Origin of the sequence: Nodosilinea sp. FACHB-141, assembly GCF_014696135.1 — a bacterium.
In the GTDB taxonomy this organism is placed as follows: Bacteria; Cyanobacteriota; Cyanobacteriia; order Phormidesmidales; family Phormidesmidaceae; genus Nodosilinea.
Map to the genome: position 1 here is coordinate 1 of NZ_JACJPP010000028.1, position 56139 is coordinate 56139.

49 protein-coding genes and 3 pseudogenes are annotated in these 56139 nt (G+C 52.3%); 30 read left to right on the forward strand and 22 right to left on the reverse strand.

All coding sequences use genetic code 11. From position 1 onward, the window contains the following. The 3 genes from H6F59_RS25035 to H6F59_RS25045 form a co-directional block, all read left to right on the forward strand. Positions 1-981 (forward strand): ATP-binding protein (locus H6F59_RS25035; protein ID WP_190707505.1); only part of this gene is annotated, 981 nt, incomplete at its 5' end. Positions 982-1321: 340 nt separating this feature from the next. Continuing rightward, the gene (locus tag H6F59_RS25040) at positions 1322-1564 is read left to right on the forward strand and encodes a hypothetical protein (protein ID WP_190707509.1); all 243 of its coding nucleotides are present in this window, start codon (positions 1322-1324) and stop codon (positions 1562-1564) included. A 98-nt stretch (positions 1565-1662) separates the two neighbouring features. Beyond that, the gene (locus H6F59_RS25045) at positions 1663-1932 is read left to right on the forward strand and encodes a hypothetical protein (protein WP_190707513.1); all 270 of its coding nucleotides are present in this window, start codon (positions 1663-1665) and stop codon (positions 1930-1932) included. A gap of 510 nt (positions 1933-2442) precedes the next feature. Here the strand turns inward: H6F59_RS25045 and H6F59_RS25050 are convergent. The 3 genes from H6F59_RS25050 to H6F59_RS25060 all read right to left on the reverse strand — a co-directional run bounded on the left by H6F59_RS25050 (position 2443) and on the right by H6F59_RS25060 (position 5118). Beyond that, entirely contained in the window at positions 2443-3936 is a 1494-nt protein-coding gene (locus H6F59_RS25050; RefSeq protein WP_190707516.1) for an iron uptake porin, read from the reverse strand. A gap of 510 nt (positions 3937-4446) precedes the next feature. Then, positions 4447-4779, reverse strand: coding sequence for a hypothetical protein (locus H6F59_RS25055; protein WP_190707520.1), 333 nt, complete (start codon positions 4777-4779; stop codon positions 4447-4449). Between the two features lie 159 nt (positions 4780-4938). Next, positions 4939-5118 (reverse strand): hypothetical protein, encoded by a 180-nt coding sequence (locus H6F59_RS25060; RefSeq protein ID WP_190707523.1) that lies wholly within the window; start codon positions 5116-5118, stop codon positions 4939-4941. 135 nt (positions 5119-5253) lie between these two features. Between H6F59_RS25060 and H6F59_RS25065 the strand changes: the two genes are divergently transcribed. The 3 genes from H6F59_RS25065 (at position 5254) to H6F59_RS25075 (ending at position 6293) form a co-directional block, all read left to right on the forward strand. Next, entirely contained in the window at positions 5254-5643 is a 390-nt protein-coding gene (locus H6F59_RS25065) for a single-stranded DNA-binding protein (protein ID WP_190707487.1), read from the forward strand. A gap of 22 nt (positions 5644-5665) precedes the next feature. Beyond that, entirely contained in the window at positions 5666-5935 is a 270-nt protein-coding gene (locus H6F59_RS25070) for a hypothetical protein (protein ID WP_190707526.1), read from the forward strand. A gap of 106 nt (positions 5936-6041) precedes the next feature. Continuing rightward, positions 6042-6293 carry a hypothetical protein gene (locus H6F59_RS25075; protein WP_190707529.1) on the forward strand — a complete coding sequence of 84 codons (252 nt, stop codon included), beginning with the start codon at positions 6042-6044 and terminating at the stop codon, positions 6291-6293. Positions 6294-6418: 125 nt separating this feature from the next. On the opposite strand, the gene H6F59_RS25080 is transcribed toward H6F59_RS25075, so the two are convergent. Beyond that, positions 6419-7111: a tetratricopeptide repeat protein gene (locus H6F59_RS25080; RefSeq protein ID WP_190707534.1), complete on the reverse strand. Its 693-nt coding sequence runs from the start codon at positions 7109-7111 to the stop codon at positions 6419-6421. Between the two features lie 675 nt (positions 7112-7786). Here H6F59_RS25080 and H6F59_RS25085 point away from each other — a divergent pair. Then, positions 7787-8548 (forward strand): dienelactone hydrolase family protein, encoded by a 762-nt coding sequence (locus tag H6F59_RS25085; RefSeq protein ID WP_190707646.1) that lies wholly within the window; start codon positions 7787-7789, stop codon positions 8546-8548. Between the two features lie 149 nt (positions 8549-8697). On the opposite strand, the gene H6F59_RS25090 is transcribed toward H6F59_RS25085, so the two are convergent. The 9 genes from H6F59_RS25090 to H6F59_RS25130 all read right to left on the reverse strand — a co-directional run bounded on the left by H6F59_RS25090 (position 8698) and on the right by H6F59_RS25130 (position 19534). After that, positions 8698-9246: a hypothetical protein gene (locus H6F59_RS25090; RefSeq protein WP_190707537.1), complete on the reverse strand. Its 549-nt coding sequence runs from the start codon at positions 9244-9246 to the stop codon at positions 8698-8700. A 750-nt stretch (positions 9247-9996) separates the two neighbouring features. Further along, on the reverse strand, positions 9997-10539 hold the full coding sequence (locus H6F59_RS25095) for a DUF456 domain-containing protein (RefSeq protein WP_190707541.1): 543 nt from the start codon (positions 10537-10539) through the stop codon (positions 9997-9999). A 17-nt stretch (positions 10540-10556) separates the two neighbouring features. Next, the gene (locus H6F59_RS25100; RefSeq protein ID WP_190707545.1) at positions 10557-11408 is read right to left on the reverse strand and encodes a M48 family metalloprotease; all 852 of its coding nucleotides are present in this window, start codon (positions 11406-11408) and stop codon (positions 10557-10559) included. A 372-nt stretch (positions 11409-11780) separates the two neighbouring features. Continuing rightward, positions 11781-12605, reverse strand: a complete 825-nt coding sequence (locus H6F59_RS25105) for an AIM24 family protein (RefSeq protein ID WP_190707549.1) — start codon at positions 12603-12605, stop codon at positions 11781-11783. 328 nt (positions 12606-12933) lie between these two features. Next, complete coding sequence (locus H6F59_RS25110; protein WP_190707552.1) at positions 12934-13566, reverse strand: GNAT family N-acetyltransferase; 633 nt, start codon at positions 13564-13566, stop codon at positions 12934-12936. A gap of 62 nt (positions 13567-13628) precedes the next feature. Next, entirely contained in the window at positions 13629-15332 is a 1704-nt protein-coding gene (locus H6F59_RS25115; RefSeq protein WP_199325974.1) for an ankyrin repeat domain-containing protein, read from the reverse strand. A 653-nt stretch (positions 15333-15985) separates the two neighbouring features. Then, positions 15986-17389, reverse strand: a complete 1404-nt coding sequence (locus H6F59_RS25120) for a WD40 repeat domain-containing protein (RefSeq protein WP_190707555.1) — start codon at positions 17387-17389, stop codon at positions 15986-15988. 247 nt (positions 17390-17636) lie between these two features. Then, positions 17637-17804 (reverse strand): DUF2165 family protein, encoded by a 168-nt coding sequence (locus H6F59_RS25125; protein WP_199325975.1) that lies wholly within the window; start codon positions 17802-17804, stop codon positions 17637-17639. A 569-nt stretch (positions 17805-18373) separates the two neighbouring features. Next, positions 18374-19534, reverse strand: coding sequence for a sensor histidine kinase KdpD (locus H6F59_RS25130; protein ID WP_242021687.1), 1161 nt, complete (start codon positions 19532-19534; stop codon positions 18374-18376). A gap of 201 nt (positions 19535-19735) precedes the next feature. On the opposite strand from H6F59_RS25130, the gene H6F59_RS25135 reads away from it, so the two are divergent. Further along, positions 19736-20080: a DNA-binding transcriptional regulator gene (locus H6F59_RS25135; protein ID WP_190707558.1), complete on the forward strand. Its 345-nt coding sequence runs from the start codon at positions 19736-19738 to the stop codon at positions 20078-20080. Beyond that, positions 20077-23187 (forward strand): PAS domain S-box protein, encoded by a 3111-nt coding sequence (locus H6F59_RS25140; protein ID WP_190707561.1) that lies wholly within the window; start codon positions 20077-20079, stop codon positions 23185-23187. Before H6F59_RS25135 ends, H6F59_RS25140 begins: the two co-directional genes overlap by 4 nt. 171 nt (positions 23188-23358) lie before the next feature. Here the strand turns inward: H6F59_RS25140 and H6F59_RS25145 are convergent, their stop codons facing one another. After that, entirely contained in the window at positions 23359-27075 is a 3717-nt protein-coding gene (locus H6F59_RS25145) for an NB-ARC domain-containing protein (protein WP_190707565.1), read from the reverse strand. A gap of 272 nt (positions 27076-27347) precedes the next feature. Between H6F59_RS25145 and H6F59_RS25150 the strand changes: the two genes are divergently transcribed. The 11 genes from H6F59_RS25150 (at position 27348) to H6F59_RS25200 (ending at position 39539) form a co-directional block, all read left to right on the forward strand. Continuing rightward, entirely contained in the window at positions 27348-28226 is an 879-nt protein-coding gene (locus H6F59_RS25150; protein ID WP_190707568.1) for an NmrA/HSCARG family protein, read from the forward strand. Between the two features lie 212 nt (positions 28227-28438). Beyond that, positions 28439-28780: a heavy metal-binding domain-containing protein gene (locus tag H6F59_RS25155; RefSeq protein WP_190707662.1), complete on the forward strand. Its 342-nt coding sequence runs from the start codon at positions 28439-28441 to the stop codon at positions 28778-28780. Between the two features lie 378 nt (positions 28781-29158). Further along, positions 29159-29983, forward strand: a complete 825-nt coding sequence (locus H6F59_RS25160; RefSeq protein ID WP_190707572.1) for an alpha/beta fold hydrolase — start codon at positions 29159-29161, stop codon at positions 29981-29983. Between the two features lie 123 nt (positions 29984-30106). Beyond that, the gene (locus H6F59_RS25165) at positions 30107-31111 is read left to right on the forward strand and encodes an SDR family oxidoreductase (protein ID WP_190707575.1); all 1005 of its coding nucleotides are present in this window, start codon (positions 30107-30109) and stop codon (positions 31109-31111) included. A gap of 154 nt (positions 31112-31265) precedes the next feature. Further along, positions 31266-31937 carry a hypothetical protein gene (locus H6F59_RS25170; RefSeq protein WP_313887315.1) on the forward strand — a complete coding sequence of 224 codons (672 nt, stop codon included), beginning with the start codon at positions 31266-31268 and terminating at the stop codon, positions 31935-31937. 134 nt (positions 31938-32071) lie between these two features. After that, on the forward strand, positions 32072-33028 hold the full coding sequence (locus tag H6F59_RS25175; protein ID WP_190707578.1) for an NAD(P)/FAD-dependent oxidoreductase: 957 nt from the start codon (positions 32072-32074) through the stop codon (positions 33026-33028). 173 nt (positions 33029-33201) lie between these two features. Continuing rightward, positions 33202-33927, forward strand: a complete 726-nt coding sequence (locus H6F59_RS25180; RefSeq protein ID WP_242021688.1) for an alpha/beta fold hydrolase — start codon at positions 33202-33204, stop codon at positions 33925-33927. Between the two features lie 81 nt (positions 33928-34008). Beyond that, positions 34009-34632, forward strand: a complete 624-nt coding sequence (locus tag H6F59_RS25185; protein ID WP_190707585.1) for an NAD(P)-dependent oxidoreductase — start codon at positions 34009-34011, stop codon at positions 34630-34632. Positions 34633-36241: 1609 nt separating this feature from the next. Next, positions 36242-36781, forward strand: coding sequence for a tyrosine-type recombinase/integrase (locus H6F59_RS25190; RefSeq protein WP_190707589.1), 540 nt, complete (start codon positions 36242-36244; stop codon positions 36779-36781). A 172-nt stretch (positions 36782-36953) separates the two neighbouring features. Further along, positions 36954-37760 carry a hypothetical protein gene (locus tag H6F59_RS25195; protein ID WP_190707593.1) on the forward strand — a complete coding sequence of 269 codons (807 nt, stop codon included), beginning with the start codon at positions 36954-36956 and terminating at the stop codon, positions 37758-37760. A 1230-nt stretch (positions 37761-38990) separates the two neighbouring features. Beyond that, positions 38991-39539: a hypothetical protein gene (locus tag H6F59_RS25200; protein ID WP_190707596.1), complete on the forward strand. Its 549-nt coding sequence runs from the start codon at positions 38991-38993 to the stop codon at positions 39537-39539. Positions 39540-39860: 321 nt separating this feature from the next. Here the strand turns inward: H6F59_RS25200 and H6F59_RS27765 are convergent. Together H6F59_RS27765 and H6F59_RS25210 are read right to left on the reverse strand one after the other, a co-directional pair. Next, a pseudogene (locus tag H6F59_RS27765) lies at positions 39861-40351 on the reverse strand (carbamoylphosphate synthase large subunit); the annotation flags it as partial. Between the two features lie 26 nt (positions 40352-40377). Beyond that, positions 40378-41265 (reverse strand): isoaspartyl peptidase/L-asparaginase family protein, encoded by an 888-nt coding sequence (locus H6F59_RS25210; RefSeq protein ID WP_190707603.1) that lies wholly within the window; start codon positions 41263-41265, stop codon positions 40378-40380. Positions 41266-42240: 975 nt separating this feature from the next. Here H6F59_RS25210 and psaB point away from each other — a divergent pair. The 9 genes and pseudogenes from psaB to H6F59_RS25250 all read left to right on the forward strand — a co-directional run bounded on the left by psaB (position 42241) and on the right by H6F59_RS25250 (position 50266). Beyond that, on the forward strand, positions 42241-44445 hold the full coding sequence (gene psaB / locus H6F59_RS25215; RefSeq protein ID WP_190707606.1) for a photosystem I core protein PsaB: 2205 nt from the start codon (positions 42241-42243) through the stop codon (positions 44443-44445). 387 nt (positions 44446-44832) lie between these two features. After that, entirely contained in the window at positions 44833-44997 is a 165-nt protein-coding gene (locus tag H6F59_RS25220; protein ID WP_190707609.1) for a hypothetical protein, read from the forward strand. A 361-nt stretch (positions 44998-45358) separates the two neighbouring features. Further along, positions 45359-45880 (forward strand): HAD hydrolase-like protein, encoded by a 522-nt coding sequence (locus H6F59_RS25225; protein ID WP_190707612.1) that lies wholly within the window; start codon positions 45359-45361, stop codon positions 45878-45880. A gap of 578 nt (positions 45881-46458) precedes the next feature. Next, the gene (nuoB, locus tag H6F59_RS25230; RefSeq protein WP_190707615.1) at positions 46459-47205 is read left to right on the forward strand and encodes an NADH-quinone oxidoreductase subunit NuoB; all 747 of its coding nucleotides are present in this window, start codon (positions 46459-46461) and stop codon (positions 47203-47205) included. Positions 47206-47214: 9 nt separating this feature from the next. Next, positions 47215-48408 carry an NAD(P)H-quinone oxidoreductase subunit H gene (locus tag H6F59_RS25235; RefSeq protein ID WP_190707618.1) on the forward strand — a complete coding sequence of 398 codons (1194 nt, stop codon included), beginning with the start codon at positions 47215-47217 and terminating at the stop codon, positions 48406-48408. 121 nt (positions 48409-48529) lie between these two features. After that, positions 48530-48812 (forward strand): annotated as a pseudogene (locus tag H6F59_RS27770) (GTPase HflX); the annotation flags it as partial. After that, positions 48787-49038: a hypothetical protein gene (locus H6F59_RS27450; protein ID WP_242021689.1), complete on the forward strand. Its 252-nt coding sequence runs from the start codon at positions 48787-48789 to the stop codon at positions 49036-49038. The pseudogene H6F59_RS27770 and the gene H6F59_RS27450, both read left to right, overlap by 26 nt. 77 nt (positions 49039-49115) lie before the next feature. After that, complete coding sequence (locus tag H6F59_RS25245; RefSeq protein ID WP_190707621.1) at positions 49116-49808, forward strand: alpha/beta hydrolase; 693 nt, start codon at positions 49116-49118, stop codon at positions 49806-49808. Between the two features lie 71 nt (positions 49809-49879). Then, complete coding sequence (locus tag H6F59_RS25250; RefSeq protein ID WP_190707624.1) at positions 49880-50266, forward strand: hypothetical protein; 387 nt, start codon at positions 49880-49882, stop codon at positions 50264-50266. Between the two features lie 133 nt (positions 50267-50399). Here H6F59_RS25250 and H6F59_RS25255 read toward each other — a convergent pair whose 3' ends face one another. The 5 genes from H6F59_RS25255 to H6F59_RS25275 form a co-directional block, all read right to left on the reverse strand. Further along, positions 50400-50948, reverse strand: a complete 549-nt coding sequence (locus H6F59_RS25255) for a tyrosine-type recombinase/integrase (RefSeq protein WP_190707627.1) — start codon at positions 50946-50948, stop codon at positions 50400-50402. Between the two features lie 366 nt (positions 50949-51314). Next, entirely contained in the window at positions 51315-51905 is a 591-nt protein-coding gene (locus tag H6F59_RS25260; RefSeq protein WP_190707630.1) for a Uma2 family endonuclease, read from the reverse strand. 101 nt (positions 51906-52006) lie between these two features. Further along, positions 52007-52342, reverse strand: coding sequence for a hypothetical protein (locus tag H6F59_RS25265; RefSeq protein ID WP_199325977.1), 336 nt, complete (start codon positions 52340-52342; stop codon positions 52007-52009). A gap of 202 nt (positions 52343-52544) precedes the next feature. Beyond that, positions 52545-53309 carry an AAA family ATPase gene (locus H6F59_RS25270; protein ID WP_190707635.1) on the reverse strand — a complete coding sequence of 255 codons (765 nt, stop codon included), beginning with the start codon at positions 53307-53309 and terminating at the stop codon, positions 52545-52547. Between the two features lie 206 nt (positions 53310-53515). Further along, positions 53516-53764 (reverse strand): WGR domain-containing protein, encoded by a 249-nt coding sequence (locus H6F59_RS25275; RefSeq protein WP_190707638.1) that lies wholly within the window; start codon positions 53762-53764, stop codon positions 53516-53518. 89 nt (positions 53765-53853) lie between these two features. Here H6F59_RS25275 and H6F59_RS25280 point away from each other — a divergent pair, with 89 nt between their 5' ends. Then, positions 53854-54909: a YhcG family protein gene (locus H6F59_RS25280; protein WP_190707643.1), complete on the forward strand. Its 1056-nt coding sequence runs from the start codon at positions 53854-53856 to the stop codon at positions 54907-54909. Between the two features lie 54 nt (positions 54910-54963). On the opposite strand, the pseudogene H6F59_RS25285 reads toward H6F59_RS25280, so the two are convergent. Then, positions 54964-56139, reverse strand: a pseudogene (locus H6F59_RS25285) (hypothetical protein); the annotation flags it as partial.

The window sequence follows — 56139 nt, forward strand, 5'->3', positions numbered from 1 at the left end:
CGCAAATACCAAGCCGATGTCGGCACCGACCGAGTGCAGGCAGAACTGGCCCAGGCGATCGCTCGGGAGCTGCGCCTCTCAGACGAGGCTGAAAAGCTGGCTAAGTCGCTGGGGCTGCTGGGCAAGAATGCGCCGGCTGCCCCAGCACAACTACCCCCAGCCGCGCCAGAGGATGCCGCGTCGCTACCGGCACCGATTGGGGCTAACACCCGCCTCAATGCCGTCCCAGTCGCAGCTGCGCCAGCCGATGGCCGGCAGTGGGATGAGGATGAGGTAGCGATCGCCCCCACGGCAACCGGCATCCTGCAAGATTGCCTCGCCTACCCAACGATCCTCATCTACGGCCCCCAAGGTAGCGGCAAAAGCACCCTTGCCCATTGGCTCATTCAGCAGCGGATCGCCGCTGGCCACCATTGCGAAATCCTAGACCCCCATGCCGCCTACGGGGCTTGGGAGGGGTTGCCGCTCTATGGCGCTGGCATGGACTATCACGCCTGCGACGATCGACTCGTTGCGTTTGCTGACCTGGTGAAAAGCCGCTACCAGGTCTTGAGCACCAAGCCTAATTTCAACCCCAAACCCCATACCTTGTTGACTGAGGAATTTACCAACTGGGCTCAGCACTGCCCCCACGCTGGCCAGTTTTTTGGCAGCTCTATGTCTGACCTGCGAAAGGTAAATATGTTTGCCGTCTACGTTGCCCACGGTCGCACCCTAACTTCTCTGGGGGGCAAAGCAGGGGTAGCAGAACAGCGGGACCAAACCTTACTCGAAATCGAACTATCTGCAATCGTTGGCCTTGGGGGAAAGGCCATGCCATCGGGTAAGGCAAACGTCTATTACCCTGGCCAAAAAAACGCCCCGATCGCTGTGGAGGTGCCCACCCTAGAGCTAGAGCAACCGGCTAACAATCAGGGCCTAGAGTCGGCCTACTCGGCTGTAGTTCAGATGATGAAGTCGCCATTATTCGGGAGGTTTTAATCAAGGCGGCTGAGCCGCTACGGGCATCCCAAATCAGGCAAAAGCACCGGGCATTGAAGGATGGTATTGACACCAAAGCTCTAGAGCAAAAGTTAGAGCTGATGGCCATGGAAGGGTTCATCGAGCGCCTTCCCGAGACACCGCCCAGATACGCTGTCTTGTGATGTCTCGCGGCTGTCTACGCTGCGAGACGAACCCGCCAAAACCCTTGTCTTGTGGTTGTCTCACCGTCTCGTGATTGTCTCGTGGGTTGTCTCGCGAGATAGTCAGGAGACAGCTACAAGACAGCCGCAAGACAGCACCACCCTCTACCGCCGACTGCTATTTAGGAGTAAGAAATATGGCTTGGCAATGCCCTTACACTCCACTCGAATTGCACCAGCTCAACCCCCATAACTTTGACTACGGCGATCGCGTTGTGTTGCCCGACGGCCGCACTGGAATGGTGAGCAAGGTTGGCTATAAATATGGGCACGTCGATGCTGATACCGGGGCTGATTGGAAGGGCTATCTGGCAGAACTTCGCCCGCTGGTGACGGAGGAAATCGGCCAGGCCAGGGTGCAGCAATTGAGTCTGCTGTAGCGCGAGCGCTTTGCCGCCGTACCGTAATGTCACTGATAAGTAACGGCCCTAGACGGTTGTATTAATTAGTTGACCACTACTTGGACTTCTCTAGAGTCATGCACGATGGACTTTTCTACTGGTTTAGAAGCCTTAGCCCTGAACTACAGGGCCATATAACGGAAACCCAAATTTGTACTACGGCTTGGGATGCCGTGCGAGGCCGTCCGTTGATGATCTGCGACAGCCATCACGCCGCTGCCGCTCTACTGAAAATAGCGCCGCTCCTAAATGGCGCTGCCGTCATGGTTGAGATCAGCGATTTACCGACTGCGCTCGCCGTTGGACAAGCCACCGAAGCACTCAAGAAAACCAGCGACAAGCAGTAGACTGCTAAAGAATTTCACCTCTGCCCCTGGCCTAACCGCCGGGGGCTTTTTGCTGTCTAGGCCTGCTGCCTAAAATTCAGCCACAGCAGCACGGCAAGGCCACCTAACCAGAGCATGTCTGCTCCTAGCGTGTTGGTCCCGGCATACATCGCCCAATCAGCAGAGTACATAGCAACATCCACTCGACCAGGCTATGGTGCCCAAAACCCCCACAGCCAGCGTTGTCTGTGAGGGTTTATTGCATCTAGATATGGCACGCGCCCGCTGTCGGCCTATGGTGCCCTGGGCGGTGAGAGCGATAGCAGGGGTAAGCTATTTGGCGTAAATGGAATTTGACATCTGCCCCTGGCGATCGCGCTAGGGCTTTTTGTTGCCTACGCCCGCTGTCTCAGGTACAGCCACACCAAAGCAGCAATCTCCACCAGCCAAAGCAGGTCAAAGCCTAGACCGGTGTTATTCCCGGCATACATCGCCCAATCAGTAGTCCATTCTCCAGAGCCACAAGCTGCTTTAGAACGTGAAGGTGGCGCGCAGAGCACCCCAGAAACCGGTGTTATCGGTTCGGGTGCTCAACTTGGCATCGCCGTAGATCAGCGCAGGGGTGATGGTCAAGAACTGATTAAAGGGAATTCGGTAGTAGCCTTCAACAATAAAGGGGTTGTTAGTAGTCCCAAACAGCTGGGGCAACTGGCCACCGTAGACGCCCAGTTGAGCACCCTCAGCCAGGAAGTCATTGAGGCCAAGGCCAGCAGTCCAGCTAAAATCGTTGCCGCCGTTGTAGGTAGTGTAAGCACCATGACCAGCAACGAAGAACCCACCGAAGTCAAGGTTCAACAGACCAGCATAGGTGTCAGTAGCACCAGGCAGCAGCGGACCACCGAAGTTCTGAGACCCGTCGCTGTGGATATAGGCAATACCAGCATCCAGGAAGCCATCGCTCAGGAAGCTGAGCTGAGCAATGTAGCTCTGGCTAGCAGCAGCAAAGATACCAACACTAGGGTCGAAAGCACCAGGACCCTCATCAGTTCGGCCGCCAGCGGTGTAACCTGCATCTAGCACGATGTTGTCAGTGAGAGCAAAGCTCAGACCAACACCAGCGCCGTTGGTGGAGCTACCACCAGCGTCATAGAACTGAGGACCGCCAGCATCAGCAACGGAAGGACCGTCGAAGGGCACGATGGTGCTGGTTACCCAGTCATCGCCTTGGAGACCACGAGCGGAAGCAGTTACGGTAAGGCGACTGCCAACGGGGAACTGGTAATAGAAGTCATCAAGAGCGACGTTGTAATCGGTATTGTCAGGGTTGCCGGCGTCACTGCCGCTGGCATTAGCAAGACCACCTAGGCCATTGATGGCATTGCCCTTGCCAGATAGCAGGCGAATGCGCAAACGGTCGTTGCCGGTAAAGCTGGAGTCAAAATTCAAGCGGGCACGGGCAGAAATGCTGGTGCTCGCCTCACCGGTGACGGTATCGATCGGAGTTACCAGGTGCATGTCAGCCTGACCAACCAGTTTAGTGATGGTCGAGAACTGCTGAGCGCGGAGGGTAGCGGTTTCAGCTTCCAGGGCGTCGATGCGGCCGCGCAGGATAGCCAGATCATCTGGGAAGAACTCTTCTTGCAGGCGACGGATGATGGACAAGTCGTCAGCTTCGATGCTCACCTGGGTCATCAGGGCGGTGATCACGTCCAAGCAGGAGTTGAGAGCAGCAGTGAACTCAAAGCGGGTCATGCTGCGCTGACCCCGAAAGGTGCGGTCGGGGTAACCCTGAAGACAACCGTAGCCGTCAACCAAGCTTTGCAGCGCCTGGAAGGCCCAGTCGGAGGGCAGCACGTCGGTCAGTTCTGAAACGCTGGTGATTTGAGCCAGTTGAACAGAGTCTTGGTCGAAGTCGCCGACCACGAGGATAGCGGCTTCAGCTGCGATCGCAGGGCCAAAGACGGCCACAGCTGTACCTAGGGCAGCGAGCACAGCCAGCAAAGATTGCCAAAATAACTGAGTCATTTATAGGACTTACGCAAAACAGTTGGTGGGGCAGTAGCAGAGGCATAGGTGCGATCGGCCAGATGGGTTAGTCGGCAGAGCGTTAGCACTCATGGTAAATCCGCCGTTCGGTCGTGGCTCCTCAATAACTACGAACGTTATCCCGTAGATGGAGAAATCAACCTGACGCAGCATCAAGAAGGGTGGCAAATGGTAATCAACGAATTTCGAATTTTGCTAGACGCCTACATCCACGCCTCAAATGACGGGGACATGAGTACTGCTGAAGCGTTAATGAGAGAACTAGATGGCCTAGTCGTGTCATCCCGACACGACCACATGAAGACAGAGAAAAGCTAAGGGATAAACGGTGGGGTAGTGCCTACGAAAATGCCAAAACAAAACCCCCACAGACCAGCGGTGTCAGTGGGGGTTTGTCGCATTTAGATATGGCACGCGTCCGCTGTGGACTTATAGTGCCCCGGTCGGTGGGGTGCGATCGCAGGGCAGCAATGCGATCGGCCATGTGGCTTAGGTAAGGTCACTGCCAAAGAAATCCTCCAATGCCTCTATTGCTGCGCCGGTAAAGAGCTCACCAAGCATGGCATTAACTCGCATATCCCAAAGAACATTCAAACGCGTACTGTCGAACTGAAAAATCAAGTTCTCAGTTCCCTTTCGCCCCTGATGATAGGTCCACTGCCAAAGCAGCTCTACAACCCTATCAGCTGATTGCTCATCATCTGGAGCAGAATGCAGCCGCACATAGCAAGGGCGATCGCGCGGGATGTCATCTAGAGCTGAGATGACATCACCCGACAGATCTACCAAGTGGGTCATAAAGGTTTCACTTTGATCAGACATCGCTATTGCCCCCTAGAATCTTGCCCTGTTTCACTGAATACCGTGCTAGCAGGCCGTTAACGTTGCGCAGCTAGATGAAGCCCCGCTTCTCTTCCGAACTCACCTTTGAAGGCATCTGAAAAATGTAGTTGTTTGCCTCGCAGTAGTCGGCATAGGCTTCTATCGCTTGGAGGCAGGGGGCTCTAGAGGAATGGTGCCACGCCCCAGCCGCTCGACCAGCTCCGAGGCAGACAGATCCATGCTCGTGGCCAGGGCTTTGAAGCCATCCCACCCCTCATCGGTGGCCATCAGCTGGCGACGCTTTTTTGCCTCCCCATACATCGTTTCACGGGGCTGCAAGTTCGATTTTTGGCGGATTTCTGCACCTCCGGTCAGCCTAGATCAGGTGGCAGCATGGAGTTAGCTACTACCGTCACCACACACTGCTGAGCGTGGCTTTGGCCGTGGTACCACCGCACCCAGAAAAATACCGCAATGCAAGACAACACCGCCGACCTGGCCCGCGCACTGAAGCAGATTGAAGTCGCTACCATGGCGATCGCCGCAGCCAACCCGCCTAACTGGAAGCGCCCGCTCGATGCCTATAAGAATGGCTGGGTAGCTGCGATTGGGGCGATCGAGGTAGCTCACGACGACCACGGGCCCACCGTCATCTGGTGGATGGGGCACCATTACACCCGTCGCAGTGGCAGTAACCCCAAGTTTGGGGCTGCGATTTGGTTCAGCCGCAGCGCGGGGAAGGGTGAGGATGGAGAAGCCGCTTATCTGAGGTTGATTACCTTTGCTGATGGCCCTGCCCTCACAGCAGAGCCGCTGCCTGACTACGTGGTGAAGGCCCTCGATCGCAGTAACCAGAAGAGGTAACTCCGAGGGTGCGATCGCTCCGGTGCCTGTCGAGGACGACCTGCCCACGCTGGAGGAGCTGCTGGCCGAGGCTAAGGCATTGACCGCCCGCCCTGTGCCCACGGTGGCCGCAGCTGTCGCTGCACCGGTTGCGATCGCACGGGTCGAGGTCGAGGTGGCCGCTAAGCCGATCGCCGAGATGACCAGCCAGGAGCTGCGCTGGGAATGCCAGAAGCAGGATATCGCCTGGCGGAATGCCCACGGCAAGGGCAAGCACCTGCGGAAGGAGGAAATGGTTTCGGCCCTGTCATAGGGGCCGCACTGACAGCCCACGGCGTTAAGAGAGGGCACCAACGTAAAAACCTCTGCCAATGTTTCAAGGTCATGGCAGGGGATTACCCAAAGTGATAGGTAATTACATGGTACTTGCAACCGTTCAAAATCCAACCCGCCCCACTGCTAACCGTGGCTCTGGCCGTCGCGCCCGCACCCGCTGGTATCGCGTCGTCACCGTCCACACTGTTGAGGGCCAAACCGTGGTTGACGGTATCAACGTCGAGGTGCCCAGTGGTGGCCACTACGGCTGGGGTGAGCAGGCCGCGATCGCTGCCCATGTAGCCGAGCACTGCCCCGGCCATGAGGTGGTAGATACCTGGCCGATCGCAGCATAGACCGCCTTGGGGCTGGCCCTCGCTGGCCCCTATCACCAGCTACCTATCGGAAGTAGAGAGCATGGCCACAATTCGCACTGCCAGCGACCGCAGGGGTAACAAACCCCAGATGCAATACCGAATGACTAGATTCCATGTTTCTCTTTGATCTGCTGCAGCCGATCCTCTGCCTGATAGACCCCGTTCTCATCACCTCTGGAGGCATATATCTCTCGAGCCTTTGTCAGGTCGGCTTTTGCTCCTTCCGGATCGTCCAATCGCAACTTTGCAACCCCCCGGTTGTAATAAGCTAATGTATGGTTAGGGTCTAGTTCTATTGCTTTGGTAAAGCTCTCGACAGCTCCCTGAGAATCTTGCTCCGACACGTAGCGGTCTACCCCTTGCTGATAGTAGTCCTCTGCCGTCATCTCTTCAGACTGTGGTGATGGCTCTGGGTTGATCGTTTGAGGTGTTTCTGCGGGGGGAGCTTCGGCCTGGTAAGCCCAATGTCGAGCTGCTGCTACGTCTCGGTTGGCGTTGTACTCGGTAATCTTGGCCTGGGCTGTGGCGTAGTTTGGGTTGTCAGCGGGCACTTGGCCAAGGGTACGCACAGCCAAATCCCACTTTTGAGAAACCTCGTACCACTGGTTGTCAGTAGCATTTTGTGCGGCCACTGCCGCCTCGTAGCCCTGCTGCTTGCCAAGAGCTAGGTAGTCCGTCTGCTCTACCGGAGCCTCAACCGCCTCAACCACTTCTGCTGGCGACTCTGGTACGGTGCTGGTTAAGCTACCGCAGCCCGCTGTTAGCAGGCATGCGGCGAGAGCGATGTGGCGGATCATGGGGGCGGATTCCTAAACGTTTCCCTAAGGTGCTCGATCACAATGGACACCGCCTCCACTCATGGCGCGGTTTATGGAGAGTTCATGAGTTTTGAGGCGAAACGGCGGCCCAAAATAAGTCCCACCGGCCTGTGCAGCCAGTGGGAAGTTCTTAGGAGTGCTACAAATTGGCCCTAGGTTGCCCCGATTGGCCAATGGCCTCGCGGGGGTATGTCGGACAGATTAAGGCTTGTTAACCTTTACTGTCATATGCCCAACGGAGGACTAGACAAAACGACTGAAACCCTTATTCTCTCGTTGGATGGTTGCGGAGACCGCAAGTACTCAAAGCCCAAAAACCATTGCTGAACAGGGAATGCATTTCTAGATTTAGTCCAGTGCTGGACTATTGGACTAAACACACTCAGCACATGGGCTGATTAGTACACCCGCCATCATGCACTACTGGCCTACTTATGTCCGGGCTGTCACAAGCGGGGGTCTAGTCTTGGTTAGAGCGCAATTTTCTTTCCGTTGCACTCCGACGACCTTTGCCACGTAGCGATCGCGGTGGTGCCAGTGGGGTCGGCCATGGCAAGATAATTTAATAATCTTCCACTGGGATATAAGGGGGCACCTCAAGGTTTGTCACATGGACAGCGCTAAGTGGAACGCTCAATAGCATGTGGGAAGATGATGATTGCAACGCGTGAAGTTACCTATGACGTAGATGGCCTAAGCATGGTCGCCCATCTAGCGCAGCCGGATGGTGAGGGGCCTTGGCCGGCGGTTCTTATAGGACATGATGGTATCGGCCTTGACGACTATCAACGGCATCGCGCTGACGATCTGGCCGTGCATGGCTATATGGCGTTGGCGATGGATTACCACGGTGGCCAGTTATACTTCGGCAGGCCGGACGCGATGCTGGCCCGAGTCATGCCGTTGATGGCCGATGTTGAGCGGATGCAGGCCATCGGTCGCGTGGCGCTTGATATTCTTCTCGCGATGCCCGGTGTTGACCCTGACCGCATCGCCGCTCTCGGCTATGGTGCTGGTGGCCGGATCGTGCTCGAACTGGCTAGAATCGGCGTGCCGTTCAAGGCCATTGCGGTCGTTCATCCCGGCTTGCCAGACGCCAATGCCGAGGACTGGACCGATTTGACCAGCACCTTCCTTCTATGCACCGGCTCCGAAGACCCCCTTTGCACCCCTGAACAAATCCTGACGTTTGGCCGCGCGCTCCAAGATGCCGGGGTCGACTGGCGCGCGAATATCTACGGCGGAGCCAAGCACGCTTTCTGGGCTCGGCCGACAAACCCGGATGGATCGCCCGCTGCGGGGATCACTCACACCGAGGCCACTGTGCCCGGCGTCGGCTATCACCCGAAGCATGCGACGCGCGCATGGCAAGCGGTGCTCGATTTATTGGGCGAAACCTTCCAGACTTTGGGCTAGTATGTTGGGCCGGTGCGGCCTGCTACCCTTCGCTGGCATCGCTGATAGGTTGCCCCATCAACACTGCTGTTATCCGTGAGGGCTGGGATGAGGGGTACAAACGCGCCACAACAAACCCAGGAAAGCCTTACGCCGCAATGGCGCCGCCTTTATACCGCTGCGACCAAACGCGCCACTACGCTGCCTCCACCTGCCTCAACGGAAGCTACACCTGAATGATTCTTAGAGGTGGTTGACTGCTCGGCAATTCCCAGTGCCTGCCGGTTGGTTTCAGCGCAAACTTTTTGATAAAGGCGGCCCAGTTTATCTTCTTTCATCTGCTGAAATTCTTCAGTGGATTCGCGGCCGGGCCATAAGATATCGCACGCACCCCGGAGGCTGCGAAGAGCCTCTTGGATGCTCGCCGAATTGAGGGAGCTAGGCTGAGCGAAGATGCTCATGGCCTTAGTCAGCAAAAGCGTGGGTGTCGCGCCTTCTGGCAAGAGTAGAGCAGTGGCTGGGCTGCAGATTAGACCGAGTTGCTCCGACATAATTGAAACATCAACGACCTTCTCCTTGACGGAGAGGTCGTCGCGCCCCTGCAAGTCGTGCTGAATAATCGCAACTGTTAGTTCAGCTGCCTCGCAAAGGGCGATCGCCACCACTGCCTCTGCACCCCAAAGTTGAAGTGCCTGATCGTAGATTTCTGCTGCTTCCATGACCTATCTCTAAATGATGATTGCTGCATGACTGCGACCGCCTTTGCGACCGCCTGGAAACTTTGACCATCGAGCAACCCTCTAAGCTCTCTCAGCGCAGCGTTAAACTGCTGCTGGCGCTCAGTAGCCGCTCGCAATCGCTGGTCATGCTTAATAGCATTTTGTGCCACGATGCGCTTACCGCCTTCTGTCTTGAGGCCGGTCGATCGCGTCCACATCCTCGACCTTAAGGCAATTTCCCTCTGTAGCGGTCGCCGCTCTGGCGTCCACCGCCTCCACAATTGGGACAACTCATTACCGGATAGTGATCGCCGTGCTGGGCTTATGGTGCTCAGCATGCGGATACGATAGCAAGGACAGGGCAAAAAGTGGTTTAGACTAGTTGTCCCGCGCCGCAAAGCAGCATCACAGCCTTTCTTAGCAGCTCTTTCGGAGTACAAGCGTGGGGTAAGCCAGATTGGCTAATTGCAGCGCAGACAACTATTCCTCCTTCACTCGCTAGTACGGGTCGTGTGATTTCAGCACATTTGTCTATTTCGGACGAACATATTTGGGCGTTGCTGGATGAGTGTATGACTCGTCAAAATTGTCCCACCCTGCGGGAAGCAAGCTACACCCTAGCCCTCCCCCAGGAGGAGATGGCACAAGACGTCCTCAACCCTTCTTCCAACGGGAGAAGAGTTGAGGGGTAATCATGCCTGGAATCAGCAACGCCAGTGGCTGAAGACCGCGAACATTCACTAGAAGGCACTATGGCAGCCTTGCTACCAGGGGCCAGGTACTCAGAACAAAGACAACAACGGCCACAATTGCTAGGATTCCGTCAATTAAGTTGCCTAGCAGAGAGCCGACTACCGTGCCGAGGCTGGCTTTCAGGGCAACTTTAGCTTTAGACTCTCCATCGAGCTCTTTGCGGGTCAGATATTCTCCCAAAAAGGCTCCGATAAAGGGACCAATCAGGATTCCTAAGATGGGGCCGCCTAGCGGCAAGGCAGGCAGCAGTCCCACAATGCCGACCACCAGGCCAATCAATGCCCCGAGCTGGCCCCACTTGCTAGCCCCAAACTGCTTAGCGCCCCAGTAGGCTGCCAAGAACTCAATAGCGGCACTGGCAATCAGCATGGCAAACACAATCAAGATGGGCCAGCCAATCCCTGCAAACTGGGTGATGACTGACCAAATCAAAATTGCCAACAGAATCAGGCTCGATCCTGGCATGCCAGGAATCAGTTCACCCACAGCCCCCAGGGCCATAACTCCCACAAGAATCCAATACAGCTGTACGTAGTCCATGTTTTGACCTCACGGAGTTAGCGGAGACGGGGCAGCACGGTTTGAGAAAAGTTCTGTTGACTCTCCTCTAACGCTGGGGGCACTCCCTGGGGATAGGTTTCTTGAATGAGCGCCTCTAAACGTTCAACCCGGTTGCCCGGATTGGGGTGGCTGCTGAGAAACTCTGGCGGTCGCCCCCCTTCACTCGCCTGATCTAAAATCTCCATCAACTCCACCAGGCCCTCGGGGTTGTACTCGGCGGCCGTCATGAAATCAAAGCCCAAGCGATCGCTTTCTAACTCATCCTGACGCCCATAGTTCAGATTGACGAGCTGATTCACGGCTTGAGCAATCATCGCTGCCTGGCGACCGCTGGTGGGATCATCGCTGGCCGCTACCCCAACCGCATTGACTAGAGCCACCCCTAGCTGCCGCCGGGCCAGGTGCTCTGAGCCATGGCGGGCAATGACGTGGCCAATCTCATGGCCCAAAACCCCTGCTAACTGAGATTCTGCGGTTAGCTGGCGGAGCAGGCCGGTGGTGACAAAAATTTGTCCTCCTGGCAAAGCTAGGGCATTGACGGTCTCGGGGTCGTTCAACAGGTAAAACTCAAAAGGGTAGGGCGATTGGGCCGCAGCAGAACGGCTCACCACCTGTTGGCCCACCTGATCCACATAGCTCTGCAAGACCGGATCTGCGTGCAGTCCGCCGAACGATTGCACCACTTCCTGGCTGCCCTGCTGGCCTAAAACAACCTCTTCTTGAGGGGTTAACGCGACGCGCTGGCGTTCTCCGGTGATTGGATTTTCTGACACAGTTGTGACGTAATTGAACAGCCCAAAGAGGGCAAACAGCACCCCTATAGCCAGACGAACCACCAACTTAAGCACAACAATTGCCCCTCTCAACCCTGCTGACGCTACCGGCAATTAACCTTTTTGTCCTCTGGCGCTAGGCTGATACCCGCAGTTCACTAGGGCCGACAGCTTTTGCTCAGTCAAGCTCAAATAATGATGGTTAGCGGCATTGGGCTAGTCAAGAGCCCAGACACAATATCGCTCGGTTAGCAAGCACCCAACATCTGCCGAGCGATCGCTTTGCCACCAATCGGCAGGTAATTCAGCGCATTAATTATGCGGCATTGCTGAACATGAAGATGAAGGGGCGTAGGGGCGAACGGTTGTTCGCCCTCTTAGAAAGCATTGCGATCGAGGAATCATATTTCAATTCAGCAACGCCCAAGATTGCGATCGCACTTATGTTTATCGAGTGGCTAGCATCGTTGAAGCGGCGGCTGGAAAGCTCATGCGATCGTACACTGGCTGAGTGGGAGCAACCCACACTTTGCCAGTTCCTTGAAATGTTTGCAGCACCCCTTCCCCGCTGGTAATGGCTCCTAAAAACGAATTAGAAGCTCGCTCGACGCTGAATCGTACGCCTTCAGTACGCAGCAGGGCAAATGAACCGTCTACCTGAAGCGTTTCGTTATTGAGCGACAGGGAAAGAATTTCAGATTGAGGAACGGGAATGCGAAAGACGACAATGCCTGCACCGCTGACTTTGGTTTGATAGCGACCTTCTCCGCCTGCCACTCGTGCCGAGAAGCTCTCGACTTTGTGTGCCTCGACTTTTATTGCATCTTCGCAGCAGCAAAACAAACCTTGATCGGCGTACAGCGTTTGGTTGTTAAGCTGCATCAGCCAGTAGTGCCCAAAGGTTGGCTCCAGATAAATTTCGCCTGTGCCTCGGTAGAGCGGCTTGAAGATGGTTTCTCCTGTACGGGCAGCGGCGATTGCGCCTTTCATAAAGCTACCAACGCCACTGCCTGCGCCCGTCGAACTTTCCATGCTGATCCGACCTTTGAGGAATTGCAGCGCTCCAGGTTCAGTGCGAACGGCATCGTTGTCGAGGCGGATACGCAACTGTCGCAGATGTACTCCCGCCCGATTGAGCGTGTAAAGCTGCTCAGCAATGGCAAAGTTTTCGCTGCCTGCCAGTGGCTTGTATTCTAAAAGCTCGATGGTCGTGCCACCGCGCGAGACGGTTTGCGTGACTTGGAAAGGAAGATTCGATTCAGGAGTGCTCATTGGTTACCTTAGCAATGCGATAGGTTTGTTGCTCACATATTCAGAATAGGGTTGTTATTTTTGTTTGTCAGTCATTTTGGTTGTGGCTAAACCTCATAATCAAAGGTGCGTCATGACGCACCCTACAAGGTTGCGATCGCACTATAAGATCGACGATCGCACTTACCACACAGGCTATTTTTCAATAGCCAAATCTTGAATACTCCTCAAGAATTCTGCAAGGGCTATCAAAACCCGAAACGCAAACAGGCTAACGACCAATTTTAGCGGTGGTAAGTAATCTTGAATTCCGTACAAAGAGTTTGATTTCATCCGCTCCAACGTAGGGTTAGCCTGCTTTGTGCAGTAACCAATCTTCTCTTCTTAACTCGAATGTTTGCTCAATACACAATTCTCCCTTGAACTCCGCCTCATCCGACCGCACTAAATTCATTCCCAAGCGTCTAAGCAAATTAATAGACGGTTCATTTCGCATATCAGTTATACCGACGATCTGGCTGATGTATCCAAGTTCAAATATTGAACAAACCAGAGCTTGAACGGCTTCTTGTGCATATCCTTTACCTTGTTCTTCACGAGCCAAAGTAAAACCAATTTCTACGATTGCCGGATTCTCAGTATAAATCTGTATTCCAATGTCACCCAGGAGCAAGTTGGATTGCTTGTGGGCGATCGCGATTTGAAACCATTCACCTGGTATTCCCATCACTGCTTTTTGCATTTCCTTGATGAAGGATTGCGCTTCACTATAAGGTAACATCGACCAACTTTGAAATCGAGCGACTTGATAATCTTGGCGGTAGGAAAAAAAATTATCTAGATCGAGATCTGCAAACCGACGTAGAACCAGTCGCTCAGTTGATTGGGGAAGAAAATTCACTGGAAACAATACACCTTTGCTCCACTGTTGTTGTTTAGCTGATGCTTTACTCAAGGACTGCTGGCTAACGGCTAGCTTCATCGACGGCAGGACGTCTAGAATGCAACCAAGCGGACTACAAAACCGTCCGGTGCAAGCGTTGGTTAGGCAGCTGTGCGACTCCATCTCAAGTTCGTTAAGTCTAAAGTGTAATCTAATAAGTTTTCAATATATTCCTCATCGTCGCTTATCAAGATAGCAATCTTGCCACCCGCGATATGTATTTTGTTGGGTTCTTTGTAGCAAGCTTTATGACGACTTATCCATCCAGGCTTATCTCCAGTTGTCTCAATTTTTTCTACCTTAAATGTGTCACAGCGAAGTCGATAAACTGGTGTTTCGTTATAGATTCTTTCACCTTGATAACCTAAGTTTCCAATAATGTATATATAGTTTTCAACTAATGTCGCGGTATGGAAGTCAGTTGGAGGGAAGATATCCTTAGGATAACCAAAAATTTTAAAGATGCCGTTACCCTGATGAACTACAACATCGTTATATATACAGAAGTCAGAATCATAAGAGTCTTCATGCTCGCCAGCTATTTCTACAATTCTCCCATCTTGCAACTCTGTAATTGTTCCGCCAAATCGTTGATGACACCACACCGGTTGACTCAAGTTTTCGGTGTCATCAAAGGCAACTCGTGCTGCATAGGCAGTCGTGCCACAACGAACCATTGCCTCCCAAAAATCGACTTTCATTAGTTCTGGATTAGACTTGCCAAATCGTCGATATTTTCCCGTTAAATATTGTTCATAGGATACTTGTGGCAAACCATGATGAATTTCTAGAAGAAGCTGACGAGCCTCATAACCAATATCGCTAAGATCTTCACCAGCTTGAACAAGCATCCTTACAATGTGAAGATTACTAGCCAACTTAATTGCTGCTTCACCTTTGTTGTTTACACGAGATGGATTTGCACCATTCTTGAGAAGGATATCTACACAGTCAGTAGCATTGCATTCTGCTGCCACCATGAGAGGGGTAGTACCAAAGTCATCCGTAGCTTCAATATCAAATCCTTCTTCAATCAACCATTCTAGGATGTTGGCTCTATTATGTGTGATAGGGTACATCAGTGGTGCCTTCCCACAAAGTCCCCGATCGCTTCGATCTGCTCCTGACAGAAGGAGAAACTTTGCTTTCTTCAAGTCGCCTACTTGAAGGCTTAAGAGCCAAGGTGTTCTGTCCCAATAGTCACGCGCGCAAAGATCAGCACCTTGAGCAATTAACGCCTTTACTCCATCTAAACTTCCTAGGGCAATTTCATACATTAACTCAGTCCATTCTAGTCGAGTAGGATCCGCACCTGCTGCTAGTAAAACCTCGACAGCATCAAATCTCCCTGCTCCTGAGGCACCTCCAAGTGCAGACTCTCCATAACTGCTGACACCACTGACTTTGGCACCTCTCTCAATTAACAAATTCAAAACTGGTATTAAGTTCTCATCGTTTGAGATGTCTCGACCATGCATAGCATCAATCAGCGCATCATAGCCACCTGGTCTTTGGTAGTGAATGTTTGAGCCAACATCTAGAAGGAACCGAATCTTATCTAGGTTTCCTGCATACAGTGCTAAGCTAAGCACTGTATCTTGAGATTCCCCCCCAACTGCGTTGACATCAGCACCGCTATCTACAAGAAATAGAACCATATGGATGTCTGCATCTGCACTAGCTACTGCACACATTAATGGGGTCTGCAAAGAATATATTTCTACAGTATTAACATCAACGCCGCTAGCGATCTGCTGCGCTACTCCTGTGAAATCCCCCCGTTTTACGTAATCATGAATCCGCATAATTTTAACTAGGTTTTAGTTTGAGAATAATTAGAAAATACGCCTAACTCATTATTAGAGAGAAAATTCTTGTCTAGTATCCCTACAGGGGTGATTAGGTGGAAATTGTCAGCCTAATCCGCCTCCAGGGGGAATTAGATGGAAAATCGTCTGCCTAATTGCCTCATAAGGGTGATTGGGCAGAAAAAATTCAGTATAGCCAGCCCTTCAAATCCAGCCGCGATCGTACCAATTATCTTTACCTTCACATCAACCCGGAACTATTTCGGTCTAATGGAAGGAAAGCTAAGACCCCGACACCTTGGAGGAACCTCGATCAAGCTGCTTTGTGGCCCAGGATAGTTGCCCCGTGCCACAAAGCAGCATCACAGCCTCTCTTGGCAGCTCTTTCGTGAGTACAGGTGTGGGGTAAGCCAGATCGGCTAGCTGCGCGCGCAGACAACTACTCAACCCACAAGCCTTCAGCAGGTTAAGGCTATTGAGCACTCTGCTTGATTAATCACCTCAGCTACCTCCCAGCCGTGCCATTCTGCCCATTCAAAGTCGACTTTTCAGGAAACAGGCTGTGAGAAATGGGTGAGAACCCCGTCCTAATGGTGATAAGCCTCGCTAGAGCTGTTTGCTCGGCAGGATGAGCACAACTAAACTCTGCGTTAATCCTCAGGTAACTGCCAAAGTTTAACGCTGCCGTCGTGGTTGCCGGCGCTAAAGACAGTGCGGCCATCCGCGCTGATAGCAACAGCCGGAACACCGTAAGCTTCGCCGTCGCTAAAGGTGTCGATTAACTTACCCGTACTCACGTTCCATGCTTGAATAGTGTTGCTGTGGGTTTTGGCGACAGCGACTTGCCAATTGTGGCTAATGCCAGCAGAAACAATGGAGGAGCAACCCGCGTCGATAGATTGCTGTTGCAGACCTGTTTTTAGGTTCCAAAACTCGAGTCGGCTGCCTTCGCCAGTGCTGGAACTGAGGCAGTCGCCAGCGCGCGCAATCATCAGAGTTTGGGAGTTGCTGCTAAGGGTAACATTTGGTAATAGGGCGTTGGAACCTGCTCGGGTAGCTAGGGTGCGCAGGGGGGTGCCATCGCTTTGTCGCCAAACTTTAATGAGGTTGGGGCCGACACCCAAGACGGTTTGGTTATCTGGACTAAAAATAACAGAGTACTGAGCACCAGTATTGTTGGGTTCGAGCAAAGTTTTCACTAATCTGCCGCTGTTAAAGTCCCAAAGGTGCACAAAGCCGTCTTGATTACTGCTGGCTATTCTCTGACCATCAGGGCTGAATGCGATAGAGCGGACCGCTCCGGTTTGGTTGGCACTGCTAGCGGGAACGAGGTATTTCCGGCCACCAGTTGCTATGTTTAGAACGGAGACAGTGTCATCCAGGCCGCCCGTCGCCAGAGCTTGCGCATTAGGGCTGAGCGCCAAAGAGAAGACATAGGAGTTGGCTTCAAATTGAGGTTGCACCAGCTGGCCTGATTCGACATCCCACACGTTCAAGCTCCCTCCGTTGACACTAGCTAGCGTTTTTTCGTCAGGACTCAGTGATAAGTAGTGGTCGCCCCTAGACTGGCCAAAACCTGCAGCAAAGGTATTTGCCAAACGCGCTTTCTTGACTTGAAACAGGCTGTTAAGCTGAGCTTTATCTGCCGGTGAAGCATAGTTATGAAAGAGATGCGCTGCCTGAACTACGAGAACGGCTACGAGCATTGACCCAATTAAAAATGTCGCAAGCTTTCTCAAGCCAGATGTATTTCCCTCCCAAAGGGAAACACTGAACCGAGCACCCCAAATAGCACCGTAAATGGCACTTCCTACCCATGCCACTATCAAGAGATACAACGACCAGGAAAAGTATCCGAATGTCGAAATGACACCTTTTAGGAGAACGCCAAGGACTATAAAAGATAAAAGTCGAGATCCTAAACAGGCTCCAACAACTGACCAAATAAGCACCTGTCTAGACCTAGTTCTGATTTTGGCAGAATTGCCGATCCAAAATCCGAAAAAGGCTCCAATTAATAAAGCAGTAGGTGTACTTAATAGGACCAGTAGCATAGGGGAATGCCCTTGAGTGAATGTCCTAATCCTTATATACTCCTGTCTTTGGGATACTCATAATGGACCAGCTTGTTAAGTGGCTTTTATGCTGACTAAAATAGTACACTAGGCAACTAGAACATCTTCAAATCATGCCGCTGTGGGGCACTTTTCGCTTTCTTCCACTCGCTCCATTGCTGTTTCTGCAACTTTTCTGCCGGTTTTGGGTGTGCCGGTTGAATGGACAGTCCGCCCTTTTGGCAACCTAGCTGTGCGTATCAAACTCAGGGATGTTAAGAAATAGCAGCACAACACCGTCGCAGCCAATGAAACGAAAGGCGGGCTGCTGCCCATTCCAGGTTTCGAACTGCCACGCGGCAAGCCATTCGCCGACGATGTTTATAAAGCCGATGAACCAGAACAGAAGAGCCAAGGGAGGGCTGTGATCGATTTCCCTGCGTCAGATTGAAGTCAGTCTGACGCAGCAGACCACTCTGACGGAACAAACCAAGACTTAACTGCTTGAAGCAATGAGTACTTTCAGGAGATGCGGGCAAGAGTGTGGGCCCAAGACAATCTGTCCCGGTTCGGGGTGCGAGGCAGCCGTAGAATGTAGGGTAAATTTCCCGACTGGGAGTTAAGCCAGGCGGCGGACCATCCGGCGGCTCTTCTCAATTCGCCTCAAGGTATTACCCTTCATTTGAGTAGTTGCGGCGTGAGACAGATAGACTAGCTGCAAGCGCAGGCAACTACTCAACCCACAAGCTTTCAGCAGGTTAAGGCCATTGAGCACTCGGCTTAATCGATATCACCTCAGTTACCTCCAAGTGGCGTCATTTTGCCCATCAGAATTGATAGCTCAGGAAACAGGTTGATTGCAGGCGTTAGATCGCCTGCAATCAACTACCGGGCCCACCAACGTTATGAATTGTTAGTGCAACACCAGGGACGCTGGTTGAAAAGCGTGAATTTGACGCCATTCGATGCAGCACCCTCCTAGGCTTACTGACGATCGCCTTCAACGGGGCATGACTGCGGCAGGCAGACGGTGAACGTTGTGCCCTCCGCAGCCGTCGAGGCGACCTCTACCGTGCCTTCGTGAGCGACAACGATCTCGCGCACGATGTACAACCCCAAGCCGATGCTGCCCGGGATCCGTTGCGCTGTCGAGTCTGGCTCAGTGTGGCGCATGAGCGGATCGAAGATCGTCGACAGCATCTCTGGCGGGATCGGCGGGCCTTCGTTATGCACGCTCAAGACCACGGTTGCTCCGTCTGAAGTGACCGATAGTTCGACTGGCTCCTCGGCTGCCCCGTGCTGAATTGCGTTGCCTATCAAGTTGGAGATGACCTGGCGGAATCGAGCCGCATCGCAATCGCACGTAAGGTCGCCGTCTGAGTGAAGGCGCAGCATGCGCTGCGGATGGGCAACGCAAAATTCCTCGAAGACGTTGCGACAGAGAATTTCCAGATCGACCGGACCGCGCGTCAGCGGCATCGCGCTGCCCAGCCCCGTTGAGGCGAAGTCGATCAAGTCACGGATCAATCGCGTGACGGCCTCTGTGTTTGTCTCGATCACCGATAGCGCTCTAGGAGAGGCTGGGTGTTTATCTGAGGTGCGTGAGATCAGTTGGGCGGCCATGCTGATGGAGCTCAGCGGGCTGCGCAGGTCGTGGCCAAGGATGGCCAGGAACATGCGGCGTGACTGATCGACGCGATTGGTGTAGCTGCTGATGGCAGCGACGAGCGATTGGTCAATTGCCTCGTTGAAGCGGGTAATGTCATTGACATCGTTAATGTCAAATTGCGAGTAGCGCTCGGTCCACAGGCGGAGCACGCTGGCGCGCAGGGCACGGTATTCGGAGACAACCTCCAGGATGTCAAATCCCCAGCCTACGCGGCCTACACCGTGCCGTGCCGAGGCGTTGTCGAGCCGATCGCTCTCTTCATCAACAGAGCCGCCGTGGCCTTTAGACTTACTTGCCTGCTGCGCGAGGCTCTGGCCGCTCTGCATGTCGCGCGCAGTGGCCCGCAGCATTGCCTCAGCGTCGTCGCGCAAGGCGAGCTGGGTCATCTTCCCCCCAGGCGAGAGGCTGCGCGCAAACGTTTCCCATTCCGAGAGGATCAGCTCGACGTTCCCGAGAATGAAGTCTGCCAGACGCATGAATTTCTCCGGTGAGAACATCTTAGGAATAGAGGCATGATACCGCTGGGGGCGGTCAAAAATATATTGGCCAAATACCTCTCTAGGAGTGATTAGGGGGGTGATTAAATCGACCTACAGCAAGGTTTTCTACCTTTTGGACAAGTATGTTGTCATAGCAGGCGCTATAGAGTGTGGGCGAGCGTTACGGGCATGCACGTTATGGCATTAAAGCTGGTCTCTGCTTTTTCCCTTCCCGGCTTACCCCAACGTCAGCCGGAGGTGGGTCACTTGATTCGGCATTTGCGTCAACTGACGGGCCATACCCAAGAACAATTTGCGGGAGTTTTGGGGGTCAGCTTCAGTACCCTCAATCGCTGGGAAAACGGGCACATGCAGCCCTCGCCTCTAGCGCTGAAGCAAGTCAACAGCGTTTTGGTCGAACTGGCACAGATTTCAGACCCACGCTTACAAGCAGCTCGCCAGGCACTTTTGGCCAAGTACATGACCGTCAATCAGCCGGGTAACGGCTACTTTGAAGGACGGCATCACAGAGAGCAGGCATGACACAACCACAACCAACCTCTGAACAGTTGTTCGCCGGAGACGGGGAGTTGGCGCAGCTGGTGCGCTCGCACGACTGGTCTCAAACGTCACTGGGTGCGCTCGAAACTTGGCCAGACAGCCTGAAAACGGCGGCGCAGATTCTGTTGAGCGAACTCGCTCAAGCCCAGCCGTCGAAGAAAATGCAGGTAGAAACTGAGCCGCAGCAGCCTGGCAATTTCAATCCAACCGCCGCCAAACCTGCCGATGCAGAAGCTCAGCTGCGCGAACTGGAGACAAAATACCACACGCTATTTGAGTCGCTTGATGAAGGCTTCTGCATCTGCGAACTGCTGTTTGATGAGAATGGTGAACCAACTGACTATCGGTTCCTCGAAATCAATGCGGCATTTGAACGGCTCACCGGACTGAAGCAAGTGATCGGTAAAACGGCACGAGAACTGGCTCCCAACCGCGATACCTACTGGGTTGAGCTGCTTGGCAGCGTTGTGCGCAACCGGGAATCCGTTCGCTTTGAGGCGCAAGAGAGAGCGCTAAACCGCTGGTTTAATGTCCATGCCTTTTGCATCGGTGAGCCACAACGTCATCAGTTTGTCGCTTTGTTCACCAACATTACCGAGACCAAGCGCATTGAAGCTGAGCGGCAAAAAGTTGAACAGAAACGCGAGCGCTTTCTTGCCGCTGGGTCAGATTTGCAAGTGATTATGAGCAGTCACGGGTACTTTCACTGGGTCAGCCCAGCTTTTGAGCGTGTTCTCGGCTGGACACCCGCCGAAATGACCTCTCACCCCTGGACTGATTTTCTCCATCCAGATGATGTTTCCGCATCTATTGCGGAGAGCGTCAATGTGTTGTCTGGCGCTGAAACCTTTGCCTTTGAAAACCGCTATCGGCACAAAGACGGCTCCTACCACTGGTTGCTCTGGAGAGCACAGTCTCACTCAGACGAACAAGTACTTTATGCGACAGCGGTAGACATCACTGCTCGTAAACAGGCAGAAGTCGCTCTGCGTCAATCGGAAGAACAGTATCGTTTGGTGTTCGAGTCGATCGACGAAGGTTTCTGCACGATTGAAGTGCTCTTCGATGCCGATAGCAAGCCGGTGGATCACTGCATTCTGCAAGCGAATCCAGCCTTTGAGCGACAGTCCGGTATTACCAACCCAGAAGGCAAACGGGCAAGCGAACTGGCACCGGGACTAGAACAGTATTGGAATGACCTTTACGCCCAAGTCATTCATACCGGTGAGTCCATCCGCACTGAAGTGCGTTCGGACGCGCTCGATCGCTGGTTTGACGTTGTGGTGTCGCGGGTTGGCGAGGCAGCACTGCGCCAAGTGGCGATCGTGTTTACTGACATCAGCGATCGCAAACAAGCTGAAGCCATCATCACCACCGATTTGGAAAATACCCGGTTGTTGCGCAACTTGAGCGCACGAATGATCGCTGAAGACAACATTCAGGTGCTTTACGACGAAATTGTCTTTGCTGCAATTATCCTAACGCGGGCAGATGCCGGTTCAATTCAAGCACTGGATGAATCGACCCAAGAGCTAGTGCTCCTCGCCACCCAGGGGATCGATCAAACCGTTACCGAGCGTTTCCAGCGCATGAGGGCCAGTTCAATCACATCTTGCGGTAGGGTTTTAGCAACGGGTAAGCGCGCCTTTGTAGATTTTGATGCACCAGAAAGCGAAGGCCCTGACGAATCTCTCCGTCTGCTTCTCGAGAGTGGGTTGGTTTCTGCCCAATCGACTCCGCTCACCAGCCGTTCAGGTAGACGAATCGGCATGGTTTCGACGCATTGGCGTAAACACCACCGATCAACTGAGCAAGAACTCCGTTTTCTGGATCTGCTGGCGCGTCAAGCTGCCGACTTGATTGAACAGCGACAAACTGAAGCGGAACGCAGGCAAGTTTTAGAGCGCGAACAGGCCGCGCGAGAAGAAGCAGAACGAGCCAACCGTATCAAAGATGAATTTCTCGCCGTGCTGTCCCATGAGTTGCGATCGCCCCTGAACCCGATTTTGGGCTGGACACAACTGCTGCGCAGCGGCAAACTCAATCCTGACCGTCAAATGGATGCCTTAGCCACAATTGAGCGTAACGCCAAACTGCAGGCGCAACTGATTGAGGACTTGCTCGACATTTCCCGCATCATGCAAGGAAAGCTGAGCTTAACCGCGACTTCGGTCAGTTTGGCCTCTATCATTCACGCTGCTGTTGAAACTGTGAGTTTAGCGGCAGACGCGAAAGATATTCAGATCACGCTTGACCTCGACTTAGACGTGGCTCCGGTTTTTGGCGATGCTGCCCGACTGCAACAAATGGTTTGGAACCTGCTCACCAATGCGGTCAAGTTCACAGACCATGGCGGCCAGGTGACGGTTCAATCGAGGCAAGTTGTTGCTGAAGGCAGCTTGGGCCATGCGGTAGCCCAAATTCGAGTCATCGATACAGGCAAGGGAATCAGTCCGCAATTTCTGCCCCATGTGTTTGAGTATTTTCGGCAAGAAGACGGCTCAACGACGCGCAAATTTGGCGGTCTGGGATTGGGACTCGCGATCGTGCAGCAAATTGTGGAACTCCACGGCGGCACAGTGGCGGTAGAGAGCGACGGTGAGCAGCAAGGTGCAACCTTCATCGTGCAGCTACCGGCCCTGCTGCAGGCCACGCCGCTCCTCTCTGAGTCAATCCAGCCTCAACTCAACTCAGAAACACTCCTAGACAACGTTCAAATCTTGCTCGTTGATGACGACACTGATACCCGTGAGTTTCAATCTTTTCTGCTGAAGCAACATGGAGCAGCCGTGACAGCCGTTGCCTCAGGTGTAGAAGCGCTGCAAGCCTTGGAGCATTTTATGCCCGATGTAATTGTCAGTGATATTGGCATGGAAGAGATGGATGGCTATGGGCTAATGCAGCAGATTCGCTCGCGTCCACCCGCCCAAGGAGGTGCGGTGCCAGCGATCGCGCTCACCGCCTATGCTGCGGAAATTGACCAAGAAAAAGCGCTTCAAGCAGGCTTTCAAACACATTTGACAAAACCGTTGGAACCAGAACGATTTGTCAGCGAGATCACAACCCTGCTCAAGCTAAGCCGAGTCTAAAAATTGTGCCTTGTCACGCGGAGACGTTTCACCAGCTCCGGTAAGAGAACCTGGAAAAATATGCCTGCACTGAGGGATAGTTTTGGATAGGTTATGGTCGCTACGCCCTTATGCGGGGCGATCGCATTTCTACACAATGCTGTCAGAACGGTAGTACCGTAAACAACCGCTTCACCGCGAAATTGCTCCTAAGGCTTTTAATATTGATTGTTGAGCAGTGGTTAGCCCCTTTGCACCTTGAATATTCATACCTTCATATAGGCGATCGCCTATCACTGTTTTAACACAGCGTCCCGTGGCGACATCCCATAGTTTTATTGTGCGATCGAAGCTTCCACTTAATAGAATTTGACTATCAGGGCTAAAGATCACGGACGAGATCCAGCTAGTATGTTCGGCCATTGTATGAAGGCATTCTCCCGTCTTCAGACTCCAGAGGCGAACGGTTTGGTCATCACTGCCACTGGCAATAGTTTGACCATCAGGGCTAATAGCAACGGTAAACGCGATGCCGGTATGACCCTGCAAGATTCTTGAACAAGCTCCGCTTTGCACATCCCACAACCGGATAGTTTGGTCAAAGCTGCCGCTTGCTAGAATCGGCTCGGTTGGATGAAAAGCTAGCGCGTAAACCCCGCCCCTGTGACCTTCTAGCACCTGTAGGCATTCCCCGGTCTGCACGTCCCATAGCCGAATCGTCTGGTCATAGCTGCCACTTGCGAGAGTTCGACCTTGGGGATCAAAAGCAATCGTCCGCATGCTGCTCTGATGACCCTGTAGCACGTGTAAGCATTGGTGGGTTTGTACATCCCAAAGACGCACTGTTCGATCACGGCTGCTGCTTGCCAGGGTTTGCCCAGCAGGGTTAAACAGCACTGCTAATACAGGAGCATCATGAGCAATCCAGCGATCGCCCTGTCCTGTTTGCACATCCCATAGAAAAATGGAGCCATCTTCCCCATTGGTGGCAATGGTTTGACCATCCGGGCTAAAGCTTACATTTGAAATTAAGCTGGTTTCTCTGTAGAGAGTTTTGTAGGGAGGCGAACTTAATGGCTCTCTACCAACCTGCCATTGCCATAAGTAAATTGTTCCCGCTTGACTACTACTACTAGCAAGCAGTTGATTCGGCAACCCAGTTCCCACTGAAGCAGAATCACTCTGATTTTGAGCTGCTGTAACTGTGACAGGGCCAAAACTTAAGGCGTGTTCTCCATAGGTAAAGCCGCTTAACGTTTTGAGGCTTTGCCCACTCGGCATCTGCCAAAGCCGCACGGTTCGATCCTGGTTGGCGCTGATCAAGGTCTGACCATCGGTACTGATGGCGAGCGCCAGAGCAGATACCGTCTGCTCGCCCAAAATATTCGTGCAGTATCCGTCTTGGACATTCCAAAGCCGAAGGGTGCCATCATCACTGCTGCTTACTAAAGTGTCACCCTCTGGACTAAATACAATGTTCCGAACCCAGTCTAAAGTGTCACTCTCTGGACTAAATACAATGTTCTGAACCCAATTGGTATGTCCGCGCAGCAGTATTTCAGGATTAAATGAATGAGTTTTGGAACTAGGCGGATGAATCCATAGTTGAATACAGCCATCGAGGCCACCACTTGCCAAGTGTTGACCATCTGGGCTGTAGCGAACGCAGCGAATACCAGAAGAATGCCCTTGCAACACATTCAGGCATTTTCCAGTCTCAACATCCCAAATTCGAATTGAGGTATCCTTACTGCCGCTGGCTAAAATTGGATGGTTGGGTGAGAAGTGAACGGAGTAAACGTTTTTGGTGTGTCCTTTCAAAACGTGCAAGCAGTCACCCTGCAAATTCCACACTCTTGCGGTTTGATCATCACTACCACTGGCTAACCATTGACGGTTAGCGCTAAAGCTTAAAGACCAAATTCGACTCGTATGCCCTTTCGAAATCCACAAACACTGACCACTTTGCACATCCCACAACCGTACCGTCGCATCATTACCGCCACTTGCCAGTGTCGTGCCATCGGGGCTAAAGGCAACAGCCCAAACTCCACCGCGATGCCCTTCAAACGTCGCAATGAGTTGATGGGATACAACGTTCCATAAATACACAAAACCGTTGATATCGCCGACGGCAAAAACTTGGCCATCTGGGCTAATATCAACCGATGTTGGCACCCCCAAAGTCTCTGAAAATAGGGATGTTGCTAAATCAGAATTTTGAAAATTGACCCCTACCAAATTAATCTGCCGCAGGTCAGCTTGTCGCACTACGAGTTCAGAAAAATCAGAACCTTGCAAATCTACTTTGAGCTGCACCAGCAGATTGATTAAATTCCCCGCCGCATATCCTGCTCCATATTTTGACCGTTGTTGTGCGAGAAGTAGCCTTGCTCTATTTTCAACTTCTGACAGATTTCGGTAAGCTGATAAAAGCCATTCCATTACAGGCTGCAAAATTAATCGCAGTTGCATTGTTCGGATATAGTCTTTTGCCTGTACTCGAATCAATGAATGACTTTGCCATACGTCAAGCTGTCGGGTTGTAAATTCTGTACAGACCTGTTGTATCAACCGCTCTGTGACATATTCCATCACAACGGGCTGCAAGAAAAATAATCCGTCTGTTTTTTCGAGTAGTGACCGCCGGAGCAGTGAATTTACTTGTTGGGGAACGGTTTGTTGTGAGGCTGCACCGATAACATTTTCACGAATCTCTGCGATCGCAACCGGCTCTCGGTGAATAGCAAACCAGTAGAGAATTTTCTGTTCCTCTACCGATAGGCGATTAAATTGGCGATCGAGCAGATCGCGGATGTCTTCAAAGACAAAAACGCCCTGCTCAAGATAGGTTAGAACCTCTGCAACACTGCCGTCGAACAAATCTTGCGTGGCAGATGCAACCAACTTCAGCGCCAGAGGATTGCCGCCATAGTGATTAACCAGGGTTTGCCACTCGGTTTGTGAACCTGTAAACGCTCCTTTTTGCTGAAAAATGGCGCGTCCATCATCGGGCGTGAGTCCGGGGAGAGAAAGCGATCGCACTACGCTCTGGTCGCCCTCCAACAGAGCAATTTCACGAGGTTTCTCACGACTGGTCAGCAAACAACAACTTTGATGAGATGTTTCTCCCAGCGTTCTTAAAAATTGTCCATAAGCCTCATAGCTCGGTCTCCACTGACCTACCTGCTCACTGTGCAAAATGGTTTCAGCATTATCCAAAATCAACAGACACCGTTGCGATCGCAGATACTCCATCACCTTCGACAACTTTCCGTCCACCGTTGTAGGAATGACAGGATCGTCTCCGTGAAGCGGCATCAGAAATTTCAGCAGGCTAATCAGGAGGTCATCGAAGGAAGGGGCGTTGGCAAGTGATCGCCACACTATCACATCAAATTCAGACTGCATCTGCAGAGCTGCTTTGACGGCGATCGTGCTTTTGCCAATTCCTCCAATTCCGAGCAGCCCAACCACACGGCAGCGGTCTACCACCATCCACTGCCACAGCTGCGCCAGCTCGGTTTCACGACCATAAAACACAGAAGCATCGACAGCGCTATCCCAGTTTTGCTGAGGGTTCGCTGGCTGGCCAGACAACGCTTCCACCGATGCGATCGGAGAAATATGATCGGTCTTCGATAACTCCAATTCAAAAGATTGGAAGAGAATCTCCAACGACTGGCGATCGACCCCCAACTCACGCTTCAGAATTCGAGCCAGGGTATTAAGTGAAAGCCCCGTGCGTTCACTTAAATCTTCCTGGGTGAGCCGTTTACCCCAGTTCTTATCTGACTCTACCTGCTGCTTTGCCGCTTGAAACCGTTGCCAGCCATGGGGTGACAGAACGACTCCCCTGGCCCGTGCAGAGGGCGCTCTACCGCGTCTGGGTTTTTGGGTCTTATCCATATTAAACAGCCAAGAGTAGAAGGAGTAAACCTTCTCAGCGGAGTGCAGTAGCCCTGGGAGGGTATCAGGTTTTAGATCTTTAGCGTGTATTCCAGAGCAGCTTTGGTCAAATATCCGCCTTTAGGCGTAGAAGCACTGCCTTAGCTTATCTCAGTGCTTAACGCAGTGAACTTGAGTGTTCTGAATTGGGCGCAGGTTGAACAATAGGACCAACGGATGGGCACTAAGCCCTCCTTCCACCGCCTTCTACAAATGACAGAGAGAAACACGTTATGACCCAGTCAACCCATACAGAACGGCTTATCTTAGTCACCGGCGCTACAGGCAATCAGGGCAGCGCGATCGCCCGTCATCTGTTGCAACGCGGCAATTTCAAGGTGCGTGCCTTGGTGCGTGACCCCAACAAGCCCGCTGCTCAAGCCCTCCAACAAGCAGGCGCAGAACTTGCCGTCGGAGACCTCAACGATCGCGCTTCCCTCGATCGCGCTTTGCAAGGTGCCTACGGCGTTTTTTCGCTACAGATCTTTCAAGATGGCTTAGACACCGAAATCCGTCAGGGCAAAATGGTTGCAGACGCGGCGAAAGCAGCGGGCATCCAGCACTTCGTCTACAGTTCGGTGGGTAGCGCCGAACGCAACACGGGTGTTCCCCACTTCGACAGCAAGTTTCAAGTCGAAGAATACATCCGAGCCAGCGAGTTGCCCTACACAATCCTGCGCCCCGTGTTCTTCTTCTACAACTACAACCTGCTGCGCCCGATGCTTGAGACCGGAAAGCTCTTTCAGCCATTGAGTCCTGAGACGAAGTTGCAGCAGCTTTCTGAAGAAGATTATGGGGAGATGGTCGCTGACGTATTCAATCGCCCCGCAGACTTCATGAAGGGCGAAATTGAACTGGCCAGTGTGGACATGACCATGCCAGAAATCGCTGCTGCGTTCAGCCGTGTTTTAGGTAAACCCGTCGAATACCAACAAGTTCCGTTTGAAGCGTTTGAGCAGCAAATCGGAGAGGAGTTGACCATCATGTATCGCTGGTTTGAGAACGTTGGCTACGGGGCAGATCTAGCCCAGTTGAAGCGTGATTTTTCTGCACAGACCGACTTTGAATCTTATTTGCGCGATCACGGTTGGCAGAATCAGCCAGAAGCGTAGCCGATGTCGGGTCAATGGTTCTTTGAAACTACTCGCTATCGGAGGTAGCCACGCTTCACCCTTAAGTTGCAGCTTAACTCAACGAACTTGCGTGGGCTAAATGGAATATTTGTTGAAGAATGAGAACAACGAGGCAAAAGCCAATGCGGTAAAGACGGCTACCTCATTCCTAACGTATTTTGAAACCATCGCTCTTTAAGGAGATCGAAACAGTGATTTTGACTACAACAGCCACGATTGAAGGCGAAAAGATTGTTGACTATTACGGGATAGTCAGTAGCGAAACTATCTTAGGCGCGAATATTCTCAAAGACTTTCTTGCAGCCATGCGTGACATGGTAGGTGGGCGCTCAGCGAGTTATGAGAAATCCCTTAGAGCAGCTAAAGAGACCGCCCTAAAAGAGCTGACTGAGCAAGCAGAAACCTTAGGTGCAAACGCTGTGATTGGCATCGCCTTAGACTACGAAACAATTGATTCTGGCGGTGGCAGCAGTATGTTGATGGTTGCCGTGAGTGGAACGGCTGTACGCTATCATGAGCTTCAAACCGTTTAGGAGCAAACGTTTCAAGGAAAGTCGAGCACCAAGTGATAAGGGAATCGAGGGGGAATAGGGGAGAACTCACTCCCCCACCTTTCCCAGCCAAAAGATGCCATAAAAAGTAAATTATCTCTCTTCTGTTGCCTCAGAAAAAGTGAATGCTTTATCTCTTCGTGGCATGGCAACTAGAAAAAGACATTTTACGAGTGCAACTCAAGCATTACAAATTTTATCTGGCGAAAGTGGCAAAAGAGGAATAAATTGCGGCTTAACTCAAAGAACTTGCGTGGGCTAAATGGAACGTTTGTTGAAGAATGAGAACAACGAAATAAATGTCGAGTTAACGCCTTCGTTCGCATTAAACCCAACCCATATTAATTGAGGAAAAATCCCATGAGCACAATCACAACGCAAGATGGCACACAGATTTATTACAAAGATTGGGGTGCAGGACAACCCGTTGTCTTTAGCCACGGGTGGCCTCTAAATTCTGATAGCTGGGAAGCTCAAATGCTGTTTTTAGCAGACCACGGGTTTCGGGCGATCGCTCATGATCGTCGCGGCCATGGACGCTCAAGTCAGCCATGGAACGGCAACGAGATGAATACCTATGCCGACGACCTGGCTACGCTGATCGAAACCCTAGACCTCACCGATGCCACACTGATTGGCTTTTCGACCGGCGGCGGCGAAGTGGCCCGCTACATTGGCCGCCACGGCACCAGCCGAGTCGCCAAAGCGGCACTGATCTCAGCGGTACCCCCGCTCATGGTGAAAACAGAGGCCAATCCCGATGGCTTGCCCATTGAGGTGTTTGACGGTCTGCGGGAGGGCTCCATCGCCGATCGCTCACAGCTCTATCGCGACCTGGCTAGCGGCCCCTTCTTTGGATTTAATCGTCCTGGGGCCAAGGTTTCCCAGGGCATGATTGACTGGTTCTGGCTCCAGGGCATGCAGGCGGGACACAAGAACGCGTTCGACAGTATCAAAGCCTTTTCTGAAACCGATTTCACCGAAGATCTGAAGAAGTTCGACGTGCCCACACTTATCCTCCACGGTGACGATGACCAGATTGTGCCGATTGGAGCCGCTGCGATCGCTGCCGCCAAGCTGGTGAAGCATTCCACCCTGAAAATTTATCCTGGCGCACCCCACGGTCTGACCGACACGCACAAAGAACAACTCAACAACGACCTTCTATCGTTCCTCAAAGACTGATGCCGGACGTTGCGGTGAGACATCGTTCTCAAAAGAAACGAACCCCAGTGTAAGTACGGGCAATTATTCGCCGCAGGCATTGGGGACTGTATTCAAAAAAATTCAACTTTAGGAGTAGAACCCATGAGATTAAAGCCGATCAATCAGCAAGTAGTCGCCATCGTTGGCGCTTCCAGTGGAATTGGCAGAGAGACTGCCCTGCGGTTTGCCAAAAAAGGAGCAAAGGTTGTTGTTGCTGCTCGTAGCGAGTTTGGGTTGGCAACGTTGGTGAATCAGATTAAAGAGTTGGGCGGAGACGCGATCGCCGTCACTGCCGATGTCAGCGAATTTGAACAGGTGAAAGCGATCGCCGATCAGGCCATTGCCACTTACGGGCGACTCGATACCTGGGTACATGTCTCTGGAACCAGCGTTGTTGCACCGTTTGACCAAGTCACACCGGAAGAATTTAGAAGAGTCATTGACGTCAACCTAAATGGGCAGGCCTATGGCGCGATGGTGGCTTTACCACACCTCAAACAGGGCGGCGGCGCACTCATTCATGTTTCCTCGTTAGCGGCGAGGGTGCCGTTTCCCCTGCAAAGTCCCTATGCAGCTTCCAAGCATGGCATAGCAGGCTTTTTAGACTCTCTGCGAATTGAATTGCAGCACCAAAAACAGCCGATCAGCGTCACGAATGTGATGCCCGCCATCACGAATACTCCCATTTTCAACAAAATTCGGACAAAGATGGGCGTAAAGCCGGCTGGGTTACCGCCCTACAACAAACCCAGCACCGTTGCCGATGCCATTCTATATGTGGCTGAGCATCCTACCCGCGACTTTGTTGTAGGTGATATAGGGCGAGTATTAGAGATGCTGCAACGCATTGCCCCGGCAATTGTCGATCGCTTATTTCTTCAGGTTGGCTTTACTGCTCAACTGACCGGTGGGCCACAATCGCCAGATGCACCCGACAACCTATATGCTCCGCTCTCTGGCTACGACGTTGTAGAGGGCGACTTTGGCAAGTTGAGCGTACCCAGCTTCACGGATTGGCTCGATCGCAATCCACCTATCAAATGGAGCGCAATCACAGTAACTGCTGCCAGCGGATTGATTGCCATGCTGGGAGGCATTTCAGGTTAAAGACCGTGTTGTTATGGTGTCGCAACCAAGCATGGCGTGACGGTTGATTCCACGTTAGTCCATACGGTTGCGATCGACTAACTTAAACCAATGGCACGTTTTAATTTTCCCTTATTTGCAACTCGACACAAACAGTATTTTGGAGAGAACAATTGTGAAAGATTACAGGTCGATGGGGCTTGAAGGCATACTTCAAGAAGCTTACACAGTTAAAATTAGCGAGTATATTAGCAGCGGCTGGAACACATTCAAGAAAAATCCTGTTGAGTTTGCTGGCTTTACACTTGTGTTTTTCTTGATTAATGTTGCGATCGCCAGAGTTAGCCAGTCCATTACTCTCGAAGGGTTCATCAGCCTCTTCATTTCTGCTCCCTTAAATGCAGGATTTTTAATCGTGGCATTTAAGCTTCTGAAAAATCGCGCTACAACGTTTGGTGATTTCTTCAGGGGGTTCAATAACTACCTGCCGCTTCTCCTGGTCAGCCTCGTTTCTAGCCTAATGATTGGCATTGGGTTATTACTGTTCCTCGTTCCTGGTATTTACCTCGCAGTCGCCTATATCTTTGCACTGCCCTTAGTACTCGAAAGAAAGATGAATTTCTGGGTTGGAATGGAGTTTAGCCGCAAGCTAGTCTCTAAGAATTGGTTGTCTTTCCTGAGTTTTTCTTTTGTGTTGTTACTACTAAATCTAGCGGGTGTTTTGCTGCTAGGTGTGGGCCTGCTCGTGACGATTCCGGTCAGTGCTTGTGCGATCGCTGCCGCCTATGAAGATATTGTGGGCTTAGCACCTAGCAGTTCTGATTTTGAAGGCGGGGTTAGTGCATAAGTGCTTTGGCTAGGCAAATCTGCTTAAAGAAGGCGAATGTTTTTTGACCAATCGCCTTCTTTATCTACACCACTCGATGGCAGATTTCAATTTTCTCTTACTGTCAGTTCAATGCCAATAATGGTAGAAAAGCTATGAACGTTAATTCGCAGACTGATGTTTTTGATGTCATCATCGTTGGTGGTGGCCCAGCAGGTTTGACTGCCGCCTTGATGCTCGGACGAGCCTGCAAGCGGGTCTTGGTCTGTGATGCTGGAAGGCCACGCAATCAAGTTGCTCATGCCGCCCATGGTTTCTTTTCTAGAGATGGAATTTCACCTACAGAACTGCTGCAAATTGGACGAGAGCAACTGCAGCCGTATGAGGAGGTTGAAATTCAAGTGGGCGAAGTGGTCGATGCTCAAAAACTAGGCGATCGCTTTCAAGTGACCCTGAGTAATGGCAACCAGTTTGTCAGTCGCAAGCTACTGCTGGCTACGGGTATGAAAGATTCACTTCCGGCAATTGACGGGTTTGCAGAACTCTGGGGTAGCAGTATTTTCCACTGTCCTTACTGTCATGGGTGGGAAGTGCGAGGTCAGCCTTTAGCAATCTATGGCAAAGGCAAGATCGCACTTGAAATGACATTCATGCTGACCAGCTGGAGCCGCGATTTAGTGATCTGTTCAGATGGTCCTGCTGAATTAACCTATGAGCAACGACAGCAGTTGTCAAATTGGGGAGTTCAGCTCCGCGAAGAAAAAATTGCCCGACTCGAATATCAAGACGACAAACTGACAGGAATCGTCTTCACAAACAATGAGGTGCTGCCCCGTCGCGGTATATTGCTGCGCCCTCCATCTCATCAGCACAGCTATCTAGCCACAAAGTTAGGCTATATCCCTGGCAGCGATGACATTGTACAAGTGGATGAGAGTAAGCAAACCTCGATTCCAGGGCTCTATGCGGTGGGCGATATGTCTAGCCCTTATTCACAGATCGCCGTAGCTGTCGCAAGTGGGACGCTCGCTGCTGTTTCTATCAATCACACTTTGACTGAAGAAAATTTGGTTCATCTCAGCTTATCTCAGTGCTTAACGCAGGGAACTTGAGTGTTCTGAATTGGGGTCCCGCTGAATAATGGGACCAACGGACAAGCACTAAGCCCTCTTTCGATAGCGAGAAAACAAACATGAACGTGCCTCCCCTTAGAAGCGGCAGCCGCTTGCTTTTGATCGCCGGACTCTTTTTAGGAACCACTCTAATCACTTCATTAGGAGCTGTCATGAACACCACAAGCGCACAAAACATCAAACCCACCATCGTTCTCGTTCACGGTGCATTCGCCGAGTCGTCTAGCTGGAATGGCGTCTTGACCCAGCTCAACGAGAAAGGTTACCCAACCGTTGCTGTAGCCAATCCTCTACGCAGCGTGAAGAGCGATGCGGACTATGTTGCCAGTGTCCTCAAGAGCATCGAGGGGCCCACAGTGTTGGTCGGACACTCCTATGGCGGTGCCGTCATCACTAACGTGGTCGGCAACGAGAATGTGAAGGCACTCGTCTACGTTGCGGCTTTTGCCCCAGATGCCGGTGAGACGGCCGTCGAACTCTCAGGACGTTATCCTGGCAGCACCCTCGGGCCTGCGCTAGCACCACCCGTTGCCACTCCGGATGGCGGCAACGATCTCTATATTCAGCAAGACAAGTTCCACGCTCAGTTTGCGGCGGATGTGCCGGCCGCCGCTGCACAGCTAATGGCTAGCACCCAGCGACCGATCACAGAAGCTGCTCTTAACGAAGCCTCGGGTACACCGGCTTGGCAGTCCATCCCGTCCTGGTTCATCTATGGCGATCGCGACTTGAATATTCCGGCAGCCGCCCTCGCGTTCATGGCGGAGCGCGCCAACTCCAAGGAAACGGTGGTCGTCAGTGGCGCATCCCATGTCGTGATGGTTTCTCATCCAGATGCCGTCGCCAGACTCATAGAGCACGCTGTAACAGCTGAGTAGAGAAAGTAGCAGATCAATGGTTAAGGCTGTTTCACCTTAATCATTGACCTATTTTGCAATCCACCCCAAACAGGTACCACGATGAATGTTTTAGTAATTGGAGCAGCGGGCAAGACGGGAAGACAGGTAGTAGACCAGGCCGTTGCCGCTGGCCACAGCGTGACGGCCTTTGTCCGCGATAGTGCCCGATACAACGCTCCACCCAATGTTCGTGTTCTCACTGGGGATGCAACCGATCAAGCGACAATAGCCCACGCAACAGCCGGTCAGGACGCTGTGATCGATACCGTCGGCGGCAAAACACCGTGGCGGAAGACGGCGATCGAACAACAGGTTGCTCGCGCCGTCGTCGCAGCCGCCAAGCAGCACGGCACAAGCCGAATCATCGCGATCTCAGCGCTAGGCGTGGGAGACAGCAAGGCGCAGGCATCACTACCGTTCAGGCTTTTGTTGCTGCCCACCTTCCTGCGTGGCTCTACAGCAGATAAGACAGCCATGGAGCAGGCGATCGCCCAGGCGGAAGTTCCTTATGTGCTAGTTCGACCTGCCGTGTTGAACGACCAGCCAGCTGTCGGCTCCGTGCGCGTGCTCGCAGGCGTAGAGAAGGGCCGACAGATAAGCCGCGCCGATCTGGCTGCGTTTGTCGTCGAGCAGCTGGTTACAGACACCTATGTGAATCGGGCCGTCACAATTGCCAATCGCTAACGTAGTGTGCTCATTGGCAACGATGTGGATGCGCTGAAGTGTACTGCAAATAGTTTGACAACGATTGCTCGTGGTTTAGGCAAAAAAGACGTGGTGCCCGCTTTGGCTTAAGACCGGTAGATGTACGGCGCTTCTAACTCACCAGGCTGGCCATAGTAGGGCGCCAGATATAGGTCGATGGCTAAGCAACGGAGATGATTCACGATGTCTGGCAGCGAACAGCTCGAGAAGGCTACGTTCAGATGCTTCTCTGCAGTGGCCATATCCTCAAGTTGTCTAGGTGGCTAATGAAGGTAGTTGCCTATGAGCACCTCCGTCAGTTGCTGGGCGGTATGCTCATGCTGTCATAACGACTCGCCGCCGACAGCAACACTTCATACAGTAAGACGCTTACAAGACAGCAAATATTGCTCAGTCTAGTTGTCCCGCGCCGCAACCCATCAACGACAAAATGGGCATTTCAGCGATTTCTAATCCATGAAAACTCGTTGGGTTTGGCAACTGGCACACAGGACTGTAGTCCCGATTTAGGCCAAAATTTTGGTCTACTGGCACACAGGTATTTTTACTCAGCCTCTCGACCGCCTTTTAGACTGAGCTTGAGACAGGTTTCAAGGTGCCATCGGGTGATGGTGGCCACGTAGCGCTCGCGCTGTTGCCATGAAGGATAGGGTATCGGTTACCAGTAGTGAATGGGCCACGCCTTATACTGATGTTCTACGCCTAACGCTCAACAGCAAAACAGAATGTAGTAAACGACTGCTTCAGTAAGCTTTGTAAATCATATAAAACAGATTATAAGGTATCTATAAAACGACAAAGTTGTTCAATCTATTGGCCCATGCTAAAAATACTAAAAGAGCTTGAGTTGATGATTTCAAGAAAGTTAACCAATTTCCTTCAGACAATCACGATCGCTGAAACCCCTGCACCTCAAGGGTTTCAGCGATTTTTGACGGGTTGACATATAGCAAATATTCAGACCTCTACAATCCTTGTCTGATGGGTAATTTTATTTTAGAAAATTATGTACTGGACTAAAATTGGACTTACAATTAGTTCATGTATACTATTAGCTCCAAACATTGCTTCTATGGCTTATTTTGCAGATCTCTTACTAACTAGTGATATATGCTTGACGGGCTCAGCAATCTCCAGCACTGCGATCGCCTAACCAAGCGCTATCAGAGTAACTCAACCAGAGTAGAAGAGAATACAAGGCTGCCCAACAATACGGCTAATTTAGTTGTAATGCGAAGTTAAGGCTTAAGCGCTCTTTGGTAAAAACTGGGGAGTGCTCCCTTTTATTCCTGGGTTAGCCATTGCGTTTGGTGTTGGAAGCAATCGACCCCGCGAGTAGTTCATCTCAGAGTGACAGTTGGTTAGCGGTGGTACGGATTAATCGGGTCAACAGAGTTAACTCAGCCAAGGGCTGATATTCAGCGGTTTGGCATTCTCAAAAAGAGGGATCTATTCTCAATAAGCATGCCTGCTTTTGCGTAGATTCGCCGAAACCATTGATATCTCGATAAACTTAACTTGCTGAAATCCCAAAAAGAGCAAGTCAGAGTTTGCAAGGCTAATTTGGATCCAATTTTTAGGTGAGTCAGTGCCAAAGCAAAATCGCCACGACCAGGCGGAAATTTGGTCGGCGGATCAGTTCGAGCAGGTGATGGGGGAACTCAGCCCTAAAATGCGATCGCTCTTCTCGATCTGCTACTACACCGGCTGCCGAGTCAGTGAAGCGCGGCAGCTGCGGGCGGAGGATGTGGTAGGGAATACCCTGGTGCTGCGTAAGGCAACCACGAAAACGAAGCGCACGCGAGCGGTGCCGATTCATCCCAAGCTGAAGGCGGTGCTGGAAGCGGCAGAGTTACCGAGTCGGGGGTATCTGTTTCCCGGGCGAGATGGGCAGGGGCCGATTACGCGGCAGGCCTGTGATGCAGCGCTGCGGAAGGCGTGTGGCCTCTTAGGTCTGCGCGGCTACAGCACTCACAGCAACCGACGCACCTGGGCAACTCGGTTAGATAAGGCAGGGGTGCGGCTGAAGGCGATCCAAGACCTAGGCGGATGGTCGTCGATGGCGGCGCTGCAGCGATATCTTGATGTGTCGGAGGAGGAAAAGGTGGATGCGATCGCGCAGCTGTAATAACCACAGTCTTCAGAGCTCCAATGCACTACCCTACGGATAGAAGGCATCGAGTTGCTCTTTGAACCAGGCTAATAATCGGGGGCTCAAGCAAATAGAAGTTTTGCTGAACGTCTCTACGGTCTGTGCTGAATCTTGCCTTGTTAGGCAGTGTACCTGAGGATTTGGCGAGGTGAACGATCCGCACGTTGAGTGGCTAAACTACGAATTTCGGGTAGATACAAGCCAAGTACAATTTGACAACCCACCACCTTTGGAAAGCGATTACGATGCTTTTCGCCTCCATCTGGAGGCGGACACCCTTACCGTCGAGTTGAAGCAGCACTTCGCTACGGTGGAGTCCGCACGGCAAGTTGTCGAGCCATTTTTGAAAGACTGGATGATCTATTCAGCCATTGAAATGGATCGGGATGCCATCGAATTTTGCTTCAATGAGGCCAATATCATCGACAGAAGCCCTTCACCACAGGTAGCCGATCACATCGCTTGTCAAATTGGAATAATGCTAGGACCAATTTCGATGCAGGCAACTGGGATTTGCCTCCCTCCTACCCGACAAGTGTACCCTCAGCCACCGACGAGGTTTAAGGCAAGTCTTGACGTCGGTACAATGTGGCAGCGTTATCAAAACCACATTGAGGGGAAAGAAAGCTATCAGTCTCTTGGGTATTTTTGCCTTAGCCTTATGCAGTGGAGTACAGGAGCTGATAAAGGTGCCAGGGGGGAAGCGTCAAGGGTCTACAAGATTGATCGGGAAGTCCTGGATAAGCTTGGCGAACTGACCTCAGAGAGGGGCACCCCACTCGACGCCCGGAAACTCGAATCACGTTCGATACTAGTCCCTCTGTCAGACTCCGAGAAGCAGTGGATTCGGGCAACTGTTAAAGTACTGATTCGAAGAAAAGGTGAGTACGACTTCGAACCCTCCTCTGCATCGGCGTTGGAGGAAGTAACAATGGATGGTTTGCCTTCTCTATGAGAATTTTTACTCTGTCGTGTAACCTCGCGCTGCAGCGGACCCAACCTGCTAGCGCGTTCATCGGTTATTCGAATGGTTTCCTTCATCGGGCCGGGCCGCGCTTAAAATTCCTTTGTACCAAGTTGAATTGGTCTTCCAAAGTATGAATCTGTCTCTTGATGGCTCTTAATCCTTGAATACTAAAGCCCATGAGAATCGGCTAAGTTTAGCGGCTCGCAAACGGGATCGCCCATGCCCACAAACAGTGCGATTTTGAGCTCAGATTAACTGCCAATGGTTGGGCCGTCATGCTCACATTAAATGACAATGGGTTCAGATTATTTGCAAACCGCTCGCAAACGGTACGTTCGGCTAAGATTAACTGACAATGGCTCGAAAGCCTTTTATAGAGGGCGATTTGGCAGCTAAATCTCTAGCTAACTAGCTGCGTAGGTTGGCAACCGGTCGAGAGCCGCTGAAAGCCTTTTCATATAAGGCTTTCAGCGTTAAACCGAATGAAAATTTACACAAAAAGAGCAGTGTAATTACATTCATTACTCTCAGGCGATCTCTTTGTTAGGAAGAAAGACCGGTGCACGAATACCTGTTTAATAAGTCATGAGCAAATGTACTCTGTGCCAGTAGAACTGAAAAATGGACTTGATTTGGCCTGTTCTGCTCTGTGACAGTTGTCTCAAAGCCTGATCTTGCTGTTCTATCTAGAAGTCGCAGTCAAAGCTCTCGACTGGCTTAGATGCCTTATGCAGAGATGGTTTGCAATGATACCAGCTATGGAGTGGTTGCGGCGCGGGACAACTAGCCTAGGCCACTTTTCGTCCTGCCCCGGCTATCGCACCCACATGCTGAGCACCATAAGCCCAGCACCGGCGATCACTATCGGGTCATGAGTTGTCCAAATTGTGGAGGCGGTGGACGCCAGAGCGGAGGGAATTGCAGCGCTAGGTAGCCTTGAGGTCGAGGCTGTGGAAGCGATCGACCGGCCTCAAGACGGAAGGCGGTAAGCGCATCGTGGCACAGAATGCTGTTAAGCATGGACAGCGATCGCAAGCGGCTATTGAGCGCCGGCAGCAATTGAATACCGCATTGAGAGAGCTCAGAGGGTTGCTCGATGGCCTAAGTAGTTAGGCTACGGTTAGCCCCGGTACAAATGCCCCATGCCCCCAGGGAGAGTTTCAAGGCCGCCGCCAAGGCAGCGGCAGTCATTGAGCAATCATCATTTAGAGGCAGGTTATGGAAGCGGCAAAAATCTACGATCAGGCACTTCAACTTTGGGGTGCAGAGGCAGTGGTCGCGATCGCCCTTTGCGAGGCAGCTGAACTAACGGCTGCAATCATTAAGAACGAATTTCAGGGGCGCGACGACCTCTCTGTCATGGAGAAGGTCGTCGATGTTTCAATTATGTCGGAGCAACTGGGTCTAATCTGCAGCCCAGCCACTGCTCTACTCTTGCCAGAAGGCGCGACACCCACGCTTTTGCTGACCAAGGCCATGAGCATCTTCGCTCAGCCTGACCTATCCAATTCGGCGAGCCTCCAAGAGGCTCTTCGCAGCCTCCGGGGTGCGTGCGACATCTTATGGCCCGGCCGCGAATCCACTGAAGACTTTCAGCAGATGAAAGAAGATAAACTGGGCCGCCTTTATCAAAAAGTTTGCGCTGAAACCAACCGGCAGGCACTGGGGATTGCCGAGCAGTCAACCACATCTGAGAATCATTCAGGTGTAGCTTTCACCGAAAACTTAGACACATTGCCGCTCCAGCTGCAAAAAACTGGTGCCTAGCCAGCCAGTTTTTCCGCAATGGATAGTGTCAGCCACAGCACCAGCGGCAATTGAAACTCCCGTAGCGACTCCCGAGTCCACTGAAGCGAAAATAAAAGGCTGCCCAGTGGTGAGCTGCTATGGGCAAGGCTGGAGCGATTGCCAGGGTCTGACGCTGTGCAATGCAGCCGGAGGGTAACCGGTCCATAGCGACTTTACTGGCTACGCTGAGGCCGCAATCGCCCTGAGGCAACCCCGTGCTGCGCTTGATGCTGCAAAGACGGCACTGCTGTGGAATGTGCGCCAGTTCTGTGATGATTTTTAGACTCAGATCTTGCACCTTCCCAGAGCAGAAAGTGTAGCTTTGCTCAGTAGATGGTAATGGGTATCGAGATTGACAGCGTGTTCTTTAAGCAGCAGATATTCAAAGGGAAACAGGGTCATCAGGCGATCAAAGCGGCTACTCTGGCTCAAATCATCCAAATAAGTTGAACAATCGAGTTCTACTGCCTGCGCAGCCCGAAAACCAAAATGCTCCTGCTAATATTGCACCAGCAATATTTGAGGTGGGCCGATCACAATCCCAGTAGCTTGTCGCCCAGCACCGCCAGATGTTTTCAAGGTTCTTCCTGGCAAATTTTATCAAAGGATGTTTTAGTTGCTTCACTGCTGCCGTCTTGCAGAGAATATGTCTGCGTATTGGAATAGGCTGCCCAGCTTGCCGTTGCTGGGCAATTCAAAATCAGCGCATCGCGATCGCCGCTCACGTCTTGAGCAAACAAGTCGGAAAGCGAATTGCCTTGGAAAAACTCAAACGTGGGTGGTGCATTTATAGTGAGCATTAAGCCGTCGCCAGCGGTTATTCTTTGTAGGTAAAAGAAAGAGGCTGCTGAAGGTCTTCGCTCATATAAGCAACCGCCATATCCTGGGAATTATAGGCCCAGCCAATGCGCCCCTCCCGATCGAGCAAAATGCAGCCCGCTTCTCCTTCCACCCGGCTGACTAACATCTTGATTGCCTGCTGAGCGGCTTCATCGGGATGAGTTCCCGCCCCTAAGGCATCGACCGCTGTTTTTGCTAGCACGACAGGAACGATCGACTCACCATCGCCGGTAGTTGAGCAAGCGCCCATCGTATTATCGGCATACAGTCCGGACCCGACTAAAGCACTATCCCCCACTCGCCCTTGCGGTTGTCCAGATACACCGCCCGTAGAGGTGCCAGCTACCAGATTGCCGTTGCTGTCCAGTGCCACACAACCCACGGTATTAGGACGATCCAGAACCTCAGCTTCCTCCTTCCACTCCTGGTACTGTTCTTCGTTGATCAACTCATTCTTGGGGCACATTTCCAGTCCGTGTTCTAGCGCAAATCGTTCGCCGCTGCGAGCCACCAGCAACCGAGGTTTTTCCTCCATAATGGTGCGGGCAGCAGAAATGGGATGGCGAACCCCCTGAATCGCTGCAACCGCACCCCACCCCAGATTTGCTCCTTCCATGATTGCCGCATCGACTTCCACCTCACCGTCGCTATTCAGGGTAGAACCGAAACCGGCATTAAATGTCGGGTCAGACTCTAGCACACAAATCGCGGCTTCTACGGCTGCGGCTGCACTTCCCCGAGCGCGAAGCACTTTCCAGCCTGCTTCAACGGCTGCTACACATCCGGCATGGTTTGCTGCTGCTTTGTCTGGCGAAATAGTTTTTGCGCCACCATGAACAATGATGACCGGCTTTGTGGAATTCATAGGTTTTCTCACACAATATCTTTTGCAATCAACCGTGAATGACAGTCATTTCTGAAAGAAAAATACTTCGCATCAGATTTGCTGAACGTTCAGTTCTAATTGATATTGAAGGCTAAAAGAGAATAGTCTTCTATGTAAAATTAACAACAGTTTCTTCAAAATATTTCTATCCTGGGAGTTACCTAGAGTTTGTAGGAGGATGAAATGACGTGAAGGGGCCTCAAAAACTTCTCCCTCAATTAACGAACTATTAAGCGTATTACGCAGGAGAGCCAAGAGGAATCGGCGCTCATCATGCCCTACATCAACTGGGAACACTGCTCAACGACTCACTGACGAGGGCACCATAGGCAGGCAGCGGGCAGGAGTCCTGAATTGTAGAGCACCCTTAGACTAAACCCTCACCATCACCGCTGGCCATGTAGGGGGTAGGTCTAGTGACGGCGATCGCTCTTTTCTAGTCTGAGCTGAGCTCGCCATCCAATAATGCAGCTGTGTAGGTAGCGAATCTCGGCAGGCACTACCCTACCGTCTCGTCCATCCCTTAGCTTTTTCTGCCTTCATGCGAGCGTATTGGGATGACACGACCAATAGTCGGACTCCGTAGGGAATCTGACTATTGGTGCTAACTGCGCAGGCGATCAATCGCTTGTCCTAAAGAAGATGTGTTTGCGAAATATTAAGCCAAAATATTATATATTTCAGGCAAAATATTTGTCGCATAGCAAAAGTCTAAAAGCTTTTGTTTGAAGTCTAGCTTAATTTTTTCCCTACCTACCCCTTGGCGCACTTTTCCCTCATCCTATTGAGAGATGCACACCCTTAATCTGCTCCCTACAGTGCTGGCTTAATGGGTATGCCGCTTTATCTAAGGTTCTACAGAGTTAAACCGCATTTGTTTGGTCTATGCCCACGCTCCCAGCTTCAATTTTCCTACGCGCATAATCCAGACTCAACCAACGATTAGGAAAGACCATGGCCACTAAATTTCCAAAATTTAGCCAGGACCTGGCCCAAGATCCGACTACGCGTCGGCTTTGGTACGGGATTGCGACGGCCCACGACTTTGAAAGCCACGATGGCATGACCGAGGAGACGCTGCATCAAAAGATCTTCGCCTCCCACTTCGGCCATGTGGCGATCATTTTTCTGTGGACTTCGGGCAACTTGTTCCACGTTGCCTGGCAAGGTAATTTTGAACAGTGGATTAAAGATCCACTCCACATTCATCCGATCGCCCATGCGATCTGGGATCCCCATTTTGGTCAAGCGGCGGTGGATGCGTTCACCCGCGAAGGGGCTGTCAACCCGGTTAACGTGGCATATTCAGGGGTGTATCATTGGTGGTACACCATCGGCATGCGCACGAATAACGACCTCTACATGGGGGCGGTATTTTTGCTGCTGCTAGCCGCTCTATTTTTGTTTGCCGGCTGGCTACACCTACAGCCCAGGTTTCGCCCTAGCTTGTCCTGGTTTAAGAATGCAGAATCGCGCTTAAACCACCATATAGCTGGGCTGTTTGGGGTGAGTTCTCTGGCTTGGGCCGGGCACCTGATTCATGTGGCCATTCCTGAATCGCGCGGGCAGCACGTGGGATGGAACAATTTTCTCACCACGCCCCCTCACCCTGCCGGGTTGAAAGCCTTTTTTAGCGGCGATTGGGCTGCCTATGCCCAAAACCCTGACACGGCAGACCATATGTTTGGCACCGCCCAGGGTTCGGGGACGGCGATCTTGACCTTCCTAGGTGGTTTTCATCCCCAAACCGACTCGCTGTGGCTGACGGATATGGCCCATCACCACTTGGCGATCGCGGTCATCTTCATCATTGCGGGGCACATGTACCGCACCAACTTTGGCATTGGCCACAGCATTAAGGAGATTCTCTATGCCCACAAGCCCCCCAATGGGGCGCTTGGTGAAGGGCACCGAGGTCTCTATGACACCATCAACAATTCTCTACACTTTCAGCTTTCTTTGGCTTTGGCAGCGTTAGGCACCGTAACCTCGTTGGTGGCCCAGCACCAGTACTCGATGCCGCCCTACGCCTTTATGGCCAAAGACTACACCACCCAGGCGGCACTCTATACCCATCACCAGTACATTGCTGGCTTTTTGATGGTAGGAGCCTTTGCCCACGCGGCCATTTTCTGGGTGCGCGACTACGATCCTGAGGCCAACCGTAACAACGTGCTGGCCCGGTTAATCGAGCATAAGGAAGCAATTATTTCGCACTTGAGCTGGGTATCGCTGTTTTTAGGGTTCCACACCCTAGGTCTGTACGTGCACAACGACGTGGTGGTGGCCTTTGGCACCCCCGAAAAGCAAATTTTAGTTGAGCCAGTCTTTGCTCAGTGGATTCAGGCTTCTCACGGCAAGCTGCTGTACGGCATGAACACGCTGTTGTCTAACCCTGACAGCGTGACTCAAACCGCCAATGCCCTTTATCTGCCGGGCTGGCTTGACGCTATCAACAACACCAAAAACTCGCTGTTTTTGACCATTGGTCCCGGAGACTTTTTGGTGCACCATGCGATCGCCCTAGGGTTGCACACCACCACCTTAATTTGCGTCAAGGGTGCCCTCGATGCCCGGGGTACCAAGCTCATGCCCGACAAAAAAGACTTTGGCTTTAGCTTCCCCTGTGATGGGCCAGGTCGGGGCGGTACTTGCCAAACTTCGGGTTGGCAGCAATCCTTCTTCCTGGCGATGTTCTGGATGCTCAACACCCTGGGCTGGGTCACCTTCTACTGGCACTGGAAACATCTGGCCCTGTGGTCGGGCAACATAGCGCAGTTCAACGAAAACTCAACCTATTTGATGGGCTGGTTTCGAGATTATCTGTGGCTTAACTCAGCGCAGGTGATTAACGGCTACAACCCCTACGGCATGAACGATATAGCCGTTTGGTCTTGGATGTTTCTATTCGGTCACCTGGTGTGGGCCACCGGGTTTATGTTCTTGATCTCGTGGCGGGGCTACTGGCAAGAGCTGATTGAAACCCTGGTTTGGGCTCACGAACGCACCCCCCTAGCAAACCTAGTGCGCTGGAAAGACAAGCCTGTTGCTATGTCGATTGTCCAGGGTTGGTTAGTTGGTGTAGCCCACTTTACTGTCGGTTATGTTCTCACCTACGCTGCCTTTTTGATTGCCAGTACAGCCTCACGATTTGGCTGACGACGACTCACCGAATTTAAAGCTTTCTCACGTAAAGTTGCCATGAATCATAAAACTTAATCGTGAGAAATTGCGCAGTTAGAAGGGACTAACTGCGCTTTTTTTACGCGTCAAAAACTAGGTTATGACCTTTGACCGTTGAGGATTGCTCTGAAAAGGTAAAGCATGGATCAAAGCATTACTGTAACAGCCTTAAACGGGGCTGATTAGAAGTGACAGAGCAATGTACTTATAGAAGCATCGGTTTTCCCTAGGGAGGAGCAGGCCGAGCAAGCTATTCGAGCCCTAGAATCATCCGGCTTTCCGATGGGTCAGATCTCAATTCTGACTAAGCAGTTGGCAGATGATGTGGTGGCGGGGGCGCGGTGATAGCGGCAGGCTACGTTGGTGCGGCTCTGGCTACGTTGGCCCCTGCCCCTTGTCCAGCGGCCTTGGCAACATCAAACCATCAAAGATAGGTTACGTCCCCTGGGCGTTCCAAAATATCAGGCTGGAGCCTTTAGCGATCGCTTAATTGGTGGCAATTTTTTGGTGATTGTCGATGGCAGCTAGGAGGAAGTGAGCCAAGCTGAGTCGGTTTTAGCTAGCCACAGCATTCAAACAGGGAATATCTATTCCATGCCGCAGTCTGAAGTCAGTTCTGAGTAGCCGACTTTAAATAGAAAGAACGATTTCGTCAGTGCCGACCAGGGGCCTTTTGATTAATTAGGCGCTCGCCTAAACATGATCTATCCCTTTTTGATGAGGATGTCCTAGATCCTCATTTCTAGACTAAAGGCAACGACCTAAGCAAAGCCTTTTTAATGCGGTTTTAGCCTTCCTCGACAAGTCGTGACTGTGCTCGCATCTTTTTACGACAGCAAAATCCCTTTGCTGCGTTAGGCCAATGGTTCTTTGAGCAGTAGGCAAAACGATGGCTCTCTTACTGGTAGACCTCGACGGCACAATCCGAAAGCCCCTGAGTGAGGAGCAGTATTCTCAGCATCCCAAAGATCAGGCCATCATTGCTGGAGCTGATCGCGCATTGCAGTCCTACCCCGAAAATTGGATTATTGTTGGCATTACGAACCAGGGCGGGGTTGCGGCAGGACATAAGTCGATGCAAACCTGCGTCGAAGAACAGCAATACACCCTGGAGCTATTTCCCCAGGTCAAAGAAATTTACTTTTGCCCCGACTTTGCCGGCAAAAAGTGTTTTCGAGTGACGGCTCACAATGCCCATAACCATAGTAAAACTCATTGGTCAGGGCAGTTCCGAAAACCGGGGGCCGGCATGCTGCTGCTGGCGATCGCCCGGCATCAGCAGAGCGCTCAAAATACCTGTTACGTGGGTGATCGCCCCGAAGACGAGACAGCGGCCCAACGCGCTAAAGTACAGTTTCAATGGGCAGAAGATTGGATTAAGCAGCGCCAATCCATTAGCGAGCGTTTTTAACGAGCGTTGTTGTAGCCATCACTAGAACAGTTAGGCCATTTTGTGTTCTCCTAGAACGATGGCTATTCACCACTGTGATATCCCAGTCACTGAAACAAGCTCTCGCAGATCATCAAAAGCTCTGATCCGCTGTAAGGTAGGCACTGCCCACCAGCCTCAATTTAGTGACTTTCCACCCTGCCAATAATAAGTCTGCTCACTTGCAAGGTAGCCTTTGTCAGAAATCATGGGAGCAACAAAAAAACAGGTTGAAAGAGTGAATATAAACCTTATTCTCTAGCCTTTAACTGCGGTTAGCCCACCTGCGAATCGGTGCATAAATAACTGAATTCAAATATGCCTCAAGAAAGACGGGGTTAGCCCTTGCAGCGCTTAGACTCATATGCACTGAGTGGTTTTATTTTTTGACCAAACAGTTCAAATTAAGTATTGCCAAGCCTGTAAATTGGGCACAGCATAAATTTATTTGACTGTAAGTTACATAAATAAAATTATCAGTTTTGGCCCGATTGGGAGTCCCCGCTACATTCTCCAAAGCGGAATATTTTGCGATAAAAACTAACACAAGGGATAGGGCAATGGTTTTTAACAGTAACCCGAATCAACTCAATTATTTAGAGGATCATGAGCGGGTGGCCTTCCCCAGCGATCGCCCCACAGTTACCCAAGAGCTCGCCGAAAACGTCATTTTGACCACGGTAGACGACCTGTATAACTGGGTGCGGCTATCGAGCCTCTTTCCCCTCTTATACGGCACCGCCTGCTGCTTTATTGAGTTTGCGGCCCTAATTGGCTCTCGATTTGATTTCGATCGCTTTGGCCTATTGCCCCGTGCTAGCCCCCGACAGGCCGATTTGATTATTTTGGCTGGCACCCTAAACATGAAAATGTCGGCCGCTACTCGACGGCTGTACGACCAGATGCCGGAACCCAAATACGTAATTGCTATGGGGGCCTGCATGATTACCGGCGGCATGTTTAGCGCCGATTCGCCCACAGCAGTGCGAGGAGCCGATAAAGTTCTGCCCATCGACGTCTATATCCCTGGTTGCCCCCCCCGACCCGAGGCCATTATCGACGCCATTATCAAGCTGCGCAAAAAGATTTCCCAAGAGTCTTTGCAGGATCGGGGCATGCAGCAACAGACAAATCGTTTCTACACCGTCAGCCACAAAATGAAGCTTATTCCCGAAGTTCATCAGGGGGACTACGTGCGGGCTGAGTTTCGCCAAAAACCGCCCTTAGAGCTGGCCCAAGAGCAGGGTATACCGCTGCCAGAGCTGCTCCAGCAGATGGAACCCGACAAAACTAGAGAAAGCTGGTAAGGGAAACCCATGACATACAGCAAAAGCATCGAAACCCGCACCGAACCCATGACCATCAACATGGGGCCGCATCATCCCTCCACTCACGGAGTGCTGCGCATGATCGTCACCCTCGATGGTGAAGACGTGCTGGACTGTGAACCCGTAATTGGCTATCTCCACCGGGGCATGGAGAAAATTGCCGAAAACCGTACCCCCACCATGTACATTCCCTACGTGAGTCGGTGGGACTACGCCGAGGGCATGTTCAATGAAGCAGTGACGGTGAATGTATTCGAGCAACTGGCTGACATCGAAATTCCCAAGCGGGCCAGCTATATCCGCATGATTATGCTGGAGCTCAACCGCATTGCCAACCACCTGCTGTGGCTTGGCCCTTTTCTGGCCGACGTGGGGGCACAAACTCCCTTTTTCTATATCTTTCGAGAGCGAGAGATGATCTACGACCTGTGGGAAGCCGCTACCGGCTACCGCATGGTCAACAACAACTACTTTCGCATTGGCGGCGTGGCCGCCGACCTACCCTACGGCTGGACCGACAAGTGTCGCGATTTCTGCAACTACTTTTTGCCCAAGGTCGATGAGTACGAGCGTCTAATTACCAACAACCCCATTTTTCGGCGGCGCGTCGAGGGGCTCGGGGTAATTTCTCGCGAAGATGCCATTAACTGGGGGCTATCAGGGCCCATGCTGCGGGCCTCTGGAGTAAAGTGGGACCTGCGCAAGGTCGACCACTACGAGCGCTACGACGACTTTGACTGGGAAATCGAGTGGGAAACCGCCGGAGACTGTATGGCCCGCTACTTCGTCCGCATTCGCGAGATGCGGCAGGCGGCCAACATTGTGCTTCAGGCCCTAGACGGTCTCCCCGGCGGCTCCCTAGAAAGCTTAGAAGCCAAGCGGATGGCAGAAGGCCCTAAGTCGGGCTGGAATGCATTTGACTATCAATTCATCGGCAAAAAAATAGCCCCCACCTTTAAAATTCCCCAGGGAGAGCACTATGCCCGAGTCGAAACGGGCAAAGGCGAGATGGGCATTTTTCTGATCGGCAACGGCAATGTGTTTCCATGGCGCTGGAAAATTCGCGCGCCAGACTTTGTCAATTTACAAATTTTGCCGTTTTTGCTTGAGGGGGTCAAAGTCGCTGATATCACCGTGATTTTGGGCAGCGTTGACATCATTATGGGTTCAGTCGATCGCTGAGTGATGTGGCTCGTCTGGGTATCTGGTCATAAGTCAGACGGGTGTCGAGCCTAGAGCCAAGGATATGCTGCCTTGGATGTAGCTCAGAGGGATCTCCACTGGGAGATTTAGTGAGCCCGGTTTGAAGGAGCAAATCGCCCTGCGCGTGGTAGACGCACTAGCGTGATTCTCGATATTTTTGCCCAGCGGGCGCAGTCCCAGGTCAGTAAACTCCAGGTGGAACTAGCCCAGATGGAGTATCTACTGCCCCGGCTGCGCGGTCTGGGGCAGGCCATGTCAAGGCTGGGCAGCGGCAGCGGCACCCGAGGCTCAGGGAAACCAAGCCAGAGACCGAGCGGCAGATGATCCAGCGGCGGATCAACCTGCTGCTGCAGGAGCTTGGACGACCTGCCCACGATTCCAGGTTCGGCTCTGCTGATGTTTAACAAGGTCGATCAAGTGGAGTCGGAAGATCTGTCTACGGCCCAGCACATCTACCCCAATGCTCTGTTTATTTCTGCTACCCAGCAGCTGGGCCTAGAAACCCTAGGGCAGCGAATGCTGCACTTGGTGCGTCAAACCAGCAAAGCTCGCAATCTTAGGGTTAGGCACTCAGCCCAGACCGGCTTGGTAGCCCTTGTAACGCGGTGACAGCTCCTTAAATACAGCCTCTTAGGGCAGGTGCCATCTTCGCCGCCTGTACAGTCAATTCAGGAAGCCCGCAACCCATGAGAAATCTACAACAATGCCAAGGCGGACAACTACTTTCTCGCCCCGGCGTGCCTACCGAAACAGGCGCATCTAGCGGCTTACATCCCCTGAGGCTAGAACCTGAGGGGGATGGGCTAATCTATGTGCCAAAAAGCTATCAGCCAGCGAAGCCAGCCCCGCTCGTGTTGATGCTGCACGGTGCGGGCGGTGATGCGGAGGGAGCCTTGAGGCCGCTAGCAGGACTAGCCAATACCTACGGCCTGCTGCTGCTGGCGGTCGAGTCGCGCGATCGCACCTGGGATGTGATCGTTAGCCGCTACGGACCTGACATTGTCGTTATCGACCGGGCGCTAGAGCAGACATTTAGGCGGTATGCGGTGGATGCCGAGAAGGTTGCGATCGCAGGCTTCTCCGATGGCGCATCCTATGCCCTCTCTGTAGGCGTTACTAACGGCGATTTATTCACCCATATCATCGCCTTTTCCCCCGGCTTTATGGCCCCTGTCACTCAGCGGGGAGAACCCCAGATCTTCGTCTCCCATGGCACAGCCGACCCGGTACTACCCATTAACCATAGGTGTAGTCGTCGCATCGTCCCCCAGCTCCAGCAGACAGGCTACGACACCCGCTACCGAGAGTTTGAAGGCGGCCATACCGTTCCGGCAGACGTTTCCCGTGAAGCCATGACCTGGCTTACCACCTCGGTCTAAACTGCTGCCCAGTAAAGACTTTTGCTGCGTGAAATGACAATTCTATCCGTTGTTTTTTACCTAGATAAACCATGACCCAACCCAACCTATCTGATCAACAAACCAACCTAGATCAAGCCGTAGCCTCATCCGATCAGGCTCAGCCTATGGCCCCCACCCAGGCCTCTGGTAGCGTCATGATTGATGCCCACGCCGCTGCCGGAGCCGATCAGGCGCAAGGTGATCCAGTTGAGCATCCCATCGCCACCAATTTCTCAAATGCCACCGTCGTCGGGGATGCCAAAACAGCAGATGTGGCCGTAGCCAATGGCCCCTTTGAAGCAGAGCAAGCTATAGAAAAAGGCAAGGTTAACCTGCACAATAACCCAGATACCCCTGACAGCGATCTGCAGGACTCCCTACCCAATACCGACCCCGTAAGTCTGCCAATCGCTCCCAACACCAATCATCAGGAGTAGGCATCTCCCAAACCAAAAGCCTCCTTCAAAGAGGAGGCTTCTAAGCAATAGCGGCTTAAAACCTGCACAGCAACAATCCCTATCCGGCTGTAGGGTGTGGTGGACGCAATCTTGGCTAAGCGGTGGGCTCGGTTCAATACCCCAACGCCGCGATCGCCTTCTTCTTCTGCTCTGGGCTCACCTCCAGGTACCGCTGCAAACTAGCCAAGGAGCGGTGGCCGCTAATCTCCTGAATCACCCGCAGCGGCACCCCGGCATTACTCAAGTTAGTTAATGCCGTGCGCCTGAAGCTGTGGGTGCTAATCCCTAGCCCCTCCAGCCCGACATAGGCCAGCGCCTGGTCGAGCAGCCAATCCGCCGACGATCGCGCCAACCGCCCTCGGCCATGCCGACCGGGAAACAGGTACTCAGCCCCGCCGTTGTCGTAGGTCGCTAGCAGTGCCGCTAGCCTGGGGTGAATGTCGATCTGCCGGGTAGCCAGCTTGCCCTTCGTCGCCTTGGCCGGTAGCACCAGCACATCGCCTTTAATATCGCTAAGCCGCAGGGCGATCGCCTCACTCACCCGCAGCCCGCAATAGAGCATGAGACCGAACAGGGCTCGATCGCGGGGGGAGTCCATCGCCGCAAACAGCCGGGCAATTTCATCATGGGTTAGTACTTTCGCTTGGCCGTTGGTGCTCATGGGATCCGTAGCGTACTTGCCTTGCTTTACTAGACAGTATTATCATTTCGTATAGTAGAAAACGACAATTTATAAGGGTTTCCGGGTGTTGGGTCGGGCGATCGGTTTTCGTCTCACTTGAGACAGCCAGGAAGCCTTGATCTTTCGTTGCGTTGTCTCAGTGTTGGAATGGTGAGACGGTCGGGTCTTTGACTAAGCTGCACAGTGCCAGATTGAATAACATCGAGACAAGTTCGTGTCGTTGACGAAATCTTCTTTATCGATTTGAGGCAGAAAAAGCGAGCTGGCTTTAGCTTTGCTGCTTTACTAACACTAATGTGCCTCCACGACAATAAAGCTGCTCTACACATCCAGCACAACACAAAATCAGTACCTAGCCTTGAGAATCTGAGCTGCCGTCAGCCTGTTCTCAGATGCCAACTCTATTAACAGAGCCGAGGTAATTGCAGCATTCCTCTCAACCAGTACCGCCTCGTATAACCCCTCGAACCGGGTCAGCACAGTGATCCGTTGGGCGATGGGGTCAACAATCCAATATTCGGCAATGCCTCGGGCTTCATACTGCGATCGCTTATAGCGGTAGTCGCGATCGATGTTTTTCTTCCCTGGCGACACCACCTCCACCACTAGCCGAGGTGGCGGCATATCCAACGTTACCGTTGCCCGATTCGCCCCCTCAAGAGCCATAGCGAGTTCCTCTGACAACACCATCAAATCGGGCACGCGCACGGTGGTGCGTTCCCCCATGACAGCTATCTCTGTTTTAGTTCTCAGGCGATCGGGGGATACACCTTGCTGCAAAAAGTAGGCAAACAAAAACGAGGTAATGCGCTGGTTCAGGTCGCTCTCTGGCGGCATTTCAATCACTTCCCCGTCTTCTAACTCATAGAGGGTGTCGAGGTTGCTGGTATAGGCAAAGAACTCCTCCAGACCCATGCGGGTAGTTGCAACGGTCATGGTGTCCTAGCCTCCAACGAGAAACGCCGTGGTAATCGCATTATCCCAAGTTCACTCACAGCGTGCCATTCCCCTCGTCTCGTTTGGGCTGCCACCAGGCATCAAGCATCTCGGCCAAACTTGCTCATCATCGCCTCAGCCCGTTTGCGGTTAGCCAACTGCTGCCGGTTATCATGCTTCTGGCTAGCGTTTTCCACCACCTGGGCGAGGGCCTCAGGGTTAGCCTCCATATACTCGTACATGGCCTCGATCAACACTTCACGGCTTAGTCCCTGGTGCCGACAAAACGTGTGCAGCCGTTCGATCAAATCTGCTTCTAGGCGAAAGGTGCTGCGCTTTGTCGGTGGCTCACTCTCTGTATCTATATGTCTAGATGCCTGAATATCTGTATGTCTAGAAGCTCCCACAGCTATCCCAGCCTTAAGAGTTTCAGACATCTGGATATCTGTATGTCTAGACTCGACTGGCTCTGAAAGACCTGGCACAGCGGTTTCAACCGTCGTACCCTCATCTTCTATATGTCTAGATATCTGTATGTCTTGAAACCTTGGCGTCTGGACATCTTGAGGTTTTGAGGTCAGAGCGGCATCCCGGGGGGCGACCTTAGGACGCTGCCGCTGTTTGAGTCGGTCTAGGGCATCACTCATGGGTAAGGGCCTCTACAATTTGCTCAAAGGGGTATTGCAGGTCGGGCTGGTCTAGTTCGCTGAGCAACTTGCCCTGCCGAATGGCGTTCTTAAACTTCTCCGACTCGCGGATAGAGGCCAGAATGGGGGCCTCACCGGCGAACTCTTTCATAGCAGCGATGTTTTGCCGGCCCTCTAGAGTTTGGGTATTGCCCACCCAGCGATCGCGAAAAGGAATTATCCCCAACACCGACCCGGTGAACGCCTCTAGCTCAGCTTGTTCATTCAAAAAATCCAGTGTATCGACCAAGGAGTTAACCCCTTTAACATTGGCTTCTACCGGAATCAGCACATGGTCAGAGGCCCCAACGGCAGAGAGGCAGATCTGCGATCGCGACGGCTGCACATCGATCAGCACCACATCGAACATGTCGTGAATCTTGCGCAGCCGCTGCTTCAAGATGAAGGCCCCCGCCCCACTGCTGCTGAGAAAGTCGCTCACTTTGAACAAGCCGCGATCGGCGGGCATCACAAACAAGTTCTCGTACTGGGTGCCGTAGACCCCATCCTCAACCTCGACCTGCTTGGTCAGTACTTCAAACAGACTGGGCTCATCAGGCTGCACCTCATGACCCAAATAAAAGGTCAGATTTGCTTGGGGGTCAGCATCTACCGCCAGCACCTTTTTGCCCTGCTGAGCTAGCAGCAGGGCGGTAAAAAACACCGTCGTCGTCTTCCCCTGTCCCCCCGACAGAGAAATCGCTGAGCAGATTTTCACAGGGCCAATCCTATAACAGCGATTTGAGGATAGCGTCTTGGCATCAGGACATCAATATGTCTATATGTCTAAACTCAAATATGCTTATATATCTAGACATATTTAAGTTTAGATAGCTGTATGCAGCAGTTTTATAACGCTCGATTTGCCTTTAAGCTCTAGCGTGGCAAGGGTTTCAGGATATAAAAGCCTAAATTTGAGGCGCCCTAGTTAACTAGTGCATATCCTCGATAGCGCCTGCGTTTAAGAACATCCTGCATCAGCCGATTGCCTTCTTCTATGTCTGCGCACAAGGTTTCGCACTGCCCACACTTACCCGTTCGGCGGCCACCCCACTTGCGTAGCAAGACCCACTCACCAAACAGGTTCTGGCGTAGAGCGCACCAGTAGTAGCGATCGCCCCGCTGCCAAAACAGCTCCTGCCACTGTGCTGGGTCATAGCTTAGCTGGGTCATAGGCTCCACCTTCTCGATCCCAAAAAGCCTTGTAGCTCATTGCCGTCTTAGCCTGATAATAAGGGGTCTGCAAATGAAGGAAAAGTCCCTTGCCCCAAGACAATTCCCTATTTCCCGCCGACAATTATGATGTCTTTCTCAAGGACCTCAAAACCCGCATACGCCAGGCGCAAGTAAAGGCAGCTCTCGCCGTTAATAAAGAGCTGGTCATCCTGTACTGGCAAATTGGCAGGGAAATCCTTGCCCGCCAGCAGCAGGAAGGATGGGGGGCAAAAGTCATTGACCGCCTCGCCAAAGATCTGAAGCGGGAGTTCCCCGACATGAAGGGGTTTTCACCACGCAACCTCAAATACATGCGGGCTTTTGCGGAAGCTTACCCAGATCAAACAATTGTGCAGGAGGTGCTTGCACAAATTACCTGGTATCACAATCAAGCTCTCCTAGATAAGCTGAAAGCACCAGGTGAACGGCTCTGGTACGCCCAAGGCACTCTTAAGAATGGCTGGAGTCGGAGTATTTTGGCCATGCAGATTGAATCCAACCTGTTCCAGCGTCAAGGTGGGGCAGTTACCAATTTTGAGCGCACCCTACCGCCGGAACAGTCTGATCTCGCTCAACAGCTGCTTAAGGACCCCTACAATTTCGACTTTCTCAATCTGACATCCTCTATCCAAGAGCGAGAGCTAGAAAAGGCTCTGGTCGAACGAATTAGGGATTTTCTGCTGGAGCTGGGCGTCGGGTTTGCTTTCGTCGGCAGTCAATATCGATTGGAAGTCTCTGGCAATGAGTACTTTATGGATATGCTGTTCTACCACCTCAAGCTACGGTGTTATGTCGTCATTGACTTGAAGGTGACGGAATTTCGCCCTGAGTACACCGGCAAGATGAACTTCTACGTCGCGGCAGTGGATGATTTGTTGCGTCACCCGGATGACCAGCCCACTATCGGCATCGTGCTGTGTAAATCAAAGGATAAAACGATCGCTGAATACGCCCTGCGCAACGTCAACACCCCGATTGCCGTCACAACCCACAGCCTGCCAGACCAGCTCAAGGCCAATCTGCCTACCATCGAGGAGCTAGAAATGGAACTAGATGCAGTGGTGAGTGAGCTATCGGAAGGGAATGAAGCAGTTGAAGCGTGAAATAGCCAAGGCATCTTCCGCGTCGATTTCGGTCACCCTATCAGTAAGGGTTCGCTAGGGTACTCCAATATCAGCAAGCTCTCCAGCCCCGAGAGAATTAATCCCACGCAGATAATAGAGCAGTAGCAACCGCTCCTCTTCCGTCAGCTCAGTCCAGCGCTTGTCCTCAAATCGGTCGGCAATAAACTGGCGAATCACCTCCCCAGACCAACCCAGGCTCCTAATCTGGTGTTGAATCTGCTCGTGCAGGGCTAGGTCATACGCTGCAGGCTCTGCCTCCTGTGGAAAAACAACTTCATCCCCCCGCACCCCCCTATTCGGAGTAAAAGAATTTGTATCCGACCCCAACTCACCGGCGCAAAGCGCCTCACCCTTCATATCTCTCTCTGAGGGGTGTAATTCCTTAGTTTTTGGGGGTTCTGACGTTTCTAGTGTCGCTTCAGATCTCGCCTCTTCAGGAGCTAGGAGGCCTGCTGCTAGGGCAATTACACCCTCTTGATGCTCGGGGTGCCAGAGGCGAAGGTGCTTGTAGAGGGTCTGCTGACTAACTCTGGCTCTTTGGGCGATCGCCTTGGCCCGGGCCGTAATCTGCTCGGGCAACTCTCCGGCCTGCTCTAAGTTGGTGTAGGTGGCGCGGATGCGATGCTGAGCGTCTTCGGTCTGCCGCTGGTTGAAGGGCACCAGGTTGTTCTTCGGGTGGCTGGTGTCACGAGTAGGGGTGGTGCCTAGGGGCCAGTAGTAGCCTTCGACGGCTCTGGCCCAGGCGATGACCTTGCGCTCGATGTCGTGCTGGTGGCGGCAGTACTGCTCGTAGCCGGGGCAATGGAGGGCGATGCGCAGGGTGTAGTCAATCAGGGATTGGCCTTGGTGACCCTCGAAGACGCGGCCGTAGCAGGCGATGGTTTTGAGCAGGTGGTTGGTCTGCCCGTAAGCGGTCCAGCCTTCGGTGATCTCGAGGTCGAGGTCGTGTCGCCAGCTCTCGACGGGGTGGCTGCGGCGTTTAGGCCGCTTGCGGTGGTTATCGCGGCCAATCTTCATCGCATGGCGCAGGGTGTCCATGTCTTGGTGGCTGGCGGCGCTATCCCAGAGCCAGAAGAAGCGGGCTAAGCTGTCGCCAATGGGGTTGAGGTCATCGTCAAGCAGGCAGGAGCCACTGCCAGGCTGAAGGGGCAGCCGGTGCCCCATGTATTCGATGAAGGCTTGAACGCCGTAGGCCTTGACGTTGGGGAA

Excerpts from the sequence above, each read along its gene's own strand:
- H6F59_RS25275 (WP_190707638.1), bottom strand. The coding sequence starts at position 53,764 with ATGACCCAGCTAAGCTATGACCCAGCACAGTGGCAGGAGCTGTTTTGG.
- H6F59_RS25040 (WP_190707509.1), top strand. The coding sequence starts at position 1,322 with ATGGCTTGGCAATGCCCTTACACTCCACTCGAATTGCACCAGCTCAAC.
- H6F59_RS25105 (WP_190707549.1), bottom strand. The coding sequence starts at position 12,605 with ATGAGCACTCCTGAATCGAATCTTCCTTTCCAAGTCACGCAAACCGTC.
- H6F59_RS25110 (WP_190707552.1), bottom strand. The coding sequence starts at position 13,566 with ATGAAGCTAGCCGTTAGCCAGCAGTCCTTGAGTAAAGCATCAGCTAAA.
- H6F59_RS25135 (WP_190707558.1), top strand. The coding sequence starts at position 19,736 with ATGGCATTAAAGCTGGTCTCTGCTTTTTCCCTTCCCGGCTTACCCCAA.
- H6F59_RS25045 (WP_190707513.1), top strand. The coding sequence starts at position 1,663 with ATGCACGATGGACTTTTCTACTGGTTTAGAAGCCTTAGCCCTGAACTA.
- H6F59_RS25250 (WP_190707624.1), top strand. The coding sequence starts at position 49,880 with ATGACCCAACCCAACCTATCTGATCAACAAACCAACCTAGATCAAGCC.
- H6F59_RS25080 (WP_190707534.1), bottom strand. The coding sequence starts at position 7,111 with ATGATCCGCCACATCGCTCTCGCCGCATGCCTGCTAACAGCGGGCTGC.
- H6F59_RS25200 (WP_190707596.1), top strand. The coding sequence starts at position 38,991 with ATGGAAGCGGCAAAAATCTACGATCAGGCACTTCAACTTTGGGGTGCA.
- H6F59_RS25260 (WP_190707630.1), bottom strand. The coding sequence starts at position 51,905 with ATGACCGTTGCAACTACCCGCATGGGTCTGGAGGAGTTCTTTGCCTAT.
- H6F59_RS25095 (WP_190707541.1), bottom strand. The coding sequence starts at position 10,539 with ATGGACTACGTACAGCTGTATTGGATTCTTGTGGGAGTTATGGCCCTG.
- H6F59_RS25235 (WP_190707618.1), top strand. The coding sequence starts at position 47,215 with ATGACATACAGCAAAAGCATCGAAACCCGCACCGAACCCATGACCATC.
- H6F59_RS25265 (WP_199325977.1), bottom strand. The coding sequence starts at position 52,342 with ATGTCTGAAACTCTTAAGGCTGGGATAGCTGTGGGAGCTTCTAGACAT.
- H6F59_RS25085 (WP_190707646.1), top strand. The coding sequence starts at position 7,787 with ATGATTGCAACGCGTGAAGTTACCTATGACGTAGATGGCCTAAGCATG.
- H6F59_RS25130 (WP_242021687.1), bottom strand. The coding sequence starts at position 19,534 with ATGCGTCTGGCAGACTTCATTCTCGGGAACGTCGAGCTGATCCTCTCG.
- H6F59_RS25160 (WP_190707572.1), top strand. The coding sequence starts at position 29,159 with ATGAGCACAATCACAACGCAAGATGGCACACAGATTTATTACAAAGAT.
- H6F59_RS25150 (WP_190707568.1), top strand. The coding sequence starts at position 27,348 with ATGACCCAGTCAACCCATACAGAACGGCTTATCTTAGTCACCGGCGCT.
- H6F59_RS25245 (WP_190707621.1), top strand. The coding sequence starts at position 49,116 with ATGAGAAATCTACAACAATGCCAAGGCGGACAACTACTTTCTCGCCCC.
- H6F59_RS25120 (WP_190707555.1), bottom strand. The coding sequence starts at position 17,389 with ATGCTACTGGTCCTATTAAGTACACCTACTGCTTTATTAATTGGAGCC.
- psaB (WP_190707606.1), top strand. The coding sequence starts at position 42,241 with ATGGCCACTAAATTTCCAAAATTTAGCCAGGACCTGGCCCAAGATCCG.
- H6F59_RS25210 (WP_190707603.1), bottom strand. The coding sequence starts at position 41,265 with ATGAATTCCACAAAGCCGGTCATCATTGTTCATGGTGGCGCAAAAACT.
- nuoB (WP_190707615.1), top strand. The coding sequence starts at position 46,459 with ATGGTTTTTAACAGTAACCCGAATCAACTCAATTATTTAGAGGATCAT.
- H6F59_RS25180 (WP_242021688.1), top strand. The coding sequence starts at position 33,202 with ATGAACACCACAAGCGCACAAAACATCAAACCCACCATCGTTCTCGTT.
- H6F59_RS25115 (WP_199325974.1), bottom strand. The coding sequence starts at position 15,332 with ATGCGGATTCATGATTACGTAAAACGGGGGGATTTCACAGGAGTAGCG.
- H6F59_RS25255 (WP_190707627.1), bottom strand. The coding sequence starts at position 50,948 with ATGAGCACCAACGGCCAAGCGAAAGTACTAACCCATGATGAAATTGCC.
- H6F59_RS25165 (WP_190707575.1), top strand. The coding sequence starts at position 30,107 with ATGAGATTAAAGCCGATCAATCAGCAAGTAGTCGCCATCGTTGGCGCT.
- H6F59_RS25225 (WP_190707612.1), top strand. The coding sequence starts at position 45,359 with ATGGCTCTCTTACTGGTAGACCTCGACGGCACAATCCGAAAGCCCCTG.
- H6F59_RS25075 (WP_190707529.1), top strand. The coding sequence starts at position 6,042 with ATGGTACTTGCAACCGTTCAAAATCCAACCCGCCCCACTGCTAACCGT.
- H6F59_RS25065 (WP_190707487.1), top strand. The coding sequence starts at position 5,254 with ATGCAAGACAACACCGCCGACCTGGCCCGCGCACTGAAGCAGATTGAA.
- H6F59_RS25140 (WP_190707561.1), top strand. The coding sequence starts at position 20,077 with ATGACACAACCACAACCAACCTCTGAACAGTTGTTCGCCGGAGACGGG.
- H6F59_RS25145 (WP_190707565.1), bottom strand. The coding sequence starts at position 27,075 with ATGGATAAGACCCAAAAACCCAGACGCGGTAGAGCGCCCTCTGCACGG.
- H6F59_RS25090 (WP_190707537.1), bottom strand. The coding sequence starts at position 9,246 with ATGGAAGCAGCAGAAATCTACGATCAGGCACTTCAACTTTGGGGTGCA.
- H6F59_RS25050 (WP_190707516.1), bottom strand. The coding sequence starts at position 3,936 with ATGACTCAGTTATTTTGGCAATCTTTGCTGGCTGTGCTCGCTGCCCTA.
- H6F59_RS25055 (WP_190707520.1), bottom strand. The coding sequence starts at position 4,779 with ATGTCTGATCAAAGTGAAACCTTTATGACCCACTTGGTAGATCTGTCG.
- H6F59_RS25185 (WP_190707585.1), top strand. The coding sequence starts at position 34,009 with ATGAATGTTTTAGTAATTGGAGCAGCGGGCAAGACGGGAAGACAGGTA.
- H6F59_RS25175 (WP_190707578.1), top strand. The coding sequence starts at position 32,072 with ATGAACGTTAATTCGCAGACTGATGTTTTTGATGTCATCATCGTTGGT.